51 protein-coding genes and 2 tRNA genes (2 of these 53 only partly in view) are annotated in these 57671 nt (G+C 45.9%); 18 read left to right on the forward strand and 35 right to left on the reverse strand.

Annotation, left to right across the window (positions count from 1 at the left end; all coding sequences use genetic code 11):
• Window positions 1–723, reverse strand: the 5' portion of a protein-coding gene (locus tag UNH61_RS21715) for a DUF1080 domain-containing protein (protein ID WP_326994106.1). It extends 120 nt beyond the left edge of the window; 723 of the gene's 843 nt are visible here — the first part of the coding sequence; its start codon is at window positions 721–723; its stop codon lies beyond the left edge, outside the window.
• Between the two features lie 217 nt (window positions 724–940).
• On the opposite strand from UNH61_RS21715, the gene UNH61_RS21720 reads away from it, so the two are divergent.
• Window positions 941–1699, forward strand: a complete 759-nt coding sequence (locus tag UNH61_RS21720) for an SRPBCC family protein (RefSeq protein ID WP_326994107.1) — start codon at window positions 941–943, stop codon at window positions 1697–1699.
• A 106-nt stretch (window positions 1700–1805) separates the two neighbouring features.
• Here the strand turns inward: UNH61_RS21720 and UNH61_RS21725 are convergent, their stop codons facing one another.
• From UNH61_RS21725 to UNH61_RS21740, 4 genes are all read right to left on the reverse strand, one after another.
• A complete protein-coding gene (locus tag UNH61_RS21725) occupies window positions 1806–2108 on the reverse strand; it encodes a YtxH domain-containing protein (RefSeq protein WP_326994108.1) in 303 nt (100 codons plus the stop codon).
• 489 nt (window positions 2109–2597) lie between these two features.
• Window positions 2598–3839: a TlpA disulfide reductase family protein gene (locus UNH61_RS21730; RefSeq protein ID WP_326994109.1), complete on the reverse strand. Its 1242-nt coding sequence runs from the start codon at window positions 3837–3839 to the stop codon at window positions 2598–2600.
• A gap of 4 nt (window positions 3840–3843) precedes the next feature.
• Window positions 3844–4533 (reverse strand): YggS family pyridoxal phosphate-dependent enzyme, encoded by a 690-nt coding sequence (locus tag UNH61_RS21735; RefSeq protein ID WP_326994110.1) that lies wholly within the window; start codon window positions 4531–4533, stop codon window positions 3844–3846.
• Window positions 4534–4671: 138 nt separating this feature from the next.
• A complete protein-coding gene (locus UNH61_RS21740; RefSeq protein WP_326994111.1) occupies window positions 4672–5811 on the reverse strand; it encodes an acyl-CoA dehydrogenase in 1140 nt (379 codons plus the stop codon).
• A 238-nt stretch (window positions 5812–6049) separates the two neighbouring features.
• Between UNH61_RS21740 and UNH61_RS21745 the strand changes: the two genes are divergently transcribed.
• Entirely contained in the window at window positions 6050–6997 is a 948-nt protein-coding gene (locus UNH61_RS21745) for an arginase (RefSeq protein WP_326994112.1), read from the forward strand.
• 3 nt (window positions 6998–7000) lie between these two features.
• Here UNH61_RS21745 and UNH61_RS21750 read toward each other — a convergent pair whose 3' ends face one another.
• A complete protein-coding gene (locus tag UNH61_RS21750) occupies window positions 7001–8086 on the reverse strand; it encodes a DUF3810 domain-containing protein (RefSeq protein ID WP_326994113.1) in 1086 nt (361 codons plus the stop codon).
• A gap of 15 nt (window positions 8087–8101) precedes the next feature.
• On the opposite strand from UNH61_RS21750, the gene UNH61_RS21755 reads away from it, so the two are divergent.
• Window positions 8102–8980, forward strand: coding sequence for a fructosamine kinase family protein (locus tag UNH61_RS21755; protein ID WP_326994114.1), 879 nt, complete (start codon window positions 8102–8104; stop codon window positions 8978–8980).
• On the opposite strand, the gene UNH61_RS21760 is transcribed toward UNH61_RS21755, so the two are convergent.
• Entirely contained in the window at window positions 8977–11010 is a 2034-nt protein-coding gene (locus tag UNH61_RS21760; protein WP_326994115.1) for a response regulator, read from the reverse strand. The two genes, UNH61_RS21755 and UNH61_RS21760, sit on opposite strands and share 4 nt — an antisense overlap.
• A 273-nt stretch (window positions 11011–11283) precedes the next feature.
• Here UNH61_RS21760 and UNH61_RS21765 point away from each other — a divergent pair, with 273 nt between their 5' ends.
• The 3 genes from UNH61_RS21765 to plsX are packed head-to-tail and all read left to right on the forward strand — an operon-like array spanning window position 11284 to window position 13018.
• On the forward strand, window positions 11284–11811 hold the full coding sequence (locus UNH61_RS21765; RefSeq protein ID WP_326994116.1) for a DUF177 domain-containing protein: 528 nt from the start codon (window positions 11284–11286) through the stop codon (window positions 11809–11811).
• A 13-nt stretch (window positions 11812–11824) separates the two neighbouring features.
• Window positions 11825–12019 carry a 50S ribosomal protein L32 gene (rpmF, locus tag UNH61_RS21770; protein ID WP_326994117.1) on the forward strand — a complete coding sequence of 65 codons (195 nt, stop codon included), beginning with the start codon at window positions 11825–11827 and terminating at the stop codon, window positions 12017–12019.
• A gap of 51 nt (window positions 12020–12070) precedes the next feature.
• On the forward strand, window positions 12071–13018 hold the full coding sequence (gene plsX, locus UNH61_RS21775; RefSeq protein WP_326994118.1) for a phosphate acyltransferase PlsX: 948 nt from the start codon (window positions 12071–12073) through the stop codon (window positions 13016–13018).
• Window positions 13019–13145: 127 nt separating this feature from the next.
• Here plsX and UNH61_RS21780 read toward each other — a convergent pair whose 3' ends face one another.
• Both UNH61_RS21780 and mazG read right to left on the reverse strand, forming a co-directional pair.
• Window positions 13146–16967 (reverse strand): HAMP domain-containing sensor histidine kinase, encoded by a 3822-nt coding sequence (locus tag UNH61_RS21780; protein WP_326994119.1) that lies wholly within the window; start codon window positions 16965–16967, stop codon window positions 13146–13148.
• A 21-nt stretch (window positions 16968–16988) separates the two neighbouring features.
• The gene (gene mazG / locus UNH61_RS21785) at window positions 16989–17759 is read right to left on the reverse strand and encodes a nucleoside triphosphate pyrophosphohydrolase (protein WP_326994120.1); all 771 of its coding nucleotides are present in this window, start codon (window positions 17757–17759) and stop codon (window positions 16989–16991) included.
• A 217-nt stretch (window positions 17760–17976) separates the two neighbouring features.
• On the opposite strand from mazG, the gene UNH61_RS21790 reads away from it, so the two are divergent.
• On the forward strand, window positions 17977–20232 hold the full coding sequence (locus tag UNH61_RS21790) for a Tex family protein (protein ID WP_326994121.1): 2256 nt from the start codon (window positions 17977–17979) through the stop codon (window positions 20230–20232).
• A 125-nt stretch (window positions 20233–20357) separates the two neighbouring features.
• Here the strand turns inward: UNH61_RS21790 and UNH61_RS21795 are convergent, their stop codons facing one another.
• From UNH61_RS21795 to UNH61_RS21805, 3 genes are all read right to left on the reverse strand, one after another.
• Window positions 20358–20882: a hypothetical protein gene (locus UNH61_RS21795; protein WP_326994122.1), complete on the reverse strand. Its 525-nt coding sequence runs from the start codon at window positions 20880–20882 to the stop codon at window positions 20358–20360.
• 163 nt (window positions 20883–21045) lie between these two features.
• Window positions 21046–21825, reverse strand: a complete 780-nt coding sequence (locus tag UNH61_RS21800; protein WP_326994123.1) for an enoyl-CoA hydratase-related protein — start codon at window positions 21823–21825, stop codon at window positions 21046–21048.
• Between the two features lie 8 nt (window positions 21826–21833).
• A complete protein-coding gene (locus tag UNH61_RS21805) occupies window positions 21834–22793 on the reverse strand; it encodes a DUF3667 domain-containing protein (protein WP_326994124.1) in 960 nt (319 codons plus the stop codon).
• A 130-nt stretch (window positions 22794–22923) separates the two neighbouring features.
• On the opposite strand from UNH61_RS21805, the gene UNH61_RS21810 reads away from it, so the two are divergent.
• From UNH61_RS21810 to UNH61_RS21840, 7 genes are all read left to right on the forward strand, one after another.
• On the forward strand, window positions 22924–23769 hold the full coding sequence (locus tag UNH61_RS21810; RefSeq protein ID WP_326994125.1) for a hypothetical protein: 846 nt from the start codon (window positions 22924–22926) through the stop codon (window positions 23767–23769).
• Window positions 23770–23881: 112 nt separating this feature from the next.
• A tRNA-Gly gene (locus UNH61_RS21815) sits at window positions 23882–23954 on the forward strand.
• A gap of 20 nt (window positions 23955–23974) precedes the next feature.
• Window positions 23975–24060: transfer RNA gene (locus UNH61_RS21820), tRNA-Leu, on the forward strand.
• Window positions 24061–24185: 125 nt separating this feature from the next.
• Window positions 24186–24983 (forward strand): Fic family protein, encoded by a 798-nt coding sequence (locus UNH61_RS21825; RefSeq protein ID WP_326994126.1) that lies wholly within the window; start codon window positions 24186–24188, stop codon window positions 24981–24983.
• 57 nt (window positions 24984–25040) lie between these two features.
• The gene (locus UNH61_RS21830) at window positions 25041–25610 is read left to right on the forward strand and encodes a Crp/Fnr family transcriptional regulator (protein ID WP_326994127.1); all 570 of its coding nucleotides are present in this window, start codon (window positions 25041–25043) and stop codon (window positions 25608–25610) included.
• A 67-nt stretch (window positions 25611–25677) separates the two neighbouring features.
• Complete coding sequence (locus UNH61_RS21835; protein ID WP_326994128.1) at window positions 25678–26628, forward strand: amidohydrolase family protein; 951 nt, start codon at window positions 25678–25680, stop codon at window positions 26626–26628.
• Between the two features lie 156 nt (window positions 26629–26784).
• Window positions 26785–27768, forward strand: a complete 984-nt coding sequence (locus UNH61_RS21840; protein WP_326994129.1) for a GlxA family transcriptional regulator — start codon at window positions 26785–26787, stop codon at window positions 27766–27768.
• Between the two features lies 1 nt (window position 27769).
• Here UNH61_RS21840 and gap read toward each other — a convergent pair whose 3' ends face one another.
• Window positions 27770–28768 (reverse strand): type I glyceraldehyde-3-phosphate dehydrogenase, encoded by a 999-nt coding sequence (gap, locus tag UNH61_RS21845; protein ID WP_326994130.1) that lies wholly within the window; start codon window positions 28766–28768, stop codon window positions 27770–27772.
• Window positions 28769–28962: 194 nt separating this feature from the next.
• Between gap and UNH61_RS21850 the strand changes: the two genes are divergently transcribed.
• A complete protein-coding gene (locus tag UNH61_RS21850) occupies window positions 28963–29298 on the forward strand; it encodes a DHCW motif cupin fold protein (RefSeq protein WP_326994131.1) in 336 nt (111 codons plus the stop codon).
• A 15-nt stretch (window positions 29299–29313) separates the two neighbouring features.
• Here UNH61_RS21850 and UNH61_RS21855 read toward each other — a convergent pair whose 3' ends face one another.
• The 15 genes from UNH61_RS21855 to UNH61_RS21925 all read right to left on the reverse strand — a co-directional run bounded on the left by UNH61_RS21855 (window position 29314) and on the right by UNH61_RS21925 (window position 46871).
• On the reverse strand, window positions 29314–29781 hold the full coding sequence (locus UNH61_RS21855; RefSeq protein WP_326994132.1) for a hypothetical protein: 468 nt from the start codon (window positions 29779–29781) through the stop codon (window positions 29314–29316).
• On the reverse strand, window positions 29782–30834 hold the full coding sequence (locus tag UNH61_RS21860) for a serine hydrolase domain-containing protein (RefSeq protein WP_326994133.1): 1053 nt from the start codon (window positions 30832–30834) through the stop codon (window positions 29782–29784).
• Between the two features lie 209 nt (window positions 30835–31043).
• Entirely contained in the window at window positions 31044–31784 is a 741-nt protein-coding gene (locus UNH61_RS21865) for a DUF4397 domain-containing protein (RefSeq protein WP_326994134.1), read from the reverse strand.
• A 150-nt stretch (window positions 31785–31934) separates the two neighbouring features.
• The gene (locus tag UNH61_RS21870; protein ID WP_326994135.1) at window positions 31935–34451 is read right to left on the reverse strand and encodes a TonB-dependent receptor; all 2517 of its coding nucleotides are present in this window, start codon (window positions 34449–34451) and stop codon (window positions 31935–31937) included.
• An 87-nt stretch (window positions 34452–34538) separates the two neighbouring features.
• Window positions 34539–35543, reverse strand: a complete 1005-nt coding sequence (locus tag UNH61_RS21875) for a FecR domain-containing protein (RefSeq protein WP_326994136.1) — start codon at window positions 35541–35543, stop codon at window positions 34539–34541.
• Window positions 35544–35600: 57 nt separating this feature from the next.
• Window positions 35601–36137, reverse strand: coding sequence for an RNA polymerase sigma-70 factor (locus tag UNH61_RS21880; RefSeq protein ID WP_326994137.1), 537 nt, complete (start codon window positions 36135–36137; stop codon window positions 35601–35603).
• A gap of 232 nt (window positions 36138–36369) precedes the next feature.
• Window positions 36370–36579 (reverse strand): hypothetical protein, encoded by a 210-nt coding sequence (locus tag UNH61_RS21885; protein WP_326994138.1) that lies wholly within the window; start codon window positions 36577–36579, stop codon window positions 36370–36372.
• A gap of 163 nt (window positions 36580–36742) precedes the next feature.
• A complete protein-coding gene (locus tag UNH61_RS21890; RefSeq protein ID WP_326994139.1) occupies window positions 36743–37396 on the reverse strand; it encodes a zeta toxin family protein in 654 nt (217 codons plus the stop codon).
• Complete coding sequence (locus UNH61_RS21895; RefSeq protein WP_326994140.1) at window positions 37383–37664, reverse strand: hypothetical protein; 282 nt, start codon at window positions 37662–37664, stop codon at window positions 37383–37385. The genes UNH61_RS21890 and UNH61_RS21895 overlap by 14 nt, the downstream gene beginning before the upstream one ends.
• 272 nt (window positions 37665–37936) lie before the next feature.
• The gene (locus tag UNH61_RS21900) at window positions 37937–39169 is read right to left on the reverse strand and encodes an alkaline phosphatase family protein (protein ID WP_326994141.1); all 1233 of its coding nucleotides are present in this window, start codon (window positions 39167–39169) and stop codon (window positions 37937–37939) included.
• A gap of 13 nt (window positions 39170–39182) precedes the next feature.
• Window positions 39183–40640 carry a SusD/RagB family nutrient-binding outer membrane lipoprotein gene (locus UNH61_RS21905; protein WP_326994142.1) on the reverse strand — a complete coding sequence of 486 codons (1458 nt, stop codon included), beginning with the start codon at window positions 40638–40640 and terminating at the stop codon, window positions 39183–39185.
• A gap of 10 nt (window positions 40641–40650) precedes the next feature.
• Entirely contained in the window at window positions 40651–44073 is a 3423-nt protein-coding gene (locus tag UNH61_RS21910) for a SusC/RagA family TonB-linked outer membrane protein (RefSeq protein WP_326994143.1), read from the reverse strand.
• 47 nt (window positions 44074–44120) lie between these two features.
• On the reverse strand, window positions 44121–45104 hold the full coding sequence (locus UNH61_RS21915; protein ID WP_326994144.1) for a FecR domain-containing protein: 984 nt from the start codon (window positions 45102–45104) through the stop codon (window positions 44121–44123).
• Between the two features lie 77 nt (window positions 45105–45181).
• Entirely contained in the window at window positions 45182–45763 is a 582-nt protein-coding gene (locus tag UNH61_RS21920; protein WP_326994145.1) for an RNA polymerase sigma-70 factor, read from the reverse strand.
• Window positions 45764–45944: 181 nt separating this feature from the next.
• Entirely contained in the window at window positions 45945–46871 is a 927-nt protein-coding gene (locus UNH61_RS21925) for a 1-phosphofructokinase family hexose kinase (RefSeq protein WP_326994146.1), read from the reverse strand.
• Window positions 46872–47084: 213 nt separating this feature from the next.
• Between UNH61_RS21925 and UNH61_RS21930 the strand changes: the two genes are divergently transcribed.
• A complete protein-coding gene (locus UNH61_RS21930) occupies window positions 47085–47831 on the forward strand; it encodes a polysaccharide deacetylase family protein (RefSeq protein WP_326994147.1) in 747 nt (248 codons plus the stop codon).
• 149 nt (window positions 47832–47980) lie between these two features.
• Window positions 47981–48355, forward strand: a complete 375-nt coding sequence (locus tag UNH61_RS21935; RefSeq protein WP_326994148.1) for a hypothetical protein — start codon at window positions 47981–47983, stop codon at window positions 48353–48355.
• An 18-nt stretch (window positions 48356–48373) separates the two neighbouring features.
• Here the strand turns inward: UNH61_RS21935 and UNH61_RS21940 are convergent, their stop codons facing one another.
• From UNH61_RS21940 to UNH61_RS21970, 7 genes are all read right to left on the reverse strand, one after another.
• Window positions 48374–49741: a serine hydrolase domain-containing protein gene (locus tag UNH61_RS21940; RefSeq protein WP_326994149.1), complete on the reverse strand. Its 1368-nt coding sequence runs from the start codon at window positions 49739–49741 to the stop codon at window positions 48374–48376.
• Between the two features lie 109 nt (window positions 49742–49850).
• Window positions 49851–50966, reverse strand: coding sequence for an efflux RND transporter periplasmic adaptor subunit (locus UNH61_RS21945; RefSeq protein ID WP_326994150.1), 1116 nt, complete (start codon window positions 50964–50966; stop codon window positions 49851–49853).
• A complete protein-coding gene (locus UNH61_RS21950) occupies window positions 50956–54096 on the reverse strand; it encodes an efflux RND transporter permease subunit (protein WP_326994151.1) in 3141 nt (1046 codons plus the stop codon). Before UNH61_RS21950 ends, UNH61_RS21945 begins: the two co-directional genes overlap by 11 nt.
• A gap of 13 nt (window positions 54097–54109) precedes the next feature.
• The gene (locus tag UNH61_RS21955; protein WP_326994152.1) at window positions 54110–55489 is read right to left on the reverse strand and encodes a TolC family protein; all 1380 of its coding nucleotides are present in this window, start codon (window positions 55487–55489) and stop codon (window positions 54110–54112) included.
• A 3-nt stretch (window positions 55490–55492) separates the two neighbouring features.
• Window positions 55493–55897 (reverse strand): DUF1259 domain-containing protein, encoded by a 405-nt coding sequence (locus UNH61_RS21960; RefSeq protein WP_326994153.1) that lies wholly within the window; start codon window positions 55895–55897, stop codon window positions 55493–55495.
• Between the two features lie 88 nt (window positions 55898–55985).
• Entirely contained in the window at window positions 55986–56846 is an 861-nt protein-coding gene (locus tag UNH61_RS21965; protein WP_326994154.1) for a chromate resistance protein ChrB domain-containing protein, read from the reverse strand.
• Window positions 56847–56915: 69 nt separating this feature from the next.
• Entirely contained in the window at window positions 56916–57425 is a 510-nt protein-coding gene (locus UNH61_RS21970; RefSeq protein ID WP_326994155.1) for an RICIN domain-containing protein, read from the reverse strand.
• A 238-nt stretch (window positions 57426–57663) separates the two neighbouring features.
• On the opposite strand from UNH61_RS21970, the gene UNH61_RS21975 reads away from it, so the two are divergent.
• Window positions 57664–57671 carry the beginning of a serine hydrolase gene (locus UNH61_RS21975; RefSeq protein ID WP_326994156.1) on the forward strand. Its footprint extends 1042 nt past the window's final position, so only the first 8 of its 1050 coding nucleotides appear in the window; the start codon lies at window positions 57664–57666; its stop codon lies off the right edge, out of view.

Raw genomic sequence — 57671 nt, forward strand, 5'->3', positions numbered from 1 at the left:
CTGCAGTGAAATAGTTCCTTCTGTGAGCAGCCTGCCTTCCTGAAGCAGTGCGGGGTCGGGATGCGAAACATTACCACCGCCTATCTGCGGTTTATTGTAAACGATAACAGTGTCCTGGTCTACGATGTGTTTGATCACAGAATCCCTTAATACGAGGGCTTCCACATGTACCCACTGATCGCCATGATAAGTTTTGGAAGTAGAACTGATGCAGTGGTCTTTGATCAGTTTGCCGTTCATCACCACGTTCGTGCCCGGGGTACAAAGATTGGCGTTAGATCGCGGGTCTTTTCCGTTGCCGCCCAGCAGCTGTTCTTCGAGGGAGATGGGGAAATCCTGGTTTTTAGTCATGCTGGCAGCGGATTGGCCGTGGAGCATTACGCCGCTGTTACGATAAGCCCAGCCTGGTCCGCCTTTCACCTGATTGCCGGTGAACTTGTATTCTACTACTACAAGATATGCAGAGAAATTTTTTCTGTAGAAAATATGTCCATAACGTTCATTGAACTGATCGTAGTGATCGTAATTTACTTTCAGCATTCCGCTATCTACCCGGAAGGTATTGCCAAAATTATCATTGAGGTCGTAACCGGTTATTTTGATATCCCAGTTTTTGAGATCCTTACCATTAAAGAGTTTTAGCCATTTATTCGGAGCGATCTCTTTTTGGGCAGCGCTGTGCAGGCCAGCCAGGAGTAGTAACGCGGTGAATGCTTTTTTCATAGTTCAGTGTTTGTTTGGCCGGGTAAGATAGCCTAACGGGGAGAGAAAAGCAAGCAACCGCTTTTTCTTTCCCGGGTTGTGTAAGAAATTACGCACCGTACCTGATACACCACAGGAGCTAAATGGGCTGCTTCATATATATTAATGTAATAATCAAGCCATTGTATTTATTACTTAAATGTGCAGGGTTTTAGCTGTAATTCCCCAAAATGTATATATGAATACCTTAACACAAGATTTACACATGAATACCCTCGCACAGGACCAAAAAAACGGGCATCATCCGGCGGCTCCTACTGCCGGAGCAATATATGATAGTTCCAACATACTCAATGTAACACCGGAAGGCCGTATTGTATCCATTTTCACAGGAGCCTTTCTGGTAGGCAGTGCTATCAGCAATGTAGATAAAAGACCTGTTCAAAGCCTTTTAAAGCTCCTGGGCGCTGGTTATTTGCTGTACCGGGGTATTAGCGGCAACGATCTTATCAATGCGTTGCTGGGCAGGAGAAAAGCCGACAAACATGCCAGCTCTATCAATATCCGGAGCGCTGTATTGATTGACAATCCTAAAGAGGAAGTATACTACTTCTGGCGCCAACTGAGCAATTTACCTGTGTTCATGAAACATTTGCAATCTGTCGAGGAAAAAGATCCGTTCCATTCCCACTGGAAAGTAAAAGGTCCGGGCGGTATCGGAACGCTGGAATGGGATGCAGAAATTGTAAAGGAAGTGCCTGGTGAAATCATAGGCTGGCGCTCGTTACCCGGCTCATCTATTGCCACTGCCGGCAGAGTTACCTTCCGCGAAACCTCCAATGGAAATACTGAAATTGACGTGATGATCACTTACCGTCCGCCTGCCGGATATGTAGGCTCAGGGCTGGCCTGGTTGTTAAATCCTGCGTTTGAAAATATGATTGTGAAGGATATCAGGCGGTTCAAGCTTTATATGGAGACGGGGGAATTGAAGTAGTTTTGGAAAATTACGAATTGAGAGTGAAGACCTCAGCGAATGATATGATATCATCATTATCCGCTTAGGTCTTCGCTCTTAATGCGTAATTTCTAATTCCTAATTCTTAAGAAAGCGCTTCTTTCCTGAACCGGTTGTAAGTATGCTGACTCTTGTTAATCAGTCTCAGTACCCGTTCGCGCATGTCATCTTTTAAACCATCTATCTCGTGCTCAAATACTTCTTTTAAATCCGACAGGTCTTCTTCTCCCCTGTTCAATAAGCCATTGATCTTATGACGCCAGTCGTCAGCAGTAGATTTAATTTTTTTGCGGGTTTTGTCGCCACTATCCGGAGCGGTTAACAATCCGACTACAAACCCGGCAGTTATTCCGGCTATAGCACCTGCTAAAAATTTCATTGTAGACATAGTTACTGGATTTTATGGTTTAACAAATGATACGTGAGCAAGGTTCATTCACATGAGTGCGTCAAAAAATTTTCCAAATATCAGGCCAGTAAAGGCTGAAATTGATGTGCCAGTCTTAACGAAATGTTATTAAACAAAATGAAGAAAACAAAAACCACCTGTTGTCGAACAGACAAAAGAAGAGAACAATAGCATAATAATAATTTGTGGAAACGCTATCCAGGACAATATCAGAGTTGACATTGCCCCGGCAGGTGGATAAGATAAGCGTATTAGATAATGGAATTTATAAAAGTCAAACGGAGCAGTAAAATACTTACATTCTGGTATTTTTCAAACCTTTTTGAAAGAAATGAAATTAATAAATTTTATTAAAAAGTTAACCCTCTCTGGAGATTAAGTACCAGAGAGGGTTTATAAAGGTTTCAATCATTCAATAAAATTATACCATATGAAAGCAATCGATAGTCAACATATCTTGCCACTGGATTACTTTTCATCGAGCATTTGAGCAACCAGGCGGTTGAAATTGGCCTGAAACTGCTCGTAGTGTTCGCCGGTGCCCGGGCCGGAGAAACCTGTGTGTACTTCCTGAACATTACCTTTTTTATTAATGAAGATGGTAGTCGGGAAGCCTTTTATGCCGGTGAGCTGTGGCAGGGTTTTTTCGCCCTTCTGAGGATCAGCGGGTGTTACGCCGGTGATGAGCACAGGATATTGAATATCGAAGCGTTTGAGGAAGCCTTCGAGGCTTTTCTTTGATTTTTCGAAGTCGGGTGTACGTTCGTAAGCCAGACCGAGTACTTCCACGCCGCGATCTTTCACCTTTTTGTACCAGTTAGTCAGGAAGCCGGCCTCATCCATACAATTGGGACACCAGGAGCCCATGAGTGTAATGATCACCACTTTGTTACGGAAGCGCTCATCTTTGATACTTACTTTTTGTCCGTTCATATCCGGAAATGAGAAATCCAGTTGCTGCTGACCTGGTTTCATGGTGGCAATGGTTCTTTCGTCCTGGAGTTTAGCGGTGTCGTTCCTTACTGCGGTCCAGTTTTCCAATCCGTCGCCGATGCCTGCATAGAAGCGGCCACCGGTGATACTGTCTTTTCCTATCCGGGCGGTGAACAGGTATGCGTGGGAGCCGTCGAAAGTAGACAGCTTCAGCGTATCTCCTTCTACTACACCTTCCAGGAACCGGTAATCGCCGGTGGTAGTGAGGAAGGTACCGCGTACGAGGTTACCGGCTTGTTTGAATTCACCGATAGCAGTAGAAGGTGCTTTGTCTTTATCTTTTGCAGACACAAAGGTAGTAGCCCAACGGCCTGATACATCAGCAGTAGCGGGAGTTTTCCCTTCAAACCGATCGGGGCGGCCCGCGATGGCAGTGAAGGGTATACTTACATCTTTATCGGCCAGGTGGCGGATCCATTGCCCTTCCAGAGCGCTGTCGGACGTCAGTTTCGCCTTGAATTCAGAATCGAAGAAAGGCATTTTGATAAATACAGAGTCGTTGTGTTGTTTCACATCATCCACCAACAGCTTATCAGTAGCATTGAGTATGTACCATACTTTTTTGCCGGCGCTATCTTTCGCCTGGAAATTAAAAACGATATCAGCACCATCTTTACGATGCAGCTTCGCCTGCCACACGCCATCAGCAAGGTTCTTAGGGGAATTGTTGCAGGCAGCCAGACCGACGCCCGCCATAAAGAGCCATAATTTCTTCATGAGCTTACATTTTTGAATAGTTCCTTTCACCAAATAGAAGGCTACCGATGCGGACCATAGTGCTCCCTTCTTCGAGAGCAATGGGATAATCGGCGCTCATTCCGATGGATAATTCTTTAAAACTGGATTCGTTGTTAAAATAGTGTTGTTTAACGGACCCGAATAACTGGTGGAGCTGGTGGAACTCTTTCCGGATCTGGGTTTCATTATCAGTATTAGTAGCCATCCCCATCATACCGGCGATGCGTACCTGTGAAAATATGGTTTGACTGGCCTGCCAGTTTTGCAACAATTGCTGCAATTCTGTTTCATCCATCCCAAACTTGGTTTCTTCTGCGGCAATATGCACCTGCAGCAGGCAATTGATCACCCGTTGATGTTTGGCGGCCTGTTTCGCAATCTCCTGGAGCAGCTTCAGGCTATCCACCGCATGGATGGTATGTACAAAAGGTGCTATATATTTTACTTTATTGGATTGCAGATGGCCAATAAAATGCCATTCAATATCTGCTGGCAGTACGGCCTGTTTTTCAGTCAGTTCCTGGACATAGTTTTCGCCAAAGATCCTTTGTCCTGCTGCATAGAACGCCTCAATATCCGCTACCGGTTTGGTTTTGGAAACCGCCACCAGTTTAGCGTTATAAGGCTGCAGCCGGGCAAGTATGTTGTGATAAGTTGGGAGGTTGATTGACATTTTGCAAAGATAAGCATAGAGAGTTAAGAATGAAGGATGGGGAATTAAGAATGAAAGCGGAGATAGTAAACACGAAAATCAAATTCGCGTTTACTATCTCCGCTTTCATTCTTAATTCCCCATCCTTCATTCTTAATTCTATCCAAGTATGCTTCTGCTGATCACAATCCGCTGTACTTCTGAAGTACCTTCATATATCTGGGTAATTTTAGCATCGCGCATGAGGCGTTCCACATGATATTCTTTTACGTAGCCGTAGCCGCCGTGCACCTGTACCGCTTCAGTGGTAACCCACATGGCTGTTTCAGAGGAAAAAACTTTTGCCATAGATCCGCTGAGGGTATAATCGAGATGTTGATCTTTTTCCCAGGCAGCTTTCAGGCAAAGCAGGCGGGAAGCTTCGATACGTGTAGCCATATCGGCGAGTTTGAACTGGATGGCCTGATGCTGGGAGATCTCTTTACCGAATGCTTTTCTTTCTTTGGAGTATTTAAGCGCCAGCTCGTAGGCGCCGCTGGCGATGCCGAGTGCCTGGGAAGCGATCCCGATACGGCCACCGGCCAACGTTTTCATGGCGAATTTAAACCCGAAACCGTCTTCCCCTATCCTATTGGCTTTAGGCACCTTTACATCCTGGAACATCACGCTGTGGGTATCGCTGCCACGAATACCAAGTTTGTTCTCTTTGGCGCCGATGGTTACGCCAGGCATATCTTTTTCTACAATGAGCACATTGATACCTTTGCTCCCTTTTTCGGGGTGTGTTTGCGCCATCACGAGGTACACACTGGCAGAATTACCGTTGGTGATCCAGTTTTTGGTACCATTCAACAGGTAATAATCTCCCTTATCTTCAGCAGTAGTACGCTGGGAAGTGGCATCAGAACCAGCTTCAGGCTCACTCAGCATAAATGCACCGATGATCTGGCCAGTGGCCAATGGTACCAGGTATTTCTGCTTTTGTTCTTCTGACCCAAAGGTTTCCAGTCCCCAGCAAACCAGTGAATTATTTACACTCATTACCACAGATGCGGAAGCGTCTATCTTAGATATTTCCTCCATTGCCAATACATAAGAGATCGTATCCAATCCGGCGCCGCCATATTTCGGGTTCACCATCATGCCCAGAAAGCCCAGTTCGCCCAGTTTCTTGACCTGTTCTGCCGGGAACTTCTGATGCTCATCTCTTTCAATCACACCCGGCAACAGTTCATTCACTGCAAAGTCGCGCGCAGCCTTCTGTATCATCAGATGTTCTTCCGTAAATTGAAAATCCATGGTTGTAGTTTTAATAAGGTAATTCACTCAAATTATCTATAAATCAGCACCTAAAAAAATGACCCGATCAAAATTCAATGTTGTCAACCAGAACGGGGAAAATATTGAACAAATCTTTACGATAACGCTACTGTATTGGATTTGATTCAGCTATCCCCTGCTACTTTTTCACCGTTACCGGTTCTGCTGCTTTGGGCGTTCTCTTAAAAACCTGTAGCTTGCCTGTAATGATATTTATATGAAGAATATTAAAATAATAGAAGTTAAATCAGAAATCGGAGCGGGAACCAGGGGTGCGAGTTTAGGAGTAGATGCCATTAAGATAGCCGCACTGGATTTCATGAGCAACTTTTTTGTGCACTTCCCCACCGAATCAATCGAAACGGAAAACAAACTCCTGTTTGAACCTATTGAATCGCCCTACGCCAAACGAATCAAAGGCACGATGGCTATGTATGAGCGTATCAGCAAAAGCGTCAGTGAAACCGTTAAGGCGAATTGGTTTCCGGTAGTATTATCCGGCGATCACAGTACGGCCGGCGCCACTATTGCCGGATTAAAGATGGCCCATCCCAAATCCAAGCTGGGGGTCATATGGATCGATGCACATGCCGACCTCCACACGCCTTATACCACGCCATCCGGCAACATGCATGGGATGCCTTTAGCGACGGCCATTGCGGAAGACAATATGGATTGCAAGGTACACGACATCGATGAAAACACGACCAAAGCCTGGAATGCGCTGAAGCATATTGGCAAAATAGCGCCGAAGGTGCTGCCGGAAGATATTGTATTCATATCGCTGCGCGACTTTGAAAAAGAAGAAGAGCACCTGATCAAACAATACGGCATGAAGGTGATCACTACCGGCGAAGTTCGCCGTAAAGGCCCCGAAAACATCTCCAGATCTGTATTCCGCTATTTGAGCGACTGCGAGTATATTTATATCTCATTTGATGTTGACAGTTTGGATGCTTCTATTTCCAAAGGCACCGGAACGCCTGTGAGCAACGGTTTACGGGAACGTGAAGCGGAAGATCTGATCGCTAAATTCATGCAGCACCGTAAGATCTGCTGCTTTGAGATTACAGAAGTAAACCCTACTCTCGACAGGGAAAACCTGATGGCGGAAATAGCGTTTAATATACTTCAGCGCAGTGTGAATGTGTTGATGATGAACTAGTCGCTATCGTATCCTGAAATAACTGATCATCCAGGTAACTACTTCGCTGTAGCTCCGGATACCTTTTTCCTGGTTATTAGCTTTAAGGTAGTGATCATACAACATGGTGAAGTAGTCATCTATTTTTCCGGTGTAGGGTATATAGAAATCAATGATGGCCTTATAATCAGCCCTGACACCGGGTACGGCCCGGTTCCAGATTTCATGGGCAAGAACGGTGTCTCTCCGGGCCAGTTGTCTGACACTGTACTGGAACATATCGAAATTGGCGGCATAACGGAAACGGCTATCCATACTACTGATAGCCGCCAGGTATCCTACAAAATTAGCTTCTTCTTCGGGGGCATACCCAAGCTGGTGCCCGATCTCATGGCATACGATGAACGGTTGTAGTACAGCCGGTACCGTTATATTCACCTGCGCTTCGTTGGTGAAGGGATTCAGGTAACCGGTGGTGCCCATATAGTTGAGCCATTTACCGAAGAGAGAAGGTTTTACACTGCTGCCGCGGTATTTCAGGGCAGGCCAGGTGCGGGCTGCATTGGCATAGGCACTGATGGCGCCGTCGAACAGGAGGCGACTGTCGCCACCGGGGGCCAGGGCGTTTATAGTATCGCCGGTATTGGCTTTCTCACGGTTTACGAGTTGCAGCAGGGTATCCGACAGTTGATAGAGCTGCCGGGTATCGTACGGACCGGTTACCAGTCCGGTATCGCGGGGCAGCGAATCACGTTCGTAGTTCATTCCCCAGAGAACGAGGAAGGCGAGGTAGGCTTTCAACAGGAAGTGTACCCCGCGGAGAAGCTGCCATCCGATGTCTTCCCATGCCAACTTAATCAGTTTATAACATAGTTTTAACAAAAAAACTATTCCACCAATTACCCAGGCTGTATATATTACATCGCCAATGCTGAATGGTACTATACCTGTTACTTGTCTGAACGCCAAACTACTCCACTTATACCACCTATGGAAGTAGAAATCGCTAAAGTGGTTACTCCAGGCGAATATTCCTTTTAACAATAGTATAGCCGTAAGTGTTAGTACAATACGGACAATTTTCTTTCTAATCCGGATTTTTGTCTCCATATAATGCGGCAGAACATGATAGATGAATTGCTACAACAACAACTGAGTGCAGCGCTTTCCGAACAATTGAAAGTAAAAATACATATAAATGATGCAAAAAATGTGCACGGAGGTGATATTAACGAAACTTTTCGTATAGGCACTAACGAGGGTTATTTTTTCATCAAGTTAAATGATGCAGTACGTTATCCTGAGATGTTTGCGCAGGAGTTTGCAGGATTGCGGGAGCTGCGGGCCGCACAGGCGCTGACAGTACCGCGGCCGTTGGCCGTGGGGCAGGTTGGTGGCACTGCTTATCTGCTGGAAGAGTTTCTGATAAAGGGTCAGGCATCCGCCGATTTCTGGGAGGACTTTGCAGTTTCGCTGGCGAAGCAGCATCGTGTAACGCGGGCGCATTTCGGGAATCCGGTGTTCAATTACATCGGGAGTTTAAAGCAATTCAACACACCTTATAGCAGCTGGCCGGTATTTTATGCATTTAACCGGTTACTGCCGCTTATCCGGATGGCATATGATCAAAAGATAGTAGAAAAGCAACTGGTGCAGCAGGTGGAATCCTTATGCAGGAAGCTGCCACAATTATTCCCGGCAGAACCGCCGGCATTACTGCATGGAGATCTGTGGTCGGGGAATTTCATGGTAGGCAGTAATGGCAAGGCCTGTGTATTTGATCCTGCCGTTTATTATGGCCATCGGGAGATGGACCTGGCGATGACCAGGCTTTTCGGCGGATTTGACACAAAGTTCTACTATGCTTACCAGGCTGCCTACCCGCTGGCGCCAGGCTGGCAACAGCGGATAGGTATCTGCCAGCTATACCCGCTACTGGTACATTTAATACTGTTTGGGGGGAATTACTACAGTAGTATTAAGGAAATCGTGAATAGCTACTAGTAATCGTTGGCAGCTATAAAGTCTTTCATCTTGTTGTACTCAATTTCTACCAGTGGATAATATTTGTTTACCTCATCCCTGACTTCGTTGAAAAGGGCGGCAATATCTCCATGAAATAATTCCTGGTCTTCCCGGAGATAGTTTTCCAGCTCCTGCATTTTGGTGCTGATCCAGGTAAGCCCAACCATAGAAAAGTTAGGTTTGAGCTTGTGAACCTGGAACTTCATCGATTCCCAGTCGTGATTATCCATCATTCCCTGTAGTTTTTTCAATTCATCCCTGATCGTTCTGATAAAAATTTCAAACAAGTCTGCGGCGTAGGAAATATTGCTCTCATAGAGACCTGTGAGATACTTTACGTCTAAATCGTTGTTGAATTCATATCCGCTTAAGTTCTGCACTTCTTCCATTATTAGTTCTGTTTCGTCTTCGTTGAGATATTTATTAAAGATTTGCAATAGTTGATCTGGTGTATATGGTTTGATCAAAATATCAGTAATTCCGGCGGCTCTGGCCATTGAGGCAGTAGTTTCCATTGCTACGGCAGTTGTGGCGATCACCGGGGTGGCTACATTGGGCAGTCGTTCGTCTGCTCTCATCTTTTTTACGAGATCCATTCCGTTCATGCCTGGAATCCGTGCGTCCATGAGGATAAGGTCGTATTGACGTCCTTCGAGGAACCAGACGGCATCCGGGCCATTGGTGGCAAGCTGGAAATTGATTTTATATTTTTCCAGCAGGCTCATAATATAACGGAGGTTCATCGGATTATCCTCTATTACGAGTACCCGGGCGTTTTCAAAGGATCGCTGCAGGAGTTTCCTGCTCAGTTTACCGGTTTGTGCGGAGAGAGGTCTTCGGCTGTCGAGGAAAGGGATATTGAAGCTGAAGCAGGTATTAAATCCGGTCATTTCCTCTACGGTGATGGTACCACCCTGGCATTCTACCAGTTTTTTAACGATCGCAAGCCCGAGGCCGGTGCCTCCATGTTTTTCCCGGATATCCTCTTCTGCCAGTTTATAATTCCTAAAGATAAGCTCCAGTTTATCTTTTTTTAAACCCATACCGGTATCGGCTACTTTGAAGCGGACCCAGAGTTTGTTATCCTGCCAGCTTTCCTGCGTGGCACTGATAGCAATTTCACCCTCTTTGGTGAATTTCTCTGCAATTCCTAACAAATTGATTAGTATTTGGTTCAATAGCCCGTCATCACCAACGAGCCAGGTATTGAGTGCGGGGTCCAGTTCGATATTGATATTAACTGGTCTGCCGCCTAATTTCAGCTCAAAGGTATGACGAAGTGACTGTATAAGGTCGCGGAGATTGAATTCGCGTTGATTTACCTGTATTTCTTCGGCATCGATGCGTGAAGTATCGAGTATATCGCTGACGATGCCCAGCAGGATACCGGAGGAATGTTTCAGAATATTGACGTATTCTGCCTGTTGAGGATCCAGTTTGGTTTCCTCGAGGAGATGTGCCATTCCGATGATGGCATTGAGGGGGGAGCGTATCTCATGGCTGATGCCGGCAAGCAGGTCTTTCTGAGCGCGTCGGGCATCTTCCGCAATGCGGAGGGATTTCAGCTGGCGGAAGTGACGCCGGGAGATATCGACGATTTGCCAGACGCTGCCGTGAAATAGTCCGTTGACGAAAACGGGTTGGTAGTTCACTTCCCAAACCTGGCCGTTCTGAAAGGGCACTTCCCAGCCGAAGAAGGGCTTTTTCCCCCGGCGCAAAGATTTCATTTTCTTTTCTACAGCAACATAGTCGGCCACCATAGGTTCAAAGAAGCGAATGAGAGCAGGCCAGGCGAGGTTCAGAGGACTGTTGCCGCCCAGGTTATGGGCGAGTGCATCATTTACCCAGGTACATATATATTTTTCACTGGTCACCATAATCCCGGCGCCGAAGCTATTGAGCCATGCAGCAACGGGCAGGGAAAGGATATCCGGGGCCCCGTTAAAAGGTATGCCAGTACTGCCAGCGGCAGTAATTTTTTTACTGTTTCTTCCAATGGCCTTCATCATCTTATGATGGAATAGGGGACTACGGGTTTTCTGTTAAAGTTTTTCAAATTATGAGCGGGCTAATAGCTATCTATCACCGACATCCAGTAGCTTTTTGTGCTAAAAGGTGTACCTTCGTGGTTCACGCTGGCCAGTCATAACGTTAATATGGCTGATATTTTATTATATAAATATATATATAAATAAGATATCGTTAGTGAACAAATTTAGGAAATTTTTGCAATTGCAAATATTTAATTACCTTTGCATCCCTCTAAAAGTGAGGATATTGATATGAAACCACTCCGCGAATTTGACATTGCCTTTGTTGGGTTAAAACCAGGGGAACATTCATTTCAGTATACTATCGGAGATAGTTTCTTTGATAATTTTGAAGAGCCGAAGGATTTCAGCAATTGTGAGGTGACGGTTCAGTTAACGCTGGACAAAAAGAGTAGTTTTTTCCTGCTGAAATTTGCGATAGGCGGTAAGGTGACAGTTACCTGTGACCGTTGTGGGGAGGCCTTCGATATGCAGCTTTGGGATGATTTCAACCAGGTTATTAAACTGGCTGACAATCCTGAAGAGTTGGCAAGTGGCGAGGAAGATCCGGATGTATCGTATATCTCCAGAACGGAGAGTCACTTAAATGTGGCTGATTACATATACGAGTTTATTTATCTGAGTATTCCGATGCAGCGTATCCATCCGAATAACGGATGTAATCCGAAAGTGATTGAAATGCTGGAGCAGATGAACCAGCAGGCAAAAGAGAACGATAATCCAATCTGGAAAGGGTTGGATAAATTTAAGGACAATTAAAAATTAAATAACAATGCCAAATCCTAAACGCAGACATTCTCAGCAAAGATCAGCAAAGAGAAGAACGCATTATAAGGCGGTAGCGGATACATTAAGCACAGACAGCGCAACCGGAGAAGTGCACCTGAGACACCGTGCTCACTGGGTGGAAAATAAACTGTATTACAGAGGAAAGGTAGTGCTGGAAAAACAGAGCAGCGCCAAATAATAATTAATTTTACTATTTTTACCCGAGCTAACAAGAACAAACTTGAGTTACATGAGAATCGGGCTTGATATGATGGGTGGCGATTTCGCTCCCACAGAAGCAGTAAAAGGAGTAAAATTATTTTTAGATACAGTTGCATCTGATGTGCACCTGGTATTAATTGGAGATGAGCAACAGCTCACTCCTTTATTAGCAGACGCACAGCTGGACCAATCAAAATATTCAGTTGTTCATTCATCCCAGGTAATCGGGATGGATGAACACCCTACCAGGGCACTGAAAGAGAAGCCACAATCCTCCATCTCAATAGGTTTTCATTTACTGAAGAATGGAAAAATAGATGCTTTCCTCAGCGCAGGTAATACCGGCGCCATGATGGTGGGCACCTTTTATTCCATTAAAGCCATTGAGGGAGTGCAACGACCTACAATATCTACTCTCGTACCCCGTGAAAACGGGTCATATGGACTTTTACTTGATGTAGGTATCAATGCCGACTGCAAACCTGAAAACCTGGCGCAATTCGCTGTTCTTGGTTCCCTATATTCCCAGCATATTCTGAAGACGAATAATCCCAAGGTAGGCTTGTTGAATATCGGAGAAGAAGAAGGTAAAGGCAATCTGCTTGCGCAGGCCACTTATCCCCTCCTGAAAGAAAACAAACAGATCAATTTCATCGGCAACGTAGAGGGTAGAGATATTTTCGAAGAAAAAGCGGATGTTATTGTATGTGAAGGTTTTACAGGTAATGTGGTGCTTAAAATGGCCGAATCCGTCTATGAAATCACTGTAAGACGGAACATCAAAGATGATTATCTGAAAAAAATGGATGCTGAAACCTATGGTGGTACTCCTGTTTTAGGCGTTTCCAAACCGGTGATCATTGGTCACGGTGTTTCCAAAGGAAAAGCGTTTAAAAACATGATACTCCTGGCTGAGCAAATAATAGAGAGCAAGTTGCTGGATATTATTAAAGAAAGTTTTGAAAAGTCCGTTTGAGAAAACGGACTTTTTAATTACGAATTAGGAATTACGAATTACGGATCAGAGCGAAGACCATAGCGGATAATATTACAAGTAAATATTATCCGCTATGGTCTTCGCTCTGATCCGTAATTCGTAATTCCTAATTCGTAATTTTTTCGAGCAACGGCAGCTTCACATAGAATGTAGTTCCTTCATTCAGTCGGGTTTCGAACCATATTTCGCCGCGGGCCTGCTCGGCGATGTTTTTGCACATGGCTAATCCCAGACCGGTACCGGAAGATTTGGTGGTGAAGTTGGGAACAAAGATACGGGACTGGACTTCCGTGGAGATACCTTCCCCATTGTCGGCCACGCTGACAATAACGTATTGGTCGGAAGTCTGCTGCATACGAACGGTGATGATACCTTTACGGTCGGCCGGGATAGCCTGGATGGCATTGAGGACCAGGTTGGTAAAGAGCCGGTTCATCTGGGTCTTATCTGCGAAAACATATATATCCTGTGCCGGTGGTATGTAGTTCACTTCACAATCTTCATGGCTTTGATATAAAGAAGTCAGCGAGTGTACGACTTCATTCAGCAGCACTTCTTCGTTATTTGGCTCGCCGATGCGGGCAAAAGCGGAGAAGTCGGACGCAATGTTGGAGAGATGCTCAATCTGCTCAACCAGCGTGCCTGCCACATTGCGGGAAAGTTCCTTTACATTCGGAGAATCATTGGCTATAGCCCGCTGCAGGTACTGGATGCTCAGCTTCATCGGCGTGAGCGGATTCTTGATCTCATGTGCCACCTGCCGTGCCATTTCCCTCCATGCCCCTTCCCTTTCGCTCTTGGCAAGCCGGGAAGCGCTCACTTCCAGCTTACGCACCATTTTATTGTATTCCTTCACCAACGCGCCGATTTCATCATCCTTATCCCATTCGATCTCATCATTACGTTGCCCCAGGTTCACATGCCGCAACTTTTCTGTTACCAGCGAGAATGAACGGGTGATGGAGTTGGTAATTAACAGTGCCACCATGCCTGCGATGAGGAAAATAAATGCGTTAAAATTGATCAACGCTACCAGGAAGTTGGAGATCTGCTGGTTCAGCTCATTCTGCGTGGCGAAATAAGGCACATTCAGATAGGCAATCACCTCATGGGTATCCTGGTTACGCAGGGGCATGTAACCCGACAGGAATGGCATCTTGCCTATGTATTCCGTATGAATAAACTGTATTTCTTCCAATCTTGATAACCGGTAAAAAGCCTGTGGGTCCATCTTTGAGGAGATCAGTCCCCTATCGGTCATCATTGGCTGGGTAGTGGTTTGCATGTTACCATCCCGGTCGTAGATGTTGATATCCAACGCCCTTTCATCGGCAATATCCGATAAGGAAGAGGAAAGTTTTTTCAGTAAACCGGAGTCGTACATGTCGCCTACCTGATCGAGATCCCGCTGGTTTTCGAATACCTTTTCAACATCCTTGGCAACATCCCGCATGGTTTTACTAAGCTTTTCCCTGTTCTGCAATTCAGAGCGGTAGATATAGAACTCGATGGTAGTGACTGCAAGGATGAGGAATGAGAATATGACTACAAAGATGACGGTACCATGAACTTTTCTGCGGATGCTCACATTAATCAGGGAGCGCATATTACTGAGTCTCATCCTGGCTTTTATCAGCAGGTCGAGCGCTTTGTAGATCACGATAATGAGGAGGAAAAGACAGAACATCCAGGCGAAAAGCGTGATAAACTCAATGAACATCCTGTTTTCCTTTGCCACGATCACTATCTTTTCGGGGGAAGCTCTATAGATCAGTTCCGAGTATCCCTGGACAGATCTCGTTTCCACTTCGCCGGTGGGGAGATCGTTATAGTAATACAGGCGTATCGGGAATGGGAAATCGCTGTTGCTGCTCACCAGGATCCCCTTGTCATATATAGCATAGGAATAGGCGCTGGCATAATCCCTGCCCGGATCACTCACATCCCCATCTACCAGCAGTTCAGGGTATAAACGCTGGTTGTTCACTGGTTTAGGCGTAAGCGTATATACCAGCCAGCCGGTTACTTCATTCTGGTTGTTGCGGAATTCCTTCTTGGCGATATAACTGAAATCATTGAAGCTGCGCTCGTGATAGTACAGGTCGTTGCCAGGCACCAGCGACGGTGCTGTTGCGGGGTTGCCGAATATCTGGCGGTTAAAGCTGGTCAGGCTCATCGTATCGCCCGGGAACAGGGAGTTTCCGTTCTCATCATACGCGTAAATATCGATCCTGAACCGGTTGAGATATCCCTGAAAATACTTCTGCACCAACATATCCTCGAATTCCGCCTTCTTTTGTTCGCGCAGGCTATGGTCGTGAAAGAAGTATTGGATGTTCTCGTCGTGTTCTATCTTCTTACCAATATCATTCAACAACATTTCCAGGTAAGGGTCTTTCTGCTTCGACAATTCTTCCGCCACCTTTTCCCGGGCAGATCTTTCCTTATGATTGTTGTAATGCACCAGTGTGCCGGAGGTGGTAATTGTGAGCAGGAATAACCAGAAAAGAAACGGCAATGTAGCCATACTGCTTTCGAAGCGATCGGCCAGGAAATCCAGCAGTACAATGTATATCAGCAGCCAGATGACCATTGATATCAGGAAATGCAGGTCGGGATTATGAATCCGGGCCAGCAGCCAGATGATACCCACAGCGGCGAGCCAGATATATTTGATACGGTACCGGAAATTAGTCAGCTCATTCAGGAGATAGTTGATGATTTGCGAAAAAAACAGGAAGCTGAATGAAATGAAGCCCAGCACCATGAATCCGATCACACTGTATTCGGAAAGGCTGAACAGATTGGTAACGTCAAAAGAGATCTTGGAGTCGATCACGAGGCTCTGGATCAGCTCCGACAGGAACTGCTCCACGATATATAAGATCAGGCTGGCCACGATGATCACTCCGCTCTGCAACCACCTGTTCCTGATCACGGGCGGGTTGATGGTTTTAACGTGTTCCCGGAAGAAAAGGATCATCCAGAAAGTGAGCAGTACGTTGATGAGCAGATCGCCCAGCGAATAAAAGATTTCATCCTTTGCATATATGCGCGGATCGAAGATGTTCAGGTCTTTGAGATTAAACGGGAACGGATATACGTAGCTGAGTACCCTAAGCCCCAGTATCACGAGGAACAGGAACAGGAAGCCATACAGCGGGTTGGTGGTTTTAGCCAGTAAGGAAGCGAACAGGTTCAGGAAAATGAGCACACATATACAGCCGAGTACTCTCAGTGCCACACTAAGTGTATTAGGAGGATGCACGTGCATGCCGCTGTTATAGTCGAGGTAAAAAAGCGTTTTACCGTTACCGTTATTCACCGGCAGTACTATATGTTCAGGCAGCTGCAACGCAGGCCGGTCCATCAGTATACTGTATTCATCGCCCAGTTCTTCCTTATGATAAAAATGGCTGATCAGGTAATTGTTATGGATGGAGTATTCCATTCTGACGGGGATGGCGGCCACCACAAAATGTGCGTCTGCGGTATTAGATCCGATGCGGCGGGTTATCAGCTCATAGTACCCGTTTTTCAGTTTCACAAACTGCTCCCCTGGTTCCAGTCCTGCCGGCATTTCTTCCGGTTGTACGAGGCTGGTACTCCAGAAGGTGAGCCATGTACCGGATTTGCTGGAATCGTAGGCAAACAGGAAATATTCGAGGGAGGTTAGTTTGTCGAGCGTTTGTTGCGAAAAGTTGCGTTGAAACAGCGAGGCAGTAATCGCCGTATCCTGCGAAAGTTTCGCGAAAGCTTTTTCCCGCTGGCTGATACTTTTCTCCACGCTGCGCTTAACGCCTTGCGGAGAAGAGTAGTACGACCAATAGTTACTGAACAGGAAGGCGAAAGTGAACAGCCAGGCTGCAATGATCAGTAAATAGCCATGACGCAGGAAAAAAAGTCTTATTTCTTTAGAATCGATCAATGCGCTTTAATATAGAAAGATTTACAATTGTTCAGTTGTTTTCACCTGGTTCCAGAGTGTATCCATTTCCGTTAAGGTCATATCGTTGAGGGTGCGGCCTTTTTCCAATGCGAGTACTTCCATGGCCTGGAAGCGGCGCTGGAATTTTTTGTTGGTACGTTCGAGCGCATTTTCCGCATCGATATCGAGGAACCTGGAATAGTTGACGAGGGAGAACATCACGTCGCCGAATTCGTCTTCCATATCATCTTTATTACCGCTGTTAACGGCTGTTTCCAGTTCATGTACTTCTTCCTTTACCTTATCCCATACCTGTGAGGTGGTATCCCATTCAAAGCCGGCTTGTTTGGCTTTTTCCTGGAGGCGCATGGCTTTCACGAGGGCAGGCAGAGAAAGTGGCACGCCCCCCATCACAGATTTCTTTCCTTCTTTCAGCTTCAGTTTCTCCCAGTTTTGTTTTACCTGCTCTTCCGTTTCGGCTTTCACATCTCCATAAATATGCGGATGGCGGTGGATCAGTTTATCGCAAACGCCATTAATCACATCATTGATATCAAATTGCTGTTGTTCGGAAGCAATTTTGGCATAAAATACCATATGCAGGAGGATATCTCCCAGTTCTTCCTTAATGGATTTCCAGTCTTCGTCGGTGATGGCATCGGCCAGCTCGTAGGTTTCCTCAATGGTAAGCTGACGGAGCGTTTGAATAGTTTGCTTACGGTCCCAGGGGCACTTTTCCCTTAAATCGTCCATAATCTGCAAGAGGCGATCGAATGTGGCTGTCTTTTCCATATTTGTAAAAATAGCGATCATTTAGGGATTTTGACATCCGGTCAGGCGGGAAATTAATTCCCCAGCCGGCGCAATAAAATTGGGGAATACTTTTTCTTGGTTAAAAAGCCATTTTAATTACATTTGCGGGCTGTATTTCATGGCATCCGGCGGGCCTATTCTGCTGTTGCAGCAGGTTACCCCGGGTATCAGAAAATCCAAAAAAATGTATTGATTTATGAATCCTAAACACATTACGCTTATTTCAACGGAGCTGGGTATTTCCGGTAAACAGGCAGAAAATACCATGAACCTGTTATCGGAAGGAGCTACCGTGCCATTCATCAGCCGTTACCGCAAGGAAGTGACGGGTAGCCTGGATGAGGTACAGATAGGCCGGATTGAAGACTTGCAGAAGCGTTACAAAGAGGTGGATGATCGCCGTGAGTTCATTATTAAAACGATTACAGAACAGGAAAAAATGACTCCTGAGCTGCTGGCCAAGCTGGAAGGTACCTGGGCGCTGGCAGAGCTGGAAGATATATACCTGCCATATAAGCCCAAACGCAAGACCCGCGCCACGGTGGCCATCGAAAAAGGGCTGGAACCGCTGGCAACGCTGCTGTTTGATCAGCAGGACGGCGATATTGCCGCTGCCGAAGGCTTTATCAATGAGCAGGTAGCCACTTCTGAGGAAGCGCTGAAAGGTGCGCGGGATATTATTGCAGAGTGGATCAATGAAAATGCCGAATGCCGCGACAAGCTGCGTAAACTATTCACCAATACGGGCAAGCTTACTTCCAAAGTAGTGGAAGGAAAAGAAGCTGAAGGTGATAAGTATAAAGACTATTTCGAATTTTCCGAAGATTTACGGGAGATGCCATCTCACCGGGTACTGGCTATTCTGCGTGCGGAGCACGAAGGCATCCTGTTCAGCTCCATTGCGCCCCAGGAAGAAGATGCGATGGAACTGCTCAACAAGCAGTTTGTTACCGGTAAAGGTAAGGCGGCAGAACAGGTAGGCAAGGCAGCCACCGATGCTTACAAGCGCTTGCTGCGCCCATCACTGGAGAATGAGTTCAGGGCAGTAGCGAAAGATAAAGCAGATAACGAGGCGATAGAAGTATTTGCAGAAAACCTGCGTCAGCTATTGCTGGCGGCTCCATTGGGGCCGAAAGGTGTTGTGGCCATCGACCCGGGTTACAGAACCGGTTGTAAGGTGGTAGCGCTGGATAACCAGGGCAATATGCTGGCAAATGATGTGATATTCCCGCTGGAAAAGAATCATAAAAGAGATGATGCAGAAGCATTGCTGAAAAAATGGGCGGAGAAATACCATACAGAAGCGATTGCCGTGGGCAATGGTACCGCAGGGCGTGAAACAGAGGAATTTGTAAAGAAGATAGATTTTGGCAAGAAGATCAATGTATTCATGGTGAATGAAAGCGGCGCTTCGGTTTATTCTGCTTCAGAAGTAGCCCGCGAAGAGTTCCCGGATCATGATGTAACCGTTCGTGGCGCGGTGTCCATCGGCCGCAGGCTGATAGATCCGCTGGCGGAGCTGGTGAAGATTGATCCTAAATCCATTGGCGTGGGTCAGTACCAGCACGATGTGAGCCAGTCGTCATTAAAGCAGAGTCTGGATCGTGTGGTGGTGAGCTGCGTAAATAACGTGGGTGTGAATCTGAACACGGCTTCCAAGCATCTGCTGGCATACATTTCCGGGTTAGGCCCATCGCTCGCGGAAAATATTGTAAAGTACCGCAGGGAAAACGGTCCGTTTAGCAACCGTACGCAGCTGAAAAAGGTGCATCGTTTGGGCGATAAAGCATTTGAGCAGTGCGCGGGCTTTTTGCGAATTGAAAACGGGGATAACCCGCTGGACAATTCCGCGGTGCATCCGGAGCGTTATACGCTGATTGAGGAAATGGCTACGAGGCAGCACTGCAGTGTGCCTGATCTGATGAGCAAAGATGAGCTGCGCAAGCAAATCAATCCGAAGGAGTATATTAGTGAAGAAGTTGGTTTGCTGACGCTGGAAGATATCCTGAAGGAGTTGGCGAAGCCCAGCCGCGACCCTCGTGATGAGATTTCTATTTTTGAATATGCAGATGGTATCCATAAGATAGAAGACCTGAAGCCGGGTATGGTGTTACCGGGCGTAGTGACGAACATCACTGCCTTTGGGGCATTTGTGGATGTGGGCGTAAAACAGGATGGCCTGGTGCATATTTCCCATCTCTCCAGTAAATTCATCAGTAATCCTAATGAAGCGGTTAAGCTGAATCAGAAGGTGCAGGTAACAGTACTGGAAGTAGATGTTGCCCGTAAGCGTATTTCATTATCTATGAAAGATAGTAATAACGCAGGTGGTGGCAGGAAAGAGAAGGACGTCAGAAAAGATCAGCCTCGCAGGGATAAACCGGCGAAAGAAGCGCCGATGAATGATTTCCAGGCGAAGCTGGCGGCGTTGAAGAATAAGTTTGATAAATAGAATTACGAATTAGGAATTACGAATTACGAAATAGCTCGAAGATCTTAGCGGATAATAGTATTATCAATCGCTAAGATCTTCGAGCTATTTCGTAATTCGTAATTCCTAATTCCTAATTCGTAATTCTATTTATCGAACTTCCTCATCCAGTGCAGGAATTTTTCCGGGTAGTCTGTATCCCCTCTTTCACTGAACAGCATAAGATTTTTGTTGACGGTGAAGCCTATGTAGATGATATCGCGCTCCAGGTCTACCGCTACGGCGGCCTCGTCGTAGCCTGATTTACCGGGCACATAGCCTTCATTGAAAAGGATCCGGTTTTCTATTTCGATGGGTGGCGACACTTTCAGTCGCTCGAAGAAAGGGCGTTTCGCCTTGCCGAGTAATGTGGCCGTTCTGGTTTTCAGCGGTTCCTCGTTAAAGAGGCCGCTTTCCACTGCGTACTTACCGGCATAGTCCAGAAAATTGTTCCAGGAGGCTACTTCATCAGCCTGGATGGTGTCTCCGATAGCGATCATGGTGTCGGTAGCCGGCTGCCGGTCATTGTCTGTCAGTAATACATCCTGGGGTTTCTCTATCGGGCTGTTACAGGCAAGCATATAAACGCCAAGTGACAGCAGGGATGCAAGAGGGAATTGTTTCGCAATCATGGTTAATTTTTTTACAACAACGACGGGGTTTTAACAGCGGGTCACAGGTACCAGATCTCCTATGGCGAGCTATCAGGTTGATTTTATTATTTATCAGTGGAAGGTTAACAGGTCAAATAACAAAAAAAATTAATGGTTTTCAATAAATAAAAGTAGTGCCGGTCTATCTACCTTTGAACACAGGTGTTCTTTTCTCCATAAATGCCTTCATGCCTTCCTTCTGATCTTCAGATGCAAAGAGAAGATAAAAATTCTTACGTTCAAAATATAATCCTTCTTCCAGGCTGGTTTCGAATGCCTTCAAGACAGCTTCCTTAGCCATTTTCAGGGCAATGGGGCTCATGGCAGCTGTATCTGCGGCCAGTTTGATGGCTTCGGAGAGGAATAGTTCCGGAGGAACCACGCGGTTGATCAATCCGGCCTGTAGCGCTTCAGCAGCGGTGATCAGGCGACCGGTGAGTACCATTTCCATTGCGAGGGCTTTGCCGACAGCGCGGGTAAGACGTTGAGTGCCGCCGGCTCCGGGCATTATACCGAGTTTTATTTCCGGCTGGCCGAAACGGGCAGTTTCACTGGCAACGATCATATCGCACAGCATCGCCAATTCGCAGCCGCCTCCGAGTGCAAAGCCACTAACCGCGGCGATGACAGGCTTCTTTGTTTTTTTGACGGTATCCCAGGTGCTGAACTGATCGGTGTGGTACATATCGATAGCCGATTGCTCCGCCATCTGTTTAATATCTGCGCCGGCGGCAAAGGCTTTTTCGTTGCCGCTGATAACGATCGTCCGCACATCATTATCGGCATCGAGAGATTTCAGGGCATCTCTCAGTTCAGCCATCAGCCGGAGGTTCAGGGCATTAAGCTCTTTAGGCCGGTTTAACTGAATGTGGGCAACATTGGGCGCCACTTGTTGGTGTATGATGATGAATTCGGGTTGCATTTCTAAATTTAAAGAAATATTGTCAAAATAAGCAGCACATACCCCAATAGTAACAAAGAGGCGGAGAACAGGTAAGCGGTAAGGAGCAGTATGCCTTTCAGCATTGATTTCGGGTAGCTCTGGTGATAATTGTTTCGTAAAGCCAATACCAGATAGATGAATATGATCCAGTAGCTGAAGGTCAGGAAAATGCCTGTATGGAAGATCTGCCCGAAGAGGAAAGCCAACAATGCCAGGATAAAAGCGAATGAATGCAGGTGTATGGTAAAGATGGCATGATCGACATATAACCATTTGCTACGGTCATAGAAAAGCTTCATCAACAGGGCAAAAAGCGGCAGCAGTATGAACATCATTTTGGGCAGGTTATGCTGGAAAATCTCGATAAAAGCTTCGCCGAGATTATTACCATGTTTTTGTTTCATCTCCACTAATCTTCTTAACACCACTTTTTGGGTGCCGGCTAATTTCAATGAGTCGGGCAGCGCATGCTGGATGGAATCGAATGCCTGAATGGAATTGACATTTGCCAGCACATCTACCCAATCGACAGAACTCTTTGCTATACCGGAGCTATTCAGGACAACGATAGAATCGATCTTTTGCCGTTCCTGTGCCGTCAATTCCCGTTGTGGTTCCTTTTCCGATTCCTTATGACTGAAAGCAAAGACGCCGAAGAAAAAGACGAAAGAAACAAAAATGTATAGTTTGATAGGATTTACATAGCGTACCCTTTTGCCGGCCATGTATTCCCGGGAGAGATATCCCGGCCGGAAGAGAAGATATTTAAGGGTAAGCAGGAACTGGGAATCGTAGTGCAATACATCCGCCACGAAGTGTTTCACCAGATGACCGAAGGTTTCATGTTGTACAGCATTTTCCTGTCCGCAGTGGGTACAATAACGTTCGGGAACTTCCGTGCCGCAATTGAGGCAGTTTTTCTCTTTACGCAGAGGTTGAGATTTCACGCGACTTAGATTTTATTGGTTGTAAGTAGCAGCAATATAAAAAAGAAATAGAATTATGCGATAGTAGTTTGAGTTAAAAAATTTTAATATGATTTTTGCGTTTTAGGTTTAATCAGCGATTTTTACGTACATGAAGAAAACAATGTTACTGGCACTGGGGATGCTGGCATTTACGGGCCGGGCTTTCGGCCAGTATTACTTTCAGGACATCTACAACACGCAGCAAACGGCAGCTACGCTGGCTTTATTGAAGGAAAATAAGGTAAAGCTCCAGCAGGTGCGGACATTTGATGCCAATATGGAGCAGGACCAGGACTTCCGATGTGAGCGGAGCCTGGCCCCCACGTACCGGCAAATGAAGTCGCAGACACAGTCGAGCTCCACCGGGTATTCAGCGCTGGTTTCCACTTTTTCAGCCAAGGGGCAGCTGATTAAAACGGTTGACAGTTCCGCAGCGAGTGTAACGGTAACGCAGTACCGGTACGATGGTGGTGGGCGTTTGCAGTATATCAACAGTTTATCGACTGCCCGTGACAGCAAGATGCGGTTTGATGAAAGCCGCAGCTATAATTACGACAGTGTGGGGCATTTGCAGCAGATGATCCAGAAAAAGAGCAACAATGCTGATTCGGCGATCATATTGTTCAAGACGGATAGTAGTGGTCATGTTACCGAGGAGCTGGAGAAAAGCAGCGGGAAACGGACATTTTACAACTACGATGCCAATGGGCGGTTGACGGATGTATATCGGTATCAGGCAGTGAAGAAGCGGATGTTACCAGATTATATCTTTGAGTATAATGCGAAGGGGCAGGTGTATAAGATGACTACCGTTAACGCACAAACGTCGACCTACACAATCTGGCAGTATGAATATCAGGCGAACGGGTTACCGTTGAGTGAAACCTGTTATGGTAAGGGACGTGAGCTGCAGGGTATGGTTAAATACAGCTATGAGCAGCAGCCGCAGATGTAGTTTAAAAAAAAGAGATCTGTAAAATATTTTGGTTCAAGGTGTAAAAAAATTTTGCTGCATCGAAAAGATTGCTATCTTTGCAATCCCAACGAAAAAAAGTTCTTTAACACCTGCGGAAGTAGCTCATTTGGTAGAGCACGACCTTGCCAAGGTCGGGGTGGCCGGTTCGAGCCCGGTCTTCCGCTCTAAGGTTTTACACCTTGATACCCTGGTGGTGGAATTGGTAGACACGCGGGACTTAAAATCCCGTTCGCAGCAATGCGAGTGTGGGTTCAACTCCCATCTGGGGTACACATAGGACTGGCGTTCTAAAGTTGCTTCAAGGCATCGCGGAAGCGGTGCCTTTTTTGTTTGTAGTAAAATTGTTATATTTCTATTGTTGTGCAACTTAGTTCACAAACCATTCCTTACGACATATGAGCACTTACCTGCTTCAGATCGTAAAAGGTGACTTATTGGAAAGTTTCAGCAGCAAAATTGATGTAGAGGCGCTCTCTGGAGCTTTTTTAAAATTGGAAGATGCCGAATTATCAACCGCTGATTTTAGTTTTTATACCTCAGTTGCATCCGTTTATTCCAGCAAAATTGAAGGTGAATCCATTGAGTTAGACTCCTATATAAAACATAAAAGGTTTGGTGTTGAATTCCTGCCAGACTATACCAGAAAAATAGACGACTTATATCTTGCCTATCAATTTGCGAAAGATCACATTCCTGATAAGGAAAATATTTCAGCAGTACATGGTATACTGGCCAAACACATTGTCTCCAAAAATTGGCAGGGGCGCTTTAGAAATCAAAATATGTTTGTTACGACTGATGACGGCAGAATTGAATATGTAGCTGCATCTCCATTTGTAGTAAATGAGGAAATGGATAAACTGTTCCATGATATTTCTACACTCCTGCAAACTAAGTTAGATATAACATCTGCTTTCTTTTTTGCCAGTATGATTCATCTGGTATTTGTAAAAATCCATCCCTGGAATGATGGTAATGGCAGAAGTGGGAGGTTGCTTGAAAAATGGTTTCTTGCGCAACACCTGGGAGCTAAGGCCTGGTTTCTACAATCTGAAAAGTACTATTACATGCACCATCAGGAGTACTACAACAATATCAGGCTCCTGGGACTTGAATATGATGAATTGGATTACAGCAAAGCATTACCTTTTGTGGAAATGCTGAGTAAGGCGGTAGTAGATAGTAATCAATAATGATACTCAGAGAAGCGCTGCTTCTTTTGTTTATTATTGCCGCAATAATCAATTAGTATGCATGAACAACTGACTAAATATATCACAGACAGGGTTCAACTAAGTGAAACCAATTTACAGAAGGTCCTCTCCTGCTTTCATCTCCTGAAAACAAAAAAGAATGAACTGGTAGGAAGAACAGGAGAGCCATCGAGACGCATGTTCTTCGTCAACAAAGGATGCCTGCAGGTGTATTTTATCAAACCCGACGGAAGAGAGGCTACTCGCCGGTTTGCTTTCGAAAATTCCTTTTCTACTTCCTTAACATCTTTTATAGACGGTACATTGCTCAAAGAAGACACGCAGGCTATTGAGCCATCGGAATTGCTGTATATTCACCGCGAGGATTTTTACTCCCTGCTGAATACTATTCCTGGTTGGGAAATATTTTATCGTGGTTTTCTTGAATATGCCTATCTCACCAATACCAGGAGGCTGGAAGATTTTATTACACTAAATCCCCGGGAGCGCTATCAATTGCTGCTGAAAGAAAACCCGCAGATGGTACTCCGTTTACCTAATAAGCTGGTGGCAAATTATCTCAATATTACCCAGGAGGCACTTAGCAGAATAAAATCGGGAATGTAATTATTTGATCAGGATCAATAATATAGCAATCGGATAGCTGGATTTTTGTAGCTCAAATCAATCTGCTATGCGCATTATAACATTAGAAGAGCACATTGCCTTATCCGAGTTTGCCCATGAGATACAACAATGGCCTTTGCCTCAGCAGGCAGTGGAGAAACTCGCTGACATCAGTGACATTCGCTTAAAATCAATGGACGATAACGGTATTGATATGCAGGTATTGTCTGTAGTAGGTAGGGGCGCGGAAAGTTTACCACCTTCGAAAGCCCTGCAATTCGCCGTCAGGTACAATGATATCCTTGCGGCAAGAATTGCCACCCATCCTACCCGGTTTAAGGCATTCGCACATCTACCGATGTCGTCTCCGGAGGCGGCGGCGAACGAGTTGGAAAGGGCAAAAGAGGAACATCATTTCTGCGGAGCCCTGATCAACGGGCTTACAAATGGTAAATTCCTGGACCTTCCGGAATTCAGTCCATTACTGCAAAAGGCAGAACAATTACAAATGCCTCTTTACCTGCACCCCGGCCTGCCACCGGAAACTGTAGCCGAAGCATATTACAACGATCTGCCGGGATCATTAGGTGTGATGCTTGCATGCGGCGGATGGGGATGGCATGCCGAAACCGCCTTACAGGTATTACGTTTGATTACTACCGGAACATTAGACCGGTATCCCCGGTTAAAGATCATCATTGGCCATATGGGAGAAATGATACCTATGATGATGTCGCGGCTGGATGAGAAATTCAATGTTACCAGCACGGGGTATCACCAGCGTTCAGTCAGTCAAACCCTGCGCGATCAGGTACACATCACCACCAGTGGGATCTTTACATTGCCTCCATTGATGGCCGCACTGGGAACTTTCGGTATCGATAATGTGATGTTTTCCGTAGATTATCCTTTCAGTACAAACGAAGCAGGGAAACAACTGCTGGCAAGCATTCCACTGCCTTCTGAAGAGGTAACGAAGATAGCAGGTGGAAATGCAGAGAGACTGCTGGGTCTGTAAGGAATTGACGTTTTGCGGGAGTTATCGCCGTACTTTTCCCTGCCCAGGGATAGTCTCTTAGAGAGGATCACAAGCATGGGAGGATTGATCAATGCGCACTGATCCGGAGTAAAAGAAAATGTCTTATTTTTACATAAATATTCATTTTCTGCCAATATGGATAAAACAAGACATATCGTTATACTGGTGCCACCGCAAACTTCCTTGTTAGATGTAGCAGGTCCGCTGGAGGTTTTTTCCAAAACCTCTGACTATATGACGAAGTATAGAAAGGTAAAAGACAGATACTATACTACGCACCTGGTATCCATGGATGATACAATGGCGGTTCCCACGTCTTCCGGTATGCCTGTAATTTGCGAAGGAGGTATTTCGGGGATTCGTTATCCGATCGATACTGTGATCATTGCGGGCAGAGGAGAATACAGAAAGGGAGCACCAGCACCGATATTGAAATGGATACAAAAGATCAATAAGAGCAAATCGAAAGTCCGCATCGCTTCCATTTGTGCAGGAGCTTTTATCCTTGCGGAAACCGGTCTGCTGGATAGTCGCCGCGCTACCACCCACTGGCAGCTTCACGATAAACTGGCCGAAAAATTCCCATTGGTCAAAGTAGAGAAAGATCCTATTTATATCAAACAGGGCAATATTTACACGTCGGCCGGAATATCTACCGGTATTGATCTCACACTGGCACTGGTAGAAGAAGACCTGGGAAGGGAGGTAGCCATCGAGATATCCAGGATCCTCGTATTGTACCTGAAACGGCCCGGAAATCAGTCGCAGTTCAGCAATATCCTCATGACGCAGAAAACGGACTACAGACCGGTAAAAGACAGTTTGCAGTGGATTCAGGAACACCTGGACGAAGATTTATCCGTTGAACGACTGGCTGCCAAAGCTTCTATGAGCGCCCGTAATTTCTCCAGGGTGTTTTACAGAGAAGCGGGAATAACTCCAGCCAAGTTTGTTGAAAAAGCCCGGGTAGAAGCGGCCCGCCGCCGTCTGGAAGAAACCGGTTTAAGCCTCGATGAAATAGCGGCAGAATGCGGAACCAGCGACGCCAATGGCTTAAGGCGGCTTTTTATTCGCCACCTTAATACCACTCCGGCGGCCTACCGGAAAAGCTTTGCCTGACTTATATATTGCCGAAACAGATCAATAACCTTATTAGCTGGGAAACGAACGACATTTCATTATCGTACCACGATACCGTCTTCACCAGTTGCTTATCTCCTATCCCGGTGATCTTGGTCTGAGTGGCGTCGAACAGCGAACCATAGCTCATTCCGATTATATCCTGCGAAACGATGGGATCTTCGTTATAGCCGTATGATTCATTTACAGCTGCTTTCATTATCCCGTTTATTTCCTTCTCACTGGTTGCTCTATTCAACAAGGTATATAGTTCCACCACTGAACCTGAATGAACAGGAACACGCTGGGAAGAGCCATCCAGTTTTCCATTCAGTTCAGGGATTACCAGGCCTATGGCCTTTGCCGCACCGGTGGTGTAAGGAACGATACTGTCGGCCGCTGCCCTCGATTTACGGAAACCGTTTTTAGGATCAGGTGTATCCATCAGTGGCTGTGAATTCGTATAGGCGTGAATGGTATTCATCTGCCCGGTAATGATGCCGAACCGGTCATTCAGGACCCTGGCCATAGGGGCCAGACAATTGGTAGTACATGATGCTGCGCTGATCAATACATCTTCCTTATTCAGCAGCTGATGGTTAACATTGTACACAATCGTTTTCACCTCCTTGTCAGAAGGCGCTGATATGATCACTTTTTTGGCACCCGCCTTCAAATGCAATGCAGCCTTGTCTTTCGATTCAAAGATCCCGGTACATTCCAGTACCACGTCTATATCCAGCTCCTTCCAGGGTAAGTTCTCAGGATGTCTTTCTGCATATACCGCTACCTCCCTGCCGTCAACTGTCAACGACTTCTCCGTACTACGCACCGTATTGGGAAATACACCATGTATAGAATCATATTTCAGTAAATATGCGAGCATTTCAGGTGTGCTCAGATCATTCAATGCAACTACTTCCACTTCATTATTACCAAACAGCTTTCTGAATGTCATTCTACCGATTCTCCCGAATCCGTTTATTGCAACTTTTATCATACTATCTGATTTTAGTCTGTATGACAAAGGTAGCTCTTGCCCGCTTTGTCTGAAATGACAAATTTCATGCAATTTAGGACATATGGTAAAAATCAGACATTGGATATAAATAGCGTTATTGGAGAAGCAATGCTTTTTTTGTTTGTAGTAGAATCGCTATATTTCTATTATTACCAATCTCAGTTCATTATAAAATGAAACATCCTTTTCAGTGTATTGACTGGAGCACCATTGACTCCACCACTCACCCCGGTATTACCGGCATGGCATTCTGGCAAACGCTTCAATTGCCTGGCTTACGAATACGAATTGTTACCTATTCTCCCGGATATCTGGCCGACCATTGGTGCAGGAAGGGGCATATTGTTCACTGTCTCGAGGGCAGTTTTATCAGTGAATTGGATAACGGGGAACAATTTGTATTGCGTCAGGGAATGACTTATGTTGTTTCTGACGATCTTAGCAATCATCGATCCAGCACTGAATCGGGGGTTAAGCTATTGATAATTGACGGAGATTTCCTGCAATAACCTATGGCGGCAGCTTTACATCAGCCCCAGTTTCTTCATCGCCTTTATTCCATCTTCACTGACAGGATTAAGTTCCAGTGATTTTCTGTACATTTTTATTGCATCTTCCCTACACCCGGCTTCCAGCAATGCTTCGCCATAACTGTCGTAAGTATTGAAATCAGCCGGCTGCAGGAAGGTATTCAGTTTAAACGTTTCCAATGCCCATTGCAGGTGCTCCCGGGCCTTAGACTGATACAGGAAATCATATCCCAGGAAGTTCATTTCCCTTGGATTAAAATAATAGTTTGTGCTGTCTGTCTTACAAAGATGTAACATGCAGGCAGCATGATCTGCCCCCAGCTCCATCAATGCCCTGGCATATTCACGGACAGCGGACTTCCTGAAGTATAAAGGAATTGCAGGCTTTCGATTCAGCATATACAAACAGGAGGTCACATTAGCACCCAAAGCATTGTTGCCATTTGTGTAAGCTACGATCACCTATTTACTGCTCAGGTTATGGTAGTAGAAAGTTGCCAGTCCAAATTTAAATCCTCCATGCCCCACTCCCTTTCCATATCCCGGCATTCTGAATATTTCCCAGCCCAGCGCATATTGTCCAACACCATCTCCCAACATCGTATCCATATGCTCTTCATATTCTTTTCCATTGTTTAGTTTAACCGGAGTAATAGCTTCTTCCACAGTGGAAGGCGACAGCAGCTTACCACTAAAAAACGCGTCATCGAATTTCAGCATATCATCTGTTGTGGTGATTACGTTGGAAGATCCCACACTTCCACTGTTGTTATACTCTGAATACCGGTAACGTGCTACTTTATCGGCCTGTGCCCAGGCTGTATCATAGAAAGTTGCTTTCACCTGATGCTTTACCACCAAAGTATCATAAGCATGATTAATATCGCCTATATAGGTGTTTTTCATACCTGCCGGTTTGAAAATATATTTCTCCATATATGCAGGAAAATCAAGCCCGGACACCTTTTCAACTATCAAAGCCAGCAGATTGAAGTTAGTATTACAATACCTGAACTCATCTCCCGGTTTAAAATACAGACCCTTTGTCCATTGCTTTAACAAAGGCAACACTGTAACATTTGTGATGATTGTATCAGGATGTTGCTTCACTAATTCCTCAAACAGCTCCAGGTTTGGTAAGCCTGAAGTATGTGTTAACAGGTGACGTAGAGTGACACCAGGAAATGGAAAGCCGGGAAGATACCTGCTAACTTCATCTTCCAGCTTTAGCTTTCCTTTATCTTTTAACTGAAGAATGGCGGTAGAAGTAAATATTTTGGAAATAGACGCGAGGTTAAAACGTGATTGTCCTGTATTCTTTTGTTGCCCGGCGTAATTTGCATATCCGCCTGAAAAAGTATATACCTTATGTTCATTTTCTGCCAGGGTGATATTACCATCATAAAGCTGATGAACAGCGATGGAATCAAAATAGTTTTTAAGCGCAATATTCCGGTACTGAGCTGGAGCGCCGACAGATATCAGGCAAATTGTTCCGATGATAATTGATCGCATAAGTAAGAGTTTGAAGACGGAACAATATAAAACCTCTGGTTAACAGATCTTGGTGAATGGGGTGAACAAGGTGAATTGTGTGATGAAATGCGGTTTCTTTCATTTCTTTTTTTTAATAAAGCAGATCTCCTGATGAAGATCTGCTTTATTTCCTTAGAAATGGCCACTTACAACCCGTTTGGGGGAGTGTACATGATGCTCATTTCTATTTACTGATGTTGCCATACATGAAGCCCCACCCCGGTAGCTCCTGTAGCATTTTTCAGTCCGCCGAGATACAGCGTCACCACTTTTCCTTCTACCAGTTTAACAGAAGGAATATCCAGAATGGTAGTCACTTTTGTACCGGATTTGGTTTTGATTTTCACGCGATAATCACCGGCAGCCAACGGCTTGAAAGCAGCGAGCGCCGTAGCGTCGGGTTTGTCACCGATATAAGCGGTATTATTAACCAGTCGCAGGCTATCTTTGTCTTTGAACACATCAATATCTACAGCAGCACTATTGGGAGACAAGTGCAGAAATCGAACACTGGTTTTACCTTTTCCGGGATCGCCCAGGTTATCTTTCAGCAGTAATGCTTTGATTTTGTTATTCTGCAGCGTATCATAAAGGAACAATGAATAGTTCTCTTTGTCCACGAGCGTGTACTTCGTTTCCAGCACCACTTTATTACCTTCCAGCGAGAATTTCAGCACCGCTTCTTTGTCTGCAGATACGGTAACATAAGCCTTTGGCAGGTTACGGAAGGCCAGTTTATCCGGGACTTTCTTACTATTGATCTCCGTTGTTAGTTCACCGGTTTTCGGAGAGGCGTGCACCACCTGTATAGTGGCTTTCTTCGGCGCAGGAGGAGTTGGATCATTATTCTTTTTTTTGCAGGCAGCCAACACGGCACCTGCCAGCAATACAAAGGCGATGCCTTGCAGAGACATTCTTACTTTTTTCATATTCAGGTAATTTATTAATCGTGATTGTCTACAGTCAGATAACTGCTGCTTTCCACAGCATGGTAACGTTGTTCTCTATTACTAAAAACAGCAAATCATTCATTCTTCCTACGCCGGTTGACAGTATTTTTTTGGGGTATAAAGAGATAGTCAGAAATTAAGCGTATATGAAAGATAATATGTCGGGTTAAACAGATGATTATCTGTCGGGGCAAAATCGCTATTGTCTGCATTCCTTATATCATTCAGGTACTTATCCTTTGACTGAATAACATTATACAGTCCGCCTGATATCTTATGTTTCAATCTACCTGTATTGAAATAGTAATTCATATTATAGTTAAGCCGGAAATGCGATGGAGAACGGTGGTCGTAAAAGGGAAGTTTCATGCTTGATTGAGGTCTGCTTTCATCGCCTCCGGGCAGTATGTCAACCTGCGGCGGTATCCAATCTCCTGTGCTGAAACGCCATATCATTGCGAAGTCCCAATGTTTATCCGGCTGGTAATTGGCTGCCAGGCTAAGATTATGCCGTCTGTCATAACGAAAGGGAAACTTCCGGCCCTCATTTACCTCTTCAAACTGCCGCCAGCTCCATGCCAATGCATAAGAAAGCTGGACTCCCCACTTCTTCATTCTTTTTCCTGCGAGCAATTCTGTACCATAGCTCCAACCTTTGCCGGTAGCGATGTCCTGTTCCCAATTATCTTCATCATAAAAAAAATCCACGTTATCAGCAATATTGGTAATGTTATTCATTTTCCGATAGTATAGATCTGCCGCCAATGAAACTCCTTTACCATTATTGAAATTATAACCAAGATTGAACATATCACCTTCAGCAGGCCGCAGCAGGTCTGTACTGGGCACCCATATCTCGCGATTGATACCAAGACCGGGGCTTGTTACCTGGTGCAGGTATTGCACCATTCTCGTATAAGAAAAAGTAAGGTGCTGAGATTTCCCGATACCATATGCTGCAAATAACCTGGGCTGAAAAGAGTTGTAGTGATAATCCCTGAATCTGTAAAAACTGACATTCATTCCTGGCCGGATCAGCAGCTGGCGTACCGGCCTGATTTCATTTTCATAGTACACCGACATTTCCGTGAATGGCAGCGGCTTCATCGGTGTGTTATTATCCACTTCTTCCTGCAATTCCGAAGACATATTTGTATCAAAAGGGCGGATGACTGTATGCAATAGCTTGCCGCCAAAACGGAATTGTGTATTGGCAGATGTATTGATCTCGAACTGTGTTTTTGCTTCATATCTTTCAATGGATGCATAGTTGTTGTAGGCCCTTGATCTTTTTGTCACACCAGTTACCGTGTCAACATTCAGTAATTTAAAACCTGCAAGGTTGTGATAATTACTTACATTCACTGTTGTGTTCATAAACACATGTGAATTCACCACATGGCTCCAGTTGATGGTAGCCAGTCTGTTTCCCCAAACCTGTAGATTCTGTGATTCCGTCTGCCTGAGTTGTAAACGATCATTGCCTATATATCCACTGAACATCAATTTATCATTACTATTAAACAGATGGGTGATTTTGAAGTGAATATCGTAGAACCGTAACCGGTAGTTGCTGTCGAGTATATTCAACAGTGGGTCGGACCAGCTGCGTCTGAAAGATGCCATCATCGCAGTACGTCCTTTCTGCAAGGGGCCTTCTACAACAGCAGCGGCGGCCAGTAAACCCGTATTCAGTTGTCCACTCCATTTGTACATATTGCCATCTTTGGTATTCACTTCCGTCACTGATGACAGTGCTCCATCAAAGCGTGCAGGGAAATCATTCTTAAATTGCCGGATCGATTTCAGGGAGCTTTCGCTGATAATAGATATCTCCCCCAGCACATGCGTGGGATTGAACACCTGGTTTCCATCCAGCAGGAATACACTCTGTTCCGGATCTCCACCGCGTACCATCAGCCTGCCCATAGCATCCTCTGATTCAACATTTCCCGGCATCAGGTACAATGATCTCACCGGATCGCTCTCTCCCAGGAAATTATTATAGGCGGCAGAAAGATATTTATCTACATTGGAACCACCATCTTTTGGCAGTATATAACCGGGTGTTACTTTCACTTCCCGCAATACCGCAGGATTCAGGGTAAAATCTCTTCTTGCAGCGCCGGCAACCAACACTTCCAACACCTTTGCAGGGTGCCCGGTATGTGTTATCCTCAGGTGATGCAGTCCGCGGGTAAGGCAAATGCTGTAGTATCCAAACATGTTCGATTGCGCTGCCTGACCAGTTTCAAGATCTATTATCACTGCATAGGGCAAGGGTTCCAGGCTGTTCTCTTCTTTTGTATATCCAAACAGGGTATATTGATCAACTGGTTTTGGCAGCGCCAATACTATGTCAGAAGGAATCAGTACTATCTTCCCATTCCTTTCTGTTACTCTCACTCTTTTGCCTGCCAGCAGGCCATTCAACACATTTCCCAATGTTGTTACGCCTTCTCTGAGCTGCATTGTACTGCCTCCTTCAAGATACGTTCCTGCATATTCAATGACTACATTACTGTAAGTACTCACTTTCCTCAACAGAAAAGGTGCGGTACCGCGTGCAGTATAGCACATAAATCTCCTTTCCAGCAACCCGTCCTGCGAAAACGCAGTGTGGAAGCCGGTGACAAGGATCATCAATGATAAAAATATTTTCAGTCCTGCATTATGATATCGTAGCGGGGTGGCCACTCACATTCAGTGATTCGCTTAAATAAATATGTTTTTTCAGTAAATAACTACAGTGTTTTCTATCTTGCGATAATGCAAGCCTGTGATGGCAGTGATTTCATCCAGCACTTCCTGCAATGGCTGTCCCCGGAAACTGGAAGTAACTCTTATTGTCTTGCCCTTCAGCGCATCTCCCAGTTTGACGGTAATACGGTAATAAGATGAGATATCAGCCACTGCTTTTTCCAGGGGAGTATCATTGAACGTAAGCACATTTGTTTTCCACGATAAATAGTTATCGTCACTCACATTTCTTTTTTCAAAATTCCCTCCGGTACACGTGACTTCTTCCTGTGCAGCAACAATACAATGATTTTCCGGTGCGGCCTTCATAGAAAACAGGACCTTTCCTGTCATGACCACTACACGGTCGTTCTGCGCTATTGTGCTGATCACAAATGATGTTCCCAATACTTTGACCAATGACCTTTCTGTTTGCACATTGAAAGGCAGCCTGTCATTATTTGAGATCTCGAAGAGTGCATCTCCGGTTAATACTATCTGCCTGTTTTTACGTCCGAAAGCGGCGTTGTAGCTGATAGTACCTCCTTTTCGGAGCAATACCAGTGAACTGTCGGGCAAACGTATGTATATATTGTTTTTTCCGGCGGAGACCACTTCTGCTGGTATTTTTGTATCCGGCTTATGGAGCAAAAACCAGCCAATGAGTATTACAACAGCCGCCACTGCTGCAACCATAGCTGGTTTTACATATCTTCGGATCACTTTCATGCGGCGAGGCATCTGCATGCCGGTATCCGCAACAGCACCTCTGCTTCGCAGTTGCTGGTCCATGCGCAGCCAGGCAGTTGCCGTATCAAAGTCTGATTGCAGCCGGGCTGCACCGCTGGCAGCCCACAATGCATTGTAGCGGATCAGTTCCTGATCGTGCGCATCGCTCTGTAAACGCCATTCTTCCAGCATTTTTTCCTCTTCCGGAGTAATGCTGCCTGATAGTTTGTTTACAACAATCTCTTTTATGGTATCAGGTAATACAATCATAATTTCCGTATCCCTCCTACTTATCAAAACATAATCATCCTTAATATTCCTATCTGTTTACAAAAAAAATAATAGTAAACACTTTGCATTACTCACAAAAGTTTTCAGCAGTTTCAATGCCTTCCACAACTGGTTGTTCACTGTTTTCACGGATATGCCCAGGCTATCGGCTGCCTGCTGATTGCTCAGCTCTCCCATCCGGCACAGCAGGAATACCTCTTTGCATTTGGGAGGTAGTTGCGCAATGGCCTGCCCCAGCAGGGCATGGTAATTAATCGGATCTCCTGTCCACGGCGCGGTATCCGTGACATCCTCGTCTTCGGTATCCAGATCAGAAAGGCTGTAAACAACATGTTTCTGTTCCCTTCTGAGGTAGGTAAGGCAGTTATTGCGCACTGCCGTAAAAAGATAGAACCGCACATTGTCAGAGGCTATCAGATCCTTACGTGTTTCCCATATCCTGATAAAAACTTCCTGCACGATATCTTCACAGATGTTCGGTTCTTTCACGAAACTGTTGGCATACCTGCAAAGCGGGTTATAGAATTTTTCGAACACCAGCCGGAACTGTTCATAAAGAGCATCTGCACGCACAAGAAAAAATTTAATATATACTACAATATCTTAACGCGGCTCCCGGCACGCATCACCGGCCCTATATCTACACTAGAAACGGGAATTATGTTGATTCCCTCTATTTCCCGAATAACAGGACCGGAGCCACCGTTGAACAACATACATAAAAAGCCTCCTGCGAAGGCAGGAGACCTAATTAACACTTTTTTGAACCTTATAGAATATTATAGCCGGCTGTCTTGCAGTGACATTAATATTTTTTATTCCCCTTTTTTGCAGTATCCGTTTTGGGCCATGCTTTAGATGCCGGCGCTATTGTTTTTCCGGATAATTTGTGGCTTGTATCCTGTTTATGTTGTTCATTTTTACGCTGCTCTTTTGACTGAGCCGTAACATCTGCCACCGAAATCATAGCAATAGCAGCCGCCAGCACTGTTGAAAAAATTAACCTACGCTTCATAAAATTGTTTTTTGATTAGTTATTTAATATTGGTTGGGTAACCGTTACTTATGACAGTAAAACACATGGCAAGGGCATCTTCCTACCCGGGATGAGTGGCAGAGTGTTAAACTCGTGTTAAAAGCGGGGGGATGGGGGTTTTCTGTAAATAGTAGAGTGGGGGTTAATCCTTATCAATTCCATCTTCCAAAATCAGCCTGGCAATCTCCGTCAATCCCTTCTTCAACCATCTTTTTTTCAGCGCATTCTTATCAGCCATTACTACTTTCTTATTTTCCAGCTTAACTAATAAGGTTGGCTTAGCCATTCCGTCATACAAACAAATTACATTGAATGTATCCCAATAATCATTGATAAATTTCAAATTCTGTTCATAAACCCCTTTAATTGTCCTGGCATCCACAGCATGACCACCTTCCCGCACTCTTTGCTTTACCCGCTGCTCACAATGCAATACACTATCCAGACACAGGTAATTCAGTTGAATCTGATAGCCGTGTTTCTCAAAACGATCAAGATATCTCCAGTAATCGGGATGAGATAACGGAGTTTCCAAAACGAAGGGGTGTTTATTGGCGATGGCCTCATTAATCTTTGTTGAAAGATACTCTTCCATCATTGAAGATGACTGACTACTAATTTCTTCCGGAGCTAATCCTCTCCCCTGAAGCTCTTTCTCAAACATGGTACGGGTTAAATCTCTATCAAAAGGGGGGACACCATTAAACAGTTCCGGTAGCATGGATTCTATGTGGGTAGATTTTCCCGCACCATTGGGGCCGGAGATAACAAGCAATGTTGGTTTAGAATAATCCATTTTTCAGCTTAAAGTCTTCACGTACTTCCTTCGCCTCTATTTCAGATAAAGTACGAATAAACCTCGTTTCAATATCCGCACCGATAGTATAAACTTCCTGGATCTCTATGTGCCCGTCAGCATACTCATAAAAACCCTGGCCCTCAGGGAGCTTATCTGATAAAATCAGGAATGGCAGATCTCTCATGAAATTACGATTCCTGATCTGCTCAATTGTCGTAGCAAACTTTCTTTCCTGAATAGCTATTTCTCGCTCTAACGCAGTCATTATTAATTTCTTTGAAACTCAAAATCCTAATAAAATTAGCAAAAAAAAATCATATGGCAAAACCTGTATTTAGAATAAAAACAACGATAACACATAGCACTAAATGCCATATAATACACTGAATCTCAACCAACAAAGAGAATACATCAAGTACAAATAAAATTGGCGTCTCAATAAATCAAAAGGCATCAACTCCCGTCGATGCCTTTTTGATTTATTCATCTTCTTTAAACCTGCGGACATCGGAAAGAAATCCACTTATATCCAATCCTCTACCCTTCTTTCCCTACCCATCTATTCACCACATTATCCGCTCCTTCCAATACCACTTTATAAAACCCTGACGGCAGCTCCTTAACACTTACCTCTGCATGTTCCTGCTGCAGTGGCACCTCTCCCATCAGCTGATATTGATCCTTTCCACCGGTCTTAAAATTATTGGTAGTAGTCACCCAGATCTTCACATTACCTTTCCTTTCACAGGCCTTCCAGGAAAGTTTCAGCGAACCATTATCCAACACTGCACCAGGCCGGGTCAGCGATATTTTGCCGGTAAGCGGCACCCCATCCAGCTCACGGCTGTCATCCAATGGCAATGGTATCTTCATAAAACGAGCGATGGTAGGTAGTATGTCCACAACACCCGGCTGCCCGGTTTTAAAATAGTCGTTCAGGCCGGAGGCATTGGTAACGATCCAGGTGGTGCGTTCACGATCAGACTGCCCACCATGACCGCGACCATCTTTAGCAGTTCGGCCATGATCTGTAGTGATGAAAATCTGCCAGTCTTCACCGAAATTTTTCCGGCGGTACTCCAATGCATCCCAGATGCGGCCTACCTGATCATCCATCATTTTAACAGCGGCATAGAACTGTTCACTATCACCATAACGATGGCCCATATCGTCCGTATATTCCAGATACACCCATGTCAGGTCCGGTGCTTCTTTACGAACATAATCAACTGCCTGGTTCGTTACTTCTTCGTCAAGCAGGTGCATATACCATCTGTCTTTGTCATGCGGAAACCTCACGGTGTCTATCTCCAGCCCGTCTACATGATGATCGATTTTCAGGTTACCGGTTTGCGGCAGACCGTCACCTACCAGCTTGGTGCGATTGTCGAGCCAGGAGGAGAAAATAGCCGTTTTCTTTTGTGGATAAGCCTGTTTGAAAAACCGGAAGATGCTGCTATAGCTATAATTCTGCGCAGCAATATCGTTGTCCCATACGTTGTGTTTATTCACCCAGGTGCCTGTCAACAGGCTATTATAGCCTACTGCAGAGATGGTGGGTGTTTGCGAATAACCATCTTTCTCTCCTCCCACATAGGCACGGGTATAACCTCCTACTTTAGCAATGTTGTGCAGATGTGGGGTAGATTGTTTTTCAATAACATCCGCCGGTATACCATCTGCAATAACAAAGAGGGTCTTCTTTTTTTGCTGCGCCATTAGTGTGGTGCAGGAAAAGATACCGACAGACAGGATAATTGTTTTTAACATAGATCACGTTTTACTACTCTTTTACCAATAACCACATCACGCCATTGATATTATCTCCCTGAGGATACTGACGGGCGATGGCATCACTCACATGTTGTCTGTTGTACAGTAGTTCTCCACTGGGGTACATCCAGCGTTTGGGAACCTTTTTATCATTCAGCACACCGTTGCCGGAAACATCAAATACAGGCATCCCGGTACGACGCTGTTCATAAAACATCTGCCAGCCGGAATTCATGAAGAAGCTGATATACTTTTGATTGAAGATGCTTATTAGTTCCTGTCCTGGCACCAGCTGTACCACCGGCTGCGAAAGATACGCTGTTATGTCAGCAGGCGCAACTTTAAAAAACTCCATGGAAGCCTGTATACCTTTCCGGTAATAGTCTGCCGCATCGCCGCTAATCCAGCCACGCACCACTGCTTCAGCCAGTATAAACTGAAGCTCCGGGTATCCTAATACCACACCAGGTTCATTCACCGGATCATTGTAATACCGCTTCGCTATTTTTGACACTTCACCAGTTACTACAAGGCTATTGTTCTCATCGATCGTAGCGCTGCCTTTTGCACCACCATAGGCAGTAAAATCGTTGTCGGGCTGAGAAGCATATTTACCGGCTTTCTGTGCATAACGGAAAAGCCTTGGATCTTTTAATCCTTTCAACAGGTTTACAAAATTCCCCTCCATATAGAAGGCGGTTTGCATACTGTTGTTGTTATAATAAGGATAGCGATTGTCCTGCAGGTCTGCAAATACGAGCTGTCCGTTATCGCTGTTACCAGTCATCAACGGGTATTTAGTGGGATTATTTACAATTTCTGCAAAACGCTCTTTTACTTTCAGCCTGGTGTTGCCTTCTTTCTGCGAGAGGCTCATCAGCACCCGCAGGGAAAAGCTATTGATCAGACGTATCCACTGATCTTTTTTGCCGCCATAAATAACATCTCCCCGGATATCGCCAGCAGCAGCAAGCTGATCACCAGCGCCTTTGAGGTCATCCAGGATATGGAGGAAGATGTCTTCCTGCCGGTCATATACTGGGGTAAACATCTCGCTGGATCCTTTCAACGCTTCGCTGTAAGGAATATCCCCAAACGCCAGCGTTAGTCTCATGAAGAACCAGGCACGGAAGAATTTACCGAGGGCAAGATATGCAGGCTGATTCATCCGGGTGGCCTCTTCTTCCATCTTCAGTACCTGCCGCAGATTACTGTAATCACTAAAATCTGACCGCTGCCAGTTGTAATACTGAGATGCGTCTATCCCATCGGTATTAACCAGGTAACGGGAGGCAAATGCTGCCGAGGTACTGATATCTTTGAAGGTCACTGTTTCTATTCCTGTCAGCAACAGTTCGGGCGGAGCCTGTGTGGGCTTGTTTGGGTCTGTCTGGAAGTATTCAAACTTCTTGCAGCTGCTGAACGCAAGCAGCAGTAAGCAAAATATGGCAAGTGATAATTTTCGCATGATACAAAGATTAGAACTTTAAATTCAGGTTGAAGCCCATGCTACGGGAAGAAGGCGTTTGCAGCTCATCTTTCCCGGTATCGGGATCAACGTTAGGCAATTTGGAAAACAGCAACAGATTACGGCCAACGAGTGATATAGAAGCATCCCTGATAAAGGTTCTGCTGGTCCATTTACCTGGCAGTTGCCAGGTGAAGTTCACTTCGCGCAGCTTCAGGAAGGTTTGAGAATAATAATTGTAATTAGTGTTTGCGGCGTTGCTGGTGTTGATCATATAATCGATGTAGTTCACTGCCTTGGTATTGGATGCAAACTTACGTGTGTCGGAAACGATCTTGCCATCAGCATCGTATTGGATGTCGCCGGAAGTGACCACTACACCCGGACCTACGTAGGTATTTTTACCAGCATTAGCGTCTTCTCTGAAGGAATTCACAGTACCAGGATGCGTACCACCCCACCACATTTTGGCGTTGGTCATCGAGTACATCAAACCGCCGATACGTCCATCTACCAGGAACCGGAGCGTGAACTGCTTGTACCTAACGGTATTCTCCATACCATAGGTCCAGTCGGGATCGGAGTTTCCGATGTAACGCTGGAAAGGATCGCTCTTGGGAAAACCATTGCTTTCATATACGATATTTCCTGATGGATCGCGCTCATAAACATTATCAAATATCCTGTCCATCCGTTCTCCCACCTTGATTCTGTTCAGATCCGGCTCATTGTTATAGATCTCCTTCAGTATGCGTTTATACTTACTGAAGTTGACCATTACATCCCACTGGAAATTATTACTACGTACAGGCGTTCCAGTTAACATAAACTCCCAGCCGGTGCGCAGGAAAACGTTGCCGTTTACCAGATAGTAGTTGTAACCACTGCTGTTAGACACAGGCAATTTTACAATATTGTCATAATCCCTGGCCCTGAAATATGTTACATCAAGACCAACACGGTTACCAAACAGTTTGGTTTCCACCCCGGTTTCCCAGGAGTTGGTTCCTTGTGGACGGATATTTGGATTGCGCAGCAGATCGCTGAAAGTCAGCGAAGGAGTACCATTCCATTTAATGCCCCTGTCGTAGGTAGATAAGTGGGCGTAGGAGTAATCATCGCTTACAATCGGCAACAGACCACTCGATACCTTTGAACCGGAACCTCTGACTTTCAGATAAGTCAGCCATGACGGCATTTTCAGCAGTTCGGATAATACTACCGATCCTGATACAGATGGATAGAAGAACGAGTTGTTGGTGATAGGCAGCGTGGAAATCTTATCATTACGGCCTGTCACTGACAGATAGAATGCGCCTAAAAATTCCATGTCTACAAATCCATAGATACTGCCGGTTCTTCTTTCTTCAATAGTATTAATTCCCTGAATGGGGTTAGCAGAATTACTCAGGTTGTAAAACCCTGGGATGGTCAGGCCGTCTGTATTGCTCTTCTGGGATTTATCGTTGCGATAATAATTGGACCCTCCTACTTCGGCATGAACAGCGAAGTTCTTACTGAAGGTATGCTCATAGCGACCAATCAGGTCTGTAACAATATCGAAGTAGTTACGTGAGCTGGCGAAGTAATTTCCCCGGGACTTGCTGCTGTAACCAATGTAGCTGGCTGGTTCTTTCGTGTCTTCACTTAATCCGTATGCATTTACACCGGAACGCAGTTTAACGCTGAAGTCGCGATTGATCTTATAGTCCAGTGTCATGGAGCCGAAAGTATTGTTCTTGTAATATCCTGTCAGCAACTCATAGGCCTGGAAGTAAGGGTTGTTATACCAGGAGGTGTTGTAGTTGCGTTGCTGCAATTTCTCCTTTCCGGGCTGCCAGTAGTTGCGGAGGTCGCGGATATCCACGTCGGAGCCAGTCCACAGTACCAGGTTGTAGAGATAGTTGGTAGGACCATATCCGATGGTTGGATAGTTATCAGAATATTGCCTGTTGTAGGTAATACGGGCATCTACATTGAGCCTGTCGGTGAGATTGTAATTACCGGCGATACTGAAAGAGCTGTTATTGAGCTGTGTATTGGGTACAACACCCTGCTGATATATGTGCGAGGCGGAAGCCCTGAAATTACCTTTATCGCTGGATTTAGTGATGCTCAGGCTATTAGTGGACACGATGCCGGTTCTGAAGAAGTTATGTACGTTATTTCTTCCCCGCGACACCCAGGGCAATGGCACCAGCTTGCCGGTATTCGGATCTGTGGGACTATTGTATTGAGGTGTTTCCCAGTAGCCACTTGGTGTAGAAGGATCTTTCTGATCCAGCTTCGGGCCCCATATCCAACCGGAGCCTTCCGTGCCGCCACCGGAACCGTCTACATAAGCGTATTTACCTTTGGCGCCGTTACCATACGTGGTCTGCACATTCGGTATACGGATAAACGAAGGCTGGAACATAGTAGAAGAGTTAACATCCACCGCCAGATCTTTTCCTTTTCCTCTTTTGGTAGTGATCATCAATGCACCGAACTGGCCGATAGAACCATATAAGGCAGAAGCGGAGGTACCTTTGAGCACGTTGATGCTTTCCACATCATCGGGATTGATCTTCCACATATCGGCGGTCTGATCGGGGATACCATCTATAACGATCAATGGTTTCGCACCGCGCAACTGAATAGTAGCATCACGGAACATGTCGGTGGAGTTGCGTATAACTAGGCCGGCTACACGACCAGTGAGAGAGCCTATCAGGTTGGGTTCCCGGGCTTTGGTCATGTTATCGCCCTTCACTGTTTGCACAGCATATCCCAACGATTTTTTCTCTTTCTGGATACCGAGGGCGGTAACTACTACTTCGTTCAGACCGGAGACATCCTGTTGTAATGCTACATCTATCTGTGTGCGACCGTTAACGGGCACTTCCTGCGGTTTATATCCTACCAGGGAGAAACGGAGTACATCGCCTTCCCCGATGCCGGTTAAGGTATAACGACCTGTTTCATTGGAATTCACGCCTTTGGTTTTGCCCACAACGCTGATGATAGCGCCCGGTAGCGGGCTATTATCTTTTGCATCGGTAACGGCGCCTTTAACGGTAATTTGCATTTGAGCCTGACCGGTAGCGGGCAGCACTTTCACTGCGTAATAATTGCCCTGTATAGGCTCGCAGGTAAGCCCGTAAGGACGCAACAGTGCCGGCAGTTCTGTATTGATATCAGCCTGTTCCATTCTTTTGAATACCTGTGCGCTGACAGATTTTCCATTGAGAATATTGCTGCTATAGCTAAATCTGACTTTATGAATATTTTCCAGTACAGGGAAGACCTCCGACAACTGATATGTTTCGCGTATCTGTTGTCTGGCAGTTCCTTTCGCCATGACGTCCTGGGCGGGTGTAATAAGTGGCGCCGTGGTCATCAGGCACAATAAGATCCCTACTACCTTATGATGAATAAGTAGCTTTCGTTGCATAATAATGCGTTTTAATAAAATTCCCGGGTTCGTTTGAGCGGCAATAATTACCTGGCCAGCATAATTATTACCTGGTTGTTGTGTTTATTGATTTTGATATCAAGAGATTTGGTAAGAATATTCAGCAGCATGTCCAGGTCGTTAGCCGGAGTAGCGCCGGTGAATTGTAATTGCGACAACTCGGCGTTGGCAAACGTAACCTTTGTACCAAACTGTTCCCCGATAAAATCGGCAACTTCAGCCAGGGTAGCGTTGCGGAATACCTTCTGATTGTCTTTCCAGCAGGTTAATTGCAGCGTATCAACCGTTTGTCGTGTTAGCTGTCCGTTGCCTGGATTATAGGAAGCCATTTCTCCCGGCTGCAGCGTCATCGTGTGTTCGTTTCCGTTATCGGGCACGCTTACCTTCACCTTGCCGCTGTTCAGCACTACCTGTGCGTGTCCGGTGCGGGCCGCGACGTTGAAGCGGGTACCCAGTACCTGCACGCTGAGCTTATCGCCTGCATGTACCATAAATTTACCTGCTGCATCGGGTGCTACGTTAAAAAAGGCCTGGCCGGTTATCCACACTTCCCTGGCACCGGGGTTCCAGCCAATACTATCGTATTGCAGCGTGGAATTGGCATTCAGGGTAACGGCAGTACCATCCGGCAGTACCACCTCTTTCATGAGCCCGTAGCCGGTAGACACAGCTGCCAGCGATGGCTGATGTTTACGAGGGAGATAGAGCAATACAACTGCAGCAACTACTGCTGCCGCGGCGGCAGTAACAGCAACGATCCGGCGCAACAGGATACGGCGTTGTACCGGCCGGGGCGCCGTTAATACAGACAGCTGCTGAGCTACCCGCGCTGTGGTAGCCGCATCCATGTCCGAAGCCGGCAAATCATCTATTTCATCAGGCAGCGGTAATATGTCTTCACTGCCCCCGTGTTGAAGAAACGCAATTAACTCGGCTGTTTCCTCGGGAGTAATAGAGCCATTCGCATGCTTAATAAACAACGCTTTCATATATGCCGGGTCCGGGTGCATCAGTTATGCTTTATTATATGATACAATTGAAAAATAGAAAAGGACGATCCGGGAAAATAATTTTTTTTGGGGAGTAATCATTTATTTTCCAGGAACCAGATAAACAACCAGAAAAATACCTGGTGGGTGTGCAGTTGCTGACGGAGAAAGCGGCTGGCCTTGACGATCTGATCCTTTACCGTATTTTTGGAGATACCCAGGCGAAGGGCTATTTCTTCATGAGAAAGGCCTTCAATGCGGCTGAGACAGAATATAAGCTTACGTTGCGGAGGCAGCATGTCCAGTACTTTGCTTTTCACCCGCTGCAGTTCGGCAGTATTTACATCATCTTCAGTGGTATTGGCAGCTACAGGTTGATGGCGAAAAACAGATTGCCGCAGATCCTCGTCCAGCGCAGCTTTTTTCAGGATATTGAAAACACAGTGCCTTACAGCCGTATACATATAGGCCCGGATGGAAAGAGCAGGATCGAGTTGCTGTCTGTTGATCCATACCTTCATGAATACCTCCTGCACGGCTTCCTCAGCCATTTCCGGCGAGCGGCACAGCTTACAGGCATATCCGAAAAGCGCGTCTTTGTATGCATAGAACAGCTCCTGAAACGCAGTGGCATCGCCGTCTTTTATTTTAGATATACATTCCACTCCTAGTTGACTCATGACGATATGAGGTACAAAAATCAGAACTATTTATTACCGGAATATTAAGGATCATTAAAAAAACTACAAACGTTCACTGAGATTCTCGTAATCTTTTCTTGTACCTCCTGGCTTTTGGAGCATTTACCGGGGATTAAGTTAGTATAAAAAAGAAAAATCCAACAGGAAAAATTTATAGTGCTCAGGGGATGCTCTGATAAAGATCCAGTACATCCTGCAGGTGGCAAAGCTCCGTACCCGGGTTCATCGTAGCCGCAGTGCCGCAGGCTACGCCAAATTTCACTGCTGTTGCAATATCGGCGCCCTGAGTCAACTGCAACACTATGCCTGCCACCATGCTATCGCCTGCTCCTACGGTACTAAGCCGCTTCACTACTGGTGCGGGGAAGTGCATTACCTGTTCTGCCGTTACTAACATAGCGCCCCCGGCTCCCAATGATAATACAATATACCTGCAATTACCGGCGGCTATTATAGCTTTTGCAACGACTACCGCTTCATCGCCGTTAAGTTTTTCTTTACCGGCCAAAGTAGCCAGCTCGGCGAGATTGGGCTTGAGCAGGTACACATCACTGCGCACGGCCCTCTGTAAAGCTGCTCCGGAAGTATCTACAATAAAACGTATCCCTTTTTCTCCGGCCATTTGTCCTACTTTCTCAAAGGCTTCCTGCGGAATACCAGGCGCAAGGCTCCCACTTGCAACAATAAAGGACGCCTGATCCATTGCCTTGTCCAGTATTTCAAGGCCGCGTTGCCATTCTTCTAAGGTAACTTGCGGACCGGGCATGCCAAAACGGAACTGCTGCTGTGTAGCCTCTTCCATGACTATCAAATTTTCCCGGGTGTGCGCCTCAATAGGCATCATAATAGCCGGTACCTGCTCTGCCATCAGCAGCTTATTGAAGAACTGACCGGTATAACCACCTCCAAAAAACACAGCAGTTGCCTGCCCCCCCAGCCTCATAATAGCCCTGGCTACATTCACCCCACCGCCACCAGGTTCGAATACCGGCGGTGAGCATTTCAGTTTCTTATCCGGAACCAATGCCGGAACCCTGGTACTTTTGTCAATGGCAGGATTGAAGGTTACTGTAACAACAGATTTCATAGCAGACATCTTTAACATAAAATTAGGTCAACAGAAGGTATCGGTAAATGACGAACATTAGGCTCCTTCGCTGATGAAAGTCACGAAATATGCTGACCTTTATCATGCTCAAACTATCTATATAACAATATCTTACAGATAAAATGAAAGTTGCTTTAAATAGTACGGGAGAAACAATATCCCAGTGATGTAGCGTAAAGTAATACAATGAAGATGAAAAAGATTTTATTTCTCGTTATCTGCATAACCGTTTACACCAAAGCGCTGTGTCAGGATACACTTTCATCAGCGGAAATTCCGATACTCTGTTATCACAATATTTTTGCCGGTAACGAAGGGAAACCCGGACCATTAAGGATCAGCATCAACAAACTGGAACAGCAGCTTCGTTTCTTATCAGCCAATGGTTATCAGAGCATATCCCCGGACGAACTTTTTCAATGGATGCATGGCAGGGGCCGGCTCCCCGCGAAGCCGGTGATGATCACCTTTGATGATTCTCATGTGGAACATTTTACACTGGCAGCGCCGGTTCTAAAAAGTTTAGGATTTAAGGGCGTTTTCTTTGTGATGACGGTCACCATCGGAAAGCCCGGATACCTCTCTTCTTCACAGATAAGATCACTATCGGACGACGGTCATATCATTGGTTGTCATACCTGGGATCATCAGCCTCTCATCAACAATAATATCGACTGGATGCAGCAGCTGACCAAACCTAAAAGCACACTGGAAAAAATCACCGGAAAAAGCGTCAACTATTTTGCATATCCCTATGGAGAATGGAACATGAGAGCGATACAGGAAATAAAAAAACGTGGATTTAATGCTGCATTTCAGCTAAGCGGAGCCCGCAGTATTCAGGAACCATATTTTACTATCAGAAGGATGATTGTTGTTGGCAGCTGGTCCGGGCCTGCGTTACTGCAGAAAATGAATATCATCTTTGCTGCCAGGTAAGTATGGATACGATTCGGGTTCCTTCTTTTCCGTGAACACAACAACTTCCTGATTAGTATCATTTCCACCTGAAACGCTGATATGACGCAGATCATTATTCAACACCGTCCGTTGCAGTAACTTTATTATATCAATTCAAATCATTTCATATGCCTATCTACCTCAGCAATACCACCACGGTACATGAAATACAAGAAATATTTCATGCAGCTTATCCCAGGCTCCAGTTAGTTTTCTTTAAGAAGCCGCATACAAGAGGAGAAAAACCCATCCCCGGTAACCGGGTTACCCCGAATACTCCGCTCGAAAAAATCACTGCTTTCCGTTCACAGGGGTGGCTGGACATCGGGTATTTCAGAACAGCGGCAGCTATTGAACATGAACTCCGCCATAAATATGGCTTGCATTCACATGTATTCCGGAAATCGGGCCGAAGCTGGTTTCCCACCAGGGGCACTAATGATCAGACCCTGGAAGAACTGAATACTGCAGGACCAGCCGAAGAGTCTCTACCGCTGAGGTAGCCCGACAAAGGCAGTGCCTTATTCTTCCCTCTTCCACTCCGCATCCTTCCCCGAATTATTATAAGTCGTCAGCAACATCCCGCCATCCGGCAGCTTCGTCAACTCAAACTTCAACGGCGCCTCTTTTATATAGAAATAATTCTCCTTCTGTGCATACAACTTTACATCCGGTATGCCAGCCTTAGGACAACGAACATACAATGCATCTCCTTTCATCGTGAAAATCATCTTCCACTGATCATCATGCCGGTAAATACCCACATATTGCTGCAACATTTCTTTCGATAAATGCAGATGATCTTCCAACGGCTTGCCCAGCGCCACACGGGCCAGATCATTCGTAAACGTTATCCAGTATTTACTGGTTTCATAGCAATTAAACAGGGTGATCAGGCGAATGTCCTTCTCAGGGATATACACCAGATCTGCCTGATAACCATCTGTAGCGCCACTATGCTCAATAGTTTGTACCCCATCGATATCAGCCACAAACCATCCGTAGCCGTATTCCGAGCGCTCTCCATTCCGTAGCCGGAAAGGTGTCATCGCCTGCTTCAACGTTTTTCTGCTGATCAGCTTTCCGCTCAGCAGTGCCTTATGCCACTTGAGAAGATCTTCGGCATTCGATAGCAATCCACCGGCAGCATATATTGTAGAGATCTCCTGCAGTCGGGCATCTTCCAGTTTACCATCCATTCTGGTGTATCCCTTTGCCAGATGTTGCTGCGGATTGTTTACTGACTCATACCAGGAATGTGGCATTCCCACTGCATCAAAAATACGGGTACGGATAAAATCGGCGTACGACATGCCACTTGCTTTTTCAATGATATAACCCAGGAGGTAGTAATTGGAATTGCTGTATTGATACCGGGTACCTGGTTCAAATTCAAGTGGTGCTTCTTCAAAATAGGCGATGCCTTCGCGGGGCATGTATTGTTGTTTTGCTTTGGCGGGGTTATCTATCTCAAAATAATTTTTAATACCAGAAGTATTTGTAAGCAGATGTGCTATTGTCACCGGATAATTTTTCACCGGAAAATCCGGAATATATTGCTGAATGGAATCCATTAACCGGATCTTCCCTTCTTCCATCAGCATAAGCACTGCCAATGCCGTAAACGATTTGGTGATGGAACCTATCCGGAAAATGCGCTGCCGGTCCATCTCCAGTTTTGTAGCGATATTATCATAACCGAATGCCCGGTAATAAATGATACTATCATTTCTGGCGAGTAGTATCACTCCTCCGGGAGCAATCTTCCCGGCCTCCTTATTCACCAGCGCCTGTATCTGGCTATCGAGTGTGTTTGATTGTGCAACAACTGTTACAGGAACTATGATCAGGAAGATATAAACAAATACATGTCTCAAAAAATAATACATTCTCCAGTAATTTTTGATGTTAAACAGAGACTGTAAAATGCTTTATATCTGCCGCAATTCCGCTCCGGGCGGTACTCAAATCCGGATTTGAGTAGTATTTTCCGGGTGTTTATTTTTTCACTACCCACAAACCGGTACTCCCGGGCTTCCTTTCATCTGTTGCTTTTTTTACCAGTGTATCCCCCACCGTTATATTGCCAAAAATTTCCACACCAGCATCAATTGTCATTCCCTGCCGAACATCTACCCATTCCGCTTTTCCATCTTTCACTCTGATAACAAATTTCTTTTCCTGTGTAGTGGCCACTACCGAAAATGGCACCACAAAAGAAGGCGCATTTCTTTCCAACGGAATTTTCACATAACAAAACACGCCTGCTTTCAGCATGTGGTCGCTGTTGTCGACCTTAAATTCCCACAACTCCGTGCGGGTGGCAGGATCTATTGTTTCCGATTTCCGGGTAAGCGCGGCCTTGAAACGCTCTGTTGGATAGGCATCTACCCGGAAGTCGATATTTTTAAGTGCTCCGGCGGCAGCCACGTATATTTCGGGAACGGCTACACGTAAACGCAGTACGTTGTTATTTTGCACGGTCAGCAACATGGCATCGGTTCCTACCAGCGCCCCGGGATCGGCCTTACGGGCGGTAATAACGCCGTCAAACGGAGCGATGATCTGCAGATAACCGGATACGGCTTTGTACGATTGTGCCTGGCGACTGGCAGCGACGAAAGCAGCACTGTCGGCCTGCATCTGGTTGCGGCTTCGCTCCAGGTCTACCGGTGCTACAATCCCGGGAGTATTTGCCTGCGACGCGCGGTACAGCCGCTCGTACTGATCTCTGCTGGAAGTCCATCTGGCACGGGCCGACTGCATGGCCGCTTCCGATTCTGCAAACCGGCTGTTTACTTCCGGTGCTTCTATCACGGCAAGTACCTGCCCTTTTCTTACACGATCGCCCATATCCACGCGCATTTCCTTTACAAAGCCCTGCACTTTGGCAAAGAGTACTGCATTTTCATAGGGCGCCAATTCCGCCGGGAATTCGGCCGTTTTCTTCAGGGTATCCTGTTTCAGGATAAGTACCGGCACCGTGTCGGCCGCCGGTGTATTATCAGCAGCGGCCGGCTGTTGCTGATGATGGCAGGCAGCCACCAGCAGCAATGAAGAAACAGCTGCCATTATCCGCATGTTATTATATAATATCTTCCTGTTACTTATCATAATAAGTACTTTTTTCATCGTCTGGATCAAGAGAAACATATTTATAGGGTCTTCTTCCTACTATCCACTGGTACATATGGGGCAGGAAAAACAATACGCTCACCGCCGAAAATATTAACCCACCTACAACGGCAATACCCAATGGCGCAGTTTGATCCCCTCCTTCCGACAGCCCGGATGCCATAGGGATCATACCCGCAATCATGGCGGCACTGGTCATCAGAATTGGCCGGAGGCGGTTTTCTGCAGCCTGTAACTGCGGCGATTCGATTTTGTTTTTCCTGTATTGTTCGGCATTGGTAATGAAAAGTACGGCATTGGCGATGGCCACTCCTACCGCCATGATCGCTCCCATATAAGATTGTATGTTCAGTGAGTTCCCGGTGAGGAACAGCAACAACAGGGAGCCGGCAACCACCGCAGGGATGACAGACAATGCCGTAAGTGCCACCCGGAACGATTGGAAATACACTGCCATTACCAAAAAGATCACCATCACTGCGATCAGCAGTCCAAATTGCAGGCTGGTAAGCGTTTCCCGTAACAACACCGGTTGTCCTCGCAATATAATCTTCGCCCCATTGGGTAATTGTCCCATACTGGTGATGGCGCTATTTACTTTTTTAAACACCGTTCCAAGATCCTGTTTATACACATTGGCTGTGATGGTGATATATCGCTGCTGATTCAGCCGGTCGAACTCTCCCGGTATCACCATTCTTTTCCAGGAAGCTACTTCATTCAGATAGTGGGAGTTGCCCACACCGCCGGAAACCGGTATAGCTTCAAGCTGACTGGTACCATTCATTTTAAACTCAGGATATTGCACCTGCACCTGGTAAGCCGTACCAGTAGCCTTATCGAGCCAGTAGTTAGGTGTGGTAAACCTGCTGGAAGAAGTGGCGGCAACGGTAGACCGGGTAATCTGTTCGGTGGTAAGCCCCAGCTGTCCTGCTTTCACGCGGTCCAGCTCCAACCGGATGGCCGGATAGTCTAACGGTGTGGCTATCTGCAAATCCCGCAGCGATGAAATAGCTGATAATTTCTTCACTAATTGTTCTGCTGTTTTCCGGCCTTCAGCGAGGTTCTTATTTACAACCGCTATCTCCACCGGGTTGCTGCTACCCAGGTTCAGCACCTGCTCTACTATATCGCCCGGCTCAAACGATAATTTCGCATTCGGAATAGTTTTGGCAGCTGCTGCCCGTAGTTTTTCCCGGAAGATGTCAATCGGCATCACACCCCGTTTGAGTTTTATTTTCGTAACGGATTCATGTGGGCCGCTTGTCCACAGATGAATATAATTTACCGGATAACTCGACGGCTGTGTACCTATAAATGCAGAAGTTATTTCTATCTGTTGTTTACCTGCAATGCTGTCTGCGAGAGATAATAACGCCCTGGTGGCATCTTCTGTCCGCTCAAAGCGTGTACCTACCGGCAGCCGGAGACGTACCTGCGTTTGTCCGCTGTCGGTTTGCGGGAAAAGCTCGGTACCAGTGAATATAAACAGCAGCACCATTAACACGACAGATGCGAGCAGGAATAACACAGCTATCCACTGAAAACTGTTTTTTCCCCGTTGGCCGGCGGCGGCATAGCGTTTTTTTATCTCGCTAAAAAATTTACGTTCTTTCTTCTCCCCTTCCTGCAGCGATTCCCGGAATAACCAGTTAGATACTACCGGCACAAACGTCTGCGACAAAATGAAGGAAGCAATCATCGCAAACCCCACAGCCAGCGACAATGGCAGGAACATCGCTCTGGGTACACCGTTCATGAAGAGTGCTGGCACAAATACCGCCAGGATACTCAACAGAATTAACAGCTTAGGCCCTGCTATTTCCATACTCGCATCCGCAATGGCCCGGGCTTTGGTTTTCCCGGTTTCCATATGCCGGTGAATATTTTCCATCGTCACCGTTGCTTCATCCACTAATATACCCACGGACAGGGCCAGTCCGCCTAATGTCATGATGTTGATGGTTTGTCCGGTGAGATACAACAGGATCGCGGAAGTAAGCAGGGCCAGGGGGATGGTCATGATTACGATGAGCGCGCTCCGTTTATCGCCAAGGAAAATGAATACCATCAGGCCAGTCAGGATAGCACCCAGCCCGCCTTCAAACAACAGGCTTTTCAATGAATTGATCACATAGCCCGACTGATCAAAGGCGTAAGATACTTTGATATCAGCCGGTATGGCGGCCTGCATATCGGGCAATGCGGCTTTAACACGTTGCACTACATCCCAGGTAGAAGCGTCAGCTCTTTTGGTGACAGGGATATATACCGAGCGTTTTCCATTAATGAGCGCATAGCTGGTAGTGACGTCCGCACCCAGACTCACATTAGCGATGTCTTTTACATAAACAGCCGGACCCACGCCCAGCTGTAGTGGCGTATTCTGAAGATCCTGTAAAGATTCGATCACGCTGTTCTGAGGCGTGATATAAGTAGTATCGCCAATACGCACATTCCCTGCAGGCGCCACTGCATTTGATTTTGCTACGGCCTGCACCACCTGATCGGGGCTCAGGTTGTAGCTCCGCAGTTTATCGGGATCCAAGGTAATCAACACTGTTTTCTGGTTTCCCCCAAACGGCGGTGGGGCCGATACGCCGGGGAGTGTGGAAAACATCGGGCGTACACGGAATAAAGCCAGATCGGATATTTCGCTCAACGACCGGCTGTCGGAACTGAACACCAGCTGGCCCACCGGAACGCTACCGGCATCAAAACGGGTAATGAACGGAGGTACCGTACCCGGGGGCATGAAAGCCCTTGCACGGTTTACATAGCCCACTACTTCCGCCATGGCCTGGCTCATGTCGGTACCTTCATTAAATTCTATTTTGATAATAGCGGCACCCTGTATACTCCTGGAGTCGACATATTTCACGCCGGTGATATAGAGGAAATGATATTCATAGTAAGATGTAACAAAGCCTTCCATCTGCTCGGGCGACAAGCCCCCATACGGCTGTGCCACATACACCACGGGCAATCCGAGGCGTGGGAAAATATCCACCTTGGCCTGCCTGACGGACAGGTAAGAGAAGAATACAATGGCCAAAGCAGCCACCAGAATGGTAACAGGATGTCGTAAAGCCGAACGGATTAGCTTCATAGTTCGTTTATCATTATTTCAGGTTGTCTGTAAACGTGGTTAATTGCCCGTTAGCCACTGCAATATCCAACAGCGACCGCCAGGCTTGCAGAAATGCAGCCGCTTCCCCGGTTTCCGCTTTCAGCAGGTCGTACTGTCCCTGAATCAAACGGGTAAAGTCGACCAATCCGCTTGCATAGCTGACTTTCAATCCTTCGAAGGCAAACCGCGCTGCCTGCGATTGTACCTGCGTTTGCCGGGCAATCAGTATATTCTGATCGTAATTATACCGGGCAGTTTCTTTTTGCTTCTGCAGGTTAAGCGCCACCTGATCGAGTTGTGCTTCATCGGCTCTCAGCAATGCGCTGTATTGTTTCTTTTTCAGGTGCACTTCGGAAAATTGAAGAATGGGGAAGCTCACCTGTACCCCGGCTCCATAGTTTTTGTGAGAAAGAGACCAGCCATCTGCTTTATCGATAACACCATCGGCCTTTACGCCCGAACCGCGTGCATAAGCGTTGGCCCACAGATCCAGGCGAGGGCGCCAGATGCGTTGTATTTCTTTCAGGGAAGTGGCGGTGAGTTCTTTCTTCGTCTGGTAGTATTGATAAGCGGGATTGCCTGAGGGGCCGGCAGTGGTGTCGGCTTGCTGAGGCAGTACACTGAACAAAGTAGTATCCGCTAACAGTATATTGTCAGGCAGATCCGGCAAACCGGTTAGCCTCGTTAGCTCCGCCACCTGCGCATAATACTGGCGCTGAACAAGCAACAGATCTGTTGTTGCCTGTGCCAGTGCGGCCTGAAACTGGGTGGTATCAATACCGGGGCGAAGTCCTTCTCTTGTATACACCAGCGATTGTTGCAAGCCTGCGTTGGTGCGGTCGATGTTAGCCTGGAAAGTGCGGACGAGCTTCTGCAGGTACGCTGCATCCAGGTAAGCAGCGATAGCAGCATATTGTTGCCGGAACAACGCATCATTATAGGTGTTATTGGCCAGCTTGTACTGGGCGGCGGCCTTCTCCACGGCAGCGCTTCGCTGACCGAAGGTAAGTGGCGTCCATTTCAATAGCGCGCCCACAGCAGTACCGGGTACAGGATCGTAGATATTACCTGCCTGAGGCGGGCCGCTGATAGGCAACATAAAACCGGGATAGCTCATACCTGTTACATTGTTGTAGGTGGCGTATCCGGCCTGGTAGCCTGCATTTATCTCAGGCAACAGCGTGTTTTTTGCGAGGTTGATGCCGTATTTGCTGCTCTTAGCCTGCTCCTCATAGGCTTTCATCTGAGGCTGGGAAGATTGCACAAGACTTATCACCTCTTTAATACGGATCACCTTTTGCTGGGCGTGCGATACGAGAGCGGGCAGCGATGCCAGACCAAAAGTTAGTATTTTGCTATACCAGGCATTCATTTATTAGTTATTTACAGAAAGGCTCATTCGCATCCGGGCTTTTGGTATCATCCGGTGCAGCGTTGCTAAAGTAATCATATCCGGTGGTCTGTCATAACTTTTATAGGATGAATCCGGCAACCAGGGTAATAAATAACGAGGAAATAATGTAAATCCCGTATAGCCGGATACGTTAGTTCGGCTATTGGTGACGCCCCCTGTCTGGTTCAACGCAGCTTTCAACCCTTTAGCCAATTTTTCAGCAGTACCGGTTCCCCAGTAATGCAGGAAAAAAATGCGGGGTTGTTCATGTACCATGTGGTTATGCACTGCCACTACTTCAATTCCGTTCTCCAGATGATTACAGGCCACCGCCAGTAAAGTTATCAGTAACAATGAAGAAAGAAAACATGGATTCGAGCGCGTCATGACAGATGTATTACAGATTTAACAAAATGAACATCGGTGTTTTAAACTGCAAGTTCTCACTCTCATTCATCAAAAAATAGAACAAATACTAAGGTTTGGCCTGTTTTTTACTTTTCACTAATTCTTTTTTGTAGGCAGATGGACTTTTGCCCATGTACTTTTTAAAGATACGGGTAAAATGGCTCTGGTCGGAAAACCCGGTCAGATAAGCGATTTCAGTCATAGAATGATTCGTAGTACTTAAAAGCTGAACGGCTTTATCTATCCTGAGCTTACGTATATAATCCCCGAACGACAGGTCATCAAAGTACTTGGAAAATTCGCGGGATAAATAGGCCGGATGCACCTGAAGGGTTTCCGATAAACCTTTCAGGTTTAGATTCAGGTTGGTATCGATTTGATCCTGGATGATCTCTTTCAACTCTTTGGCCCAGCCGGGGATCCTCCGGTTATCTTTTTCCTGTTGAAGAAATTTTTTGAAGATGTCCAGCAGCTGATTTTCAAATGGCTGCTGCGTGTGCTTTACGTTTTGCAGGTATTTCGCCCAGCTGTAAAGAGCATCGTATAGCATCATCCCTTTTTCCAATAAAGCCTGATCATTGGATTCATTATAGGCCATACCCGCGGAGATGGCCCATAATCCCGATGCCTGGCCGGCAAGGTCGTGACGGTCTGTGTCCGCACCTCTTACAATAGGGGCCATGATATGAACAGCCGGGTCTGTTATGTTGTGTTTCTTTATAATAAAGTCGAATGTACACTGATCTTCATAGTGTGTATATTCAACGCCCGCAATATCAAAAGGAATCGCCACTTCCGCTTCAGCCCGTGCTAGCACCTGTTCAAAGGGAACATAGATAAAAATCGCCTCCGGGTCTACAAATCTTCTGATAAGCCAGGGGCAGGCGAGCCGGTCTATCTTTGGTCGTTCGCGGGTAATCCACTTCATAAGGAGTCAGTCATATGCCTTGTAATTTAGCATTATTTGGCTGATTTATGCAGGGGATCTGCTTTCAGCTTACATTTCGGGATGCTGTTCCTTCAATGTCCATCGCAGCAACTTTGAATCACTTTTGCCTGTAAGAACGATAGGAGCATTCACTGTTCCTTTATTATCTGAAGGCGCGAGGTACAGCGCTGTTCCTTTCGCCCTGATCAGGTAACTATCATTTCCGGCGGGGATAAATTCGAACTGCTGATCGCCCTTACCGCTGACCAGTGGTTGTTCTTCCAGGGCGGTACCCTCAGCCGGAACAGACTGTTTAGGCTGCAGCGACTTACCTGAATAGAGATTAGCCAGCTGGTATATATTTCCTTCTATCTTCCTGAAATCCCAGGTAACACATTTCCAGTTAACTGGTGAATAGGCCACCACAGGCGTTCCATTCCGGGTATCGGCATCTTTAATACGAAGTACCACGCCAGTTTCCGCATTCCGGATGGCGAACGTACCAGAGATGACCTGCGAAAAACAGCGGTCGGAAAAAGCAATGATAATAGTCAGTGACAGCAGTGGAAACAGTTTCATAGAACGGAGGATGTTTGCATGAATTTCGTGGTAGCCGCAGGGAGTTCCAAATTATTTATATAAGCGGCGCAGATAATATTTTGGATTACCTTTAATTTAATATGATATGATAAAACCCAAACGAATATGCCTCACTTTGTAATTGAATACTCTTAGCATATACCCGAACAACATCCTGCTGATGATATCATGGATACGGTATACGACACTGAACCACTTCTCCAAATTTGAGTGCCATATGAACAG

It is taken from the genome of Chitinophaga sp. 180180018-3 (genome assembly GCF_037893185.1).
GTDB lineage: Bacteria > Bacteroidota > Bacteroidia > Chitinophagales > Chitinophagaceae > Chitinophaga.

Bases quoted from the DNA above. Each gene is read 5' to 3' on its own strand.
- UNH61_RS21825 (WP_326994126.1), top strand. From the start codon at position 24,186: ATGAGCACTTACCTGCTTCAGATCGTAAAAGGTGACTTATTGGAAAGT.
- UNH61_RS21765 (WP_326994116.1), top strand. From the start codon at position 11,284: ATGAAACCACTCCGCGAATTTGACATTGCCTTTGTTGGGTTAAAACCA.
- UNH61_RS21790 (WP_326994121.1), top strand. From the start codon at position 17,977: ATGAATCCTAAACACATTACGCTTATTTCAACGGAGCTGGGTATTTCC.
- UNH61_RS21750 (WP_326994113.1), bottom strand. From the start codon at position 8,086: ATGGAGACAAAAATCCGGATTAGAAAGAAAATTGTCCGTATTGTACTA.
- UNH61_RS21720 (WP_326994107.1), top strand. From the start codon at position 941: ATGAATACCTTAACACAAGATTTACACATGAATACCCTCGCACAGGAC.
- UNH61_RS21835 (WP_326994128.1), top strand. From the start codon at position 25,678: ATGCGCATTATAACATTAGAAGAGCACATTGCCTTATCCGAGTTTGCC.
- UNH61_RS21905 (WP_326994142.1), bottom strand. From the start codon at position 40,640: ATGCGAAAATTATCACTTGCCATATTTTGCTTACTGCTGCTTGCGTTC.
- UNH61_RS21940 (WP_326994149.1), bottom strand. From the start codon at position 49,741: ATGTATTATTTTTTGAGACATGTATTTGTTTATATCTTCCTGATCATA.
- gap (WP_326994130.1), bottom strand. From the start codon at position 28,768: ATGATAAAAGTTGCAATAAACGGATTCGGGAGAATCGGTAGAATGACA.
- UNH61_RS21925 (WP_326994146.1), bottom strand. From the start codon at position 46,871: ATGAAATCTGTTGTTACAGTAACCTTCAATCCTGCCATTGACAAAAGT.
- UNH61_RS21725 (WP_326994108.1), bottom strand. From the start codon at position 2,108: ATGTCTACAATGAAATTTTTAGCAGGTGCTATAGCCGGAATAACTGCC.
- UNH61_RS21915 (WP_326994144.1), bottom strand. From the start codon at position 45,104: ATGCACCCGGACCCGGCATATATGAAAGCGTTGTTTATTAAGCATGCG.
- UNH61_RS21885 (WP_326994138.1), bottom strand. From the start codon at position 36,579: ATGAAGCGTAGGTTAATTTTTTCAACAGTGCTGGCGGCTGCTATTGCT.
- UNH61_RS21735 (WP_326994110.1), bottom strand. From the start codon at position 4,533: ATGTCAATCAACCTCCCAACTTATCACAACATACTTGCCCGGCTGCAG.
- UNH61_RS21860 (WP_326994133.1), bottom strand. From the start codon at position 30,834: ATGCGATCAATTATCATCGGAACAATTTGCCTGATATCTGTCGGCGCT.
- UNH61_RS21920 (WP_326994145.1), bottom strand. From the start codon at position 45,763: ATGAGTCAACTAGGAGTGGAATGTATATCTAAAATAAAAGACGGCGAT.
- plsX (WP_326994118.1), top strand. From the start codon at position 12,071: ATGAGAATCGGGCTTGATATGATGGGTGGCGATTTCGCTCCCACAGAA.
- UNH61_RS21960 (WP_326994153.1), bottom strand. From the start codon at position 55,897: ATGACGCGCTCGAATCCATGTTTTCTTTCTTCATTGTTACTGATAACT.
- rpmF (WP_326994117.1), top strand. From the start codon at position 11,825: ATGCCAAATCCTAAACGCAGACATTCTCAGCAAAGATCAGCAAAGAGA.
- UNH61_RS21800 (WP_326994123.1), bottom strand. From the start codon at position 21,825: ATGCAACCCGAATTCATCATCATACACCAACAAGTGGCGCCCAATGTT.
- UNH61_RS21875 (WP_326994136.1), bottom strand. From the start codon at position 35,543: ATGATTGTATTACCTGATACCATAAAAGAGATTGTTGTAAACAAACTA.
- UNH61_RS21900 (WP_326994141.1), bottom strand. From the start codon at position 39,169: ATGTTAAAAACAATTATCCTGTCTGTCGGTATCTTTTCCTGCACCACA.
- UNH61_RS21930 (WP_326994147.1), top strand. From the start codon at position 47,085: ATGAAAAAGATTTTATTTCTCGTTATCTGCATAACCGTTTACACCAAA.
- UNH61_RS21755 (WP_326994114.1), top strand. From the start codon at position 8,102: ATGATAGATGAATTGCTACAACAACAACTGAGTGCAGCGCTTTCCGAA.
- UNH61_RS21730 (WP_326994109.1), bottom strand. From the start codon at position 3,839: ATGAAGAAATTATGGCTCTTTATGGCGGGCGTCGGTCTGGCTGCCTGC.
- UNH61_RS21745 (WP_326994112.1), top strand. From the start codon at position 6,050: ATGAAGAATATTAAAATAATAGAAGTTAAATCAGAAATCGGAGCGGGA.
- UNH61_RS21910 (WP_326994143.1), bottom strand. From the start codon at position 44,073: ATGCAACGAAAGCTACTTATTCATCATAAGGTAGTAGGGATCTTATTG.
- UNH61_RS21895 (WP_326994140.1), bottom strand. From the start codon at position 37,664: ATGACTGCGTTAGAGCGAGAAATAGCTATTCAGGAAAGAAAGTTTGCT.
- UNH61_RS21795 (WP_326994122.1), bottom strand. From the start codon at position 20,882: ATGATTGCGAAACAATTCCCTCTTGCATCCCTGCTGTCACTTGGCGTT.
- UNH61_RS21760 (WP_326994115.1), bottom strand. From the start codon at position 11,010: ATGATGAAGGCCATTGGAAGAAACAGTAAAAAAATTACTGCCGCTGGC.
- UNH61_RS21950 (WP_326994151.1), bottom strand. From the start codon at position 54,096: ATGAAGCTAATCCGTTCGGCTTTACGACATCCTGTTACCATTCTGGTG.
- UNH61_RS21970 (WP_326994155.1), bottom strand. From the start codon at position 57,425: ATGAAACTGTTTCCACTGCTGTCACTGACTATTATCATTGCTTTTTCC.
- UNH61_RS21935 (WP_326994148.1), top strand. From the start codon at position 47,981: ATGCCTATCTACCTCAGCAATACCACCACGGTACATGAAATACAAGAA.
- UNH61_RS21740 (WP_326994111.1), bottom strand. From the start codon at position 5,811: ATGGATTTTCAATTTACGGAAGAACATCTGATGATACAGAAGGCTGCG.
- UNH61_RS21945 (WP_326994150.1), bottom strand. From the start codon at position 50,966: ATGATAAGTAACAGGAAGATATTATATAATAACATGCGGATAATGGCA.
- mazG (WP_326994120.1), bottom strand. From the start codon at position 17,759: ATGGAAAAGACAGCCACATTCGATCGCCTCTTGCAGATTATGGACGAT.
- UNH61_RS21840 (WP_326994129.1), top strand. From the start codon at position 26,785: ATGGATAAAACAAGACATATCGTTATACTGGTGCCACCGCAAACTTCC.
- UNH61_RS21965 (WP_326994154.1), bottom strand. From the start codon at position 56,846: ATGAAGTGGATTACCCGCGAACGACCAAAGATAGACCGGCTCGCCTGC.
- UNH61_RS21865 (WP_326994134.1), bottom strand. From the start codon at position 31,784: ATGAAAAAAGTAAGAATGTCTCTGCAAGGCATCGCCTTTGTATTGCTG.
- UNH61_RS21955 (WP_326994152.1), bottom strand. From the start codon at position 55,489: ATGAATGCCTGGTATAGCAAAATACTAACTTTTGGTCTGGCATCGCTG.
- UNH61_RS21890 (WP_326994139.1), bottom strand. From the start codon at position 37,396: ATGGATTATTCTAAACCAACATTGCTTGTTATCTCCGGCCCCAATGGT.
- UNH61_RS21830 (WP_326994127.1), top strand. From the start codon at position 25,041: ATGCATGAACAACTGACTAAATATATCACAGACAGGGTTCAACTAAGT.
- UNH61_RS21810 (WP_326994125.1), top strand. From the start codon at position 22,924: ATGAAGAAAACAATGTTACTGGCACTGGGGATGCTGGCATTTACGGGC.
- UNH61_RS21850 (WP_326994131.1), top strand. From the start codon at position 28,963: ATGAAACATCCTTTTCAGTGTATTGACTGGAGCACCATTGACTCCACC.